Source organism: Serratia sp. ASV30 (genome assembly GCF_016428815.1).
In the GTDB taxonomy this organism is placed as follows: Bacteria; Pseudomonadota; Gammaproteobacteria; order Enterobacterales; family Enterobacteriaceae; genus Chania; species Chania fonticola_C.
The window spans coordinates 1-57671 of the sequence record NZ_JAELTL010000024.1 but is presented as its reverse complement, the minus strand read 5'-3'; the positions used below and the strand labels follow the sequence as shown (position 1 = coordinate 57671).

49 protein-coding genes, 3 tRNA genes, 1 pseudogene and 1 riboswitch (1 of these 54 running past the window's edge) are annotated in these 57671 nt (G+C 55.0%); of the genes and pseudogenes, 42 read left to right on the top strand and 11 right to left on the bottom strand.

Going from position 1 to position 57671, the window contains the following annotated elements; genetic code table 11:
* The 7 genes from ssnA to JHD74_RS12860 form a co-directional block, all read left to right on the top strand.
* Positions 1-841: the 3' portion of a putative aminohydrolase SsnA gene (ssnA, locus tag JHD74_RS12890; RefSeq protein WP_199062826.1), read on the top strand. Its footprint begins 488 nt before the window's first position; only the last 841 of its 1329 coding nucleotides appear in the window; the start codon falls outside the window, past its left edge; its stop codon occupies positions 839-841.
* Between the two features lie 54 nt (positions 842-895).
* Complete coding sequence (gene ygfM, locus JHD74_RS12885) at positions 896-1669, top strand: molybdopterin-dependent oxidoreductase FAD-binding subunit (RefSeq protein WP_098931630.1); 774 nt, start codon at positions 896-898, stop codon at positions 1667-1669.
* Positions 1669-4548 (top strand): molybdopterin-dependent oxidoreductase Mo/Fe-S-binding subunit, encoded by a 2880-nt coding sequence (locus tag JHD74_RS12880; RefSeq protein ID WP_199062837.1) that lies wholly within the window; start codon positions 1669-1671, stop codon positions 4546-4548. The genes ygfM and JHD74_RS12880 overlap by 1 nt, the downstream gene beginning before the upstream one ends.
* 237 nt (positions 4549-4785) lie before the next feature.
* A complete protein-coding gene (locus JHD74_RS12875; RefSeq protein ID WP_024528460.1) occupies positions 4786-6201 on the top strand; it encodes a nucleobase:cation symporter-2 family protein in 1416 nt (471 codons plus the stop codon).
* Positions 6202-6263: 62 nt separating this feature from the next.
* Complete coding sequence (gene guaD, locus JHD74_RS12870; RefSeq protein WP_024528461.1) at positions 6264-7580, top strand: guanine deaminase; 1317 nt, start codon at positions 6264-6266, stop codon at positions 7578-7580.
* A 123-nt stretch (positions 7581-7703) separates the two neighbouring features.
* Complete coding sequence (locus tag JHD74_RS12865; protein ID WP_199062825.1) at positions 7704-9068, top strand: NCS2 family permease; 1365 nt, start codon at positions 7704-7706, stop codon at positions 9066-9068.
* Between the two features lie 337 nt (positions 9069-9405).
* The gene (locus JHD74_RS12860) at positions 9406-9591 is read left to right on the top strand and encodes a hypothetical protein (protein ID WP_199062824.1); all 186 of its coding nucleotides are present in this window, start codon (positions 9406-9408) and stop codon (positions 9589-9591) included.
* A gap of 16 nt (positions 9592-9607) precedes the next feature.
* On the opposite strand, the gene xdhC is transcribed toward JHD74_RS12860, so the two are convergent.
* Genes xdhC through xdhA form a run of 3 tightly spaced genes read right to left on the bottom strand, consistent with a single transcriptional unit; the run spans position 9608 to position 13257 of the window.
* Positions 9608-10084 (bottom strand): xanthine dehydrogenase iron sulfur-binding subunit XdhC, encoded by a 477-nt coding sequence (xdhC, locus tag JHD74_RS12855; RefSeq protein WP_199062823.1) that lies wholly within the window; start codon positions 10082-10084, stop codon positions 9608-9610.
* Positions 10078-10959, bottom strand: a complete 882-nt coding sequence (gene xdhB, locus JHD74_RS12850; RefSeq protein WP_199062822.1) for a xanthine dehydrogenase FAD-binding subunit XdhB — start codon at positions 10957-10959, stop codon at positions 10078-10080. The genes xdhC and xdhB overlap by 7 nt, the downstream gene beginning before the upstream one ends.
* A gap of 12 nt (positions 10960-10971) precedes the next feature.
* The gene (xdhA, locus tag JHD74_RS12845; protein ID WP_199062821.1) at positions 10972-13257 is read right to left on the bottom strand and encodes a xanthine dehydrogenase molybdenum-binding subunit XdhA; all 2286 of its coding nucleotides are present in this window, start codon (positions 13255-13257) and stop codon (positions 10972-10974) included.
* A gap of 581 nt (positions 13258-13838) precedes the next feature.
* On the opposite strand from xdhA, the gene JHD74_RS12840 reads away from it, so the two are divergent.
* Positions 13839-14216: a hypothetical protein gene (locus JHD74_RS12840; RefSeq protein WP_199062820.1), complete on the top strand. Its 378-nt coding sequence runs from the start codon at positions 13839-13841 to the stop codon at positions 14214-14216.
* A 535-nt stretch (positions 14217-14751) separates the two neighbouring features.
* Here the strand turns inward: JHD74_RS12840 and ynfF are convergent.
* Positions 14752-17190 (bottom strand): selenate/tellurate reductase subunit YnfF, encoded by a 2439-nt coding sequence (gene ynfF / locus JHD74_RS12835; RefSeq protein WP_024528470.1) that lies wholly within the window; start codon positions 17188-17190, stop codon positions 14752-14754.
* A 1055-nt stretch (positions 17191-18245) separates the two neighbouring features.
* Here ynfF and hybO point away from each other — a divergent pair.
* From hybO to JHD74_RS12755, 16 genes are all read left to right on the top strand, one after another.
* The gene (hybO, locus tag JHD74_RS12830; RefSeq protein WP_024528471.1) at positions 18246-19379 is read left to right on the top strand and encodes a hydrogenase 2 small subunit; all 1134 of its coding nucleotides are present in this window, start codon (positions 18246-18248) and stop codon (positions 19377-19379) included.
* A 3-nt stretch (positions 19380-19382) separates the two neighbouring features.
* Entirely contained in the window at positions 19383-20393 is a 1011-nt protein-coding gene (gene hybA, locus JHD74_RS12825) for a hydrogenase 2 operon protein HybA (RefSeq protein ID WP_074031271.1), read from the top strand.
* The gene (gene hybB / locus JHD74_RS12820) at positions 20380-21579 is read left to right on the top strand and encodes a Ni/Fe-hydrogenase cytochrome b subunit (RefSeq protein ID WP_199062819.1); all 1200 of its coding nucleotides are present in this window, start codon (positions 20380-20382) and stop codon (positions 21577-21579) included. Before hybA ends, hybB begins: the two co-directional genes overlap by 14 nt.
* A complete protein-coding gene (gene hybC / locus JHD74_RS12815; protein WP_024528473.1) occupies positions 21557-23251 on the top strand; it encodes a hydrogenase 2 large subunit in 1695 nt (564 codons plus the stop codon). The genes hybB and hybC overlap by 23 nt, the downstream gene beginning before the upstream one ends.
* On the top strand, positions 23251-23751 hold the full coding sequence (locus tag JHD74_RS12810) for a HyaD/HybD family hydrogenase maturation endopeptidase (protein ID WP_024528474.1): 501 nt from the start codon (positions 23251-23253) through the stop codon (positions 23749-23751). Before hybC ends, JHD74_RS12810 begins: the two co-directional genes overlap by 1 nt.
* Complete coding sequence (gene hybE / locus JHD74_RS12805; RefSeq protein WP_024528475.1) at positions 23735-24220, top strand: hydrogenase-2 assembly chaperone; 486 nt, start codon at positions 23735-23737, stop codon at positions 24218-24220. Before JHD74_RS12810 ends, hybE begins: the two co-directional genes overlap by 17 nt.
* Complete coding sequence (gene hypA / locus JHD74_RS12800) at positions 24221-24562, top strand: hydrogenase maturation nickel metallochaperone HypA (RefSeq protein WP_065685141.1); 342 nt, start codon at positions 24221-24223, stop codon at positions 24560-24562. It abuts the gene before it with no gap.
* Between the two features lie 19 nt (positions 24563-24581).
* The gene (hypB, locus tag JHD74_RS12795; RefSeq protein ID WP_074031272.1) at positions 24582-25541 is read left to right on the top strand and encodes a hydrogenase nickel incorporation protein HypB; all 960 of its coding nucleotides are present in this window, start codon (positions 24582-24584) and stop codon (positions 25539-25541) included.
* Positions 25541-25816 (top strand): hydrogenase maturation factor HybG, encoded by a 276-nt coding sequence (gene hybG, locus JHD74_RS12790; RefSeq protein ID WP_074031273.1) that lies wholly within the window; start codon positions 25541-25543, stop codon positions 25814-25816. Before hypB ends, hybG begins: the two co-directional genes overlap by 1 nt.
* A complete protein-coding gene (hypD, locus tag JHD74_RS12785) occupies positions 25803-26918 on the top strand; it encodes a hydrogenase formation protein HypD (RefSeq protein ID WP_074031274.1) in 1116 nt (371 codons plus the stop codon). Before hybG ends, hypD begins: the two co-directional genes overlap by 14 nt.
* The gene (gene hypE, locus JHD74_RS12780) at positions 26918-27946 is read left to right on the top strand and encodes a hydrogenase expression/formation protein HypE (protein WP_074031275.1); all 1029 of its coding nucleotides are present in this window, start codon (positions 26918-26920) and stop codon (positions 27944-27946) included. The genes hypD and hypE overlap by 1 nt, the downstream gene beginning before the upstream one ends.
* A gap of 280 nt (positions 27947-28226) precedes the next feature.
* Positions 28227-30563, top strand: a complete 2337-nt coding sequence (gene hypF, locus JHD74_RS12775) for a carbamoyltransferase HypF (protein WP_074031276.1) — start codon at positions 28227-28229, stop codon at positions 30561-30563.
* A 60-nt stretch (positions 30564-30623) separates the two neighbouring features.
* Positions 30624-31214, top strand: a complete 591-nt coding sequence (locus tag JHD74_RS12770; RefSeq protein WP_024528480.1) for a HupE/UreJ family protein — start codon at positions 30624-30626, stop codon at positions 31212-31214.
* A gap of 210 nt (positions 31215-31424) precedes the next feature.
* Positions 31425-32174 carry a hypothetical protein gene (locus JHD74_RS12765; RefSeq protein ID WP_199062818.1) on the top strand — a complete coding sequence of 250 codons (750 nt, stop codon included), beginning with the start codon at positions 31425-31427 and terminating at the stop codon, positions 32172-32174.
* Between the two features lie 23 nt (positions 32175-32197).
* Positions 32198-33457 (top strand): hypothetical protein, encoded by a 1260-nt coding sequence (locus JHD74_RS12760; protein WP_199062817.1) that lies wholly within the window; start codon positions 32198-32200, stop codon positions 33455-33457.
* Positions 33457-34785, top strand: coding sequence for a hypothetical protein (locus JHD74_RS12755; RefSeq protein WP_199062816.1), 1329 nt, complete (start codon positions 33457-33459; stop codon positions 34783-34785). The genes JHD74_RS12760 and JHD74_RS12755 overlap by 1 nt, the downstream gene beginning before the upstream one ends.
* Before the next feature lie 58 nt (positions 34786-34843).
* On the opposite strand, the gene cobD is transcribed toward JHD74_RS12755, so the two are convergent.
* A complete protein-coding gene (cobD, locus tag JHD74_RS12750; protein ID WP_199062815.1) occupies positions 34844-35917 on the bottom strand; it encodes a threonine-phosphate decarboxylase CobD in 1074 nt (357 codons plus the stop codon).
* Between the two features lie 220 nt (positions 35918-36137).
* Positions 36138-36331, top strand: a riboswitch (cobalamin riboswitch).
* 148 nt (positions 36332-36479) lie between these two features.
* Between cobD and cbiB the strand changes: the two genes are divergently transcribed.
* Genes cbiB through cobT form a run of 6 tightly spaced genes read left to right on the top strand, consistent with a single transcriptional unit; the run spans position 36480 to position 42002 of the window.
* Entirely contained in the window at positions 36480-37436 is a 957-nt protein-coding gene (gene cbiB, locus JHD74_RS12745) for an adenosylcobinamide-phosphate synthase CbiB (RefSeq protein ID WP_199062814.1), read from the top strand.
* 49 nt (positions 37437-37485) lie between these two features.
* Positions 37486-39027, top strand: a complete 1542-nt coding sequence (locus JHD74_RS12740) for a cobyric acid synthase (protein ID WP_199062836.1) — start codon at positions 37486-37488, stop codon at positions 39025-39027.
* Positions 39024-39569 (top strand): bifunctional adenosylcobinamide kinase/adenosylcobinamide-phosphate guanylyltransferase, encoded by a 546-nt coding sequence (cobU, locus tag JHD74_RS12735; protein WP_024528487.1) that lies wholly within the window; start codon positions 39024-39026, stop codon positions 39567-39569. The genes JHD74_RS12740 and cobU overlap by 4 nt, the downstream gene beginning before the upstream one ends.
* The gene (gene cobS, locus JHD74_RS12730; protein WP_199062813.1) at positions 39566-40312 is read left to right on the top strand and encodes an adenosylcobinamide-GDP ribazoletransferase; all 747 of its coding nucleotides are present in this window, start codon (positions 39566-39568) and stop codon (positions 40310-40312) included. Before cobU ends, cobS begins: the two co-directional genes overlap by 4 nt.
* Positions 40313-40321: 9 nt before the next feature.
* On the top strand, positions 40322-40939 hold the full coding sequence (locus tag JHD74_RS12725; RefSeq protein ID WP_074031338.1) for an adenosylcobalamin/alpha-ribazole phosphatase: 618 nt from the start codon (positions 40322-40324) through the stop codon (positions 40937-40939).
* Positions 40940-40943: 4 nt separating this feature from the next.
* Positions 40944-42002 (top strand): nicotinate-nucleotide--dimethylbenzimidazole phosphoribosyltransferase, encoded by a 1059-nt coding sequence (gene cobT, locus JHD74_RS12720; protein ID WP_024528490.1) that lies wholly within the window; start codon positions 40944-40946, stop codon positions 42000-42002.
* Between the two features lie 59 nt (positions 42003-42061).
* Here cobT and JHD74_RS12715 read toward each other — a convergent pair whose 3' ends face one another.
* Genes JHD74_RS12715 through JHD74_RS12705 form a run of 3 tightly spaced genes read right to left on the bottom strand, consistent with a single transcriptional unit; the run spans position 42062 to position 44496 of the window.
* Complete coding sequence (locus tag JHD74_RS12715; RefSeq protein WP_074031286.1) at positions 42062-43351, bottom strand: cytosine permease; 1290 nt, start codon at positions 43349-43351, stop codon at positions 42062-42064.
* A 19-nt stretch (positions 43352-43370) separates the two neighbouring features.
* Positions 43371-44060 carry a PAS and helix-turn-helix domain-containing protein gene (locus JHD74_RS12710; protein ID WP_074031287.1) on the bottom strand — a complete coding sequence of 230 codons (690 nt, stop codon included), beginning with the start codon at positions 44058-44060 and terminating at the stop codon, positions 43371-43373.
* A gap of 25 nt (positions 44061-44085) precedes the next feature.
* Positions 44086-44496, bottom strand: a complete 411-nt coding sequence (locus JHD74_RS12705) for a GNAT family N-acetyltransferase (protein ID WP_074031288.1) — start codon at positions 44494-44496, stop codon at positions 44086-44088.
* 504 nt (positions 44497-45000) lie between these two features.
* On the opposite strand from JHD74_RS12705, the gene JHD74_RS12700 reads away from it, so the two are divergent.
* Complete coding sequence (locus tag JHD74_RS12700; RefSeq protein ID WP_074031289.1) at positions 45001-45234, top strand: hypothetical protein; 234 nt, start codon at positions 45001-45003, stop codon at positions 45232-45234.
* 114 nt (positions 45235-45348) lie between these two features.
* On the opposite strand, the gene JHD74_RS12695 is transcribed toward JHD74_RS12700, so the two are convergent.
* Entirely contained in the window at positions 45349-45663 is a 315-nt protein-coding gene (locus tag JHD74_RS12695; RefSeq protein WP_024528493.1) for a hypothetical protein, read from the bottom strand.
* Positions 45664-46051: 388 nt separating this feature from the next.
* Between JHD74_RS12695 and JHD74_RS12690 the strand changes: the two genes are divergently transcribed.
* Positions 46052-46225, top strand: coding sequence for a hypothetical protein (locus JHD74_RS12690; RefSeq protein ID WP_199062812.1), 174 nt, complete (start codon positions 46052-46054; stop codon positions 46223-46225).
* A gap of 146 nt (positions 46226-46371) precedes the next feature.
* Positions 46372-47286, top strand: coding sequence for a DMT family transporter (locus JHD74_RS12685; RefSeq protein ID WP_370592634.1), 915 nt, complete (start codon positions 46372-46374; stop codon positions 47284-47286).
* Positions 47287-47348: 62 nt separating this feature from the next.
* Here the strand turns inward: JHD74_RS12685 and cycA are convergent, their stop codons facing one another.
* Positions 47349-48749 carry a D-serine/D-alanine/glycine transporter gene (gene cycA / locus JHD74_RS12680; RefSeq protein WP_024486730.1) on the bottom strand — a complete coding sequence of 467 codons (1401 nt, stop codon included), beginning with the start codon at positions 48747-48749 and terminating at the stop codon, positions 47349-47351.
* 630 nt (positions 48750-49379) lie between these two features.
* Between cycA and JHD74_RS12675 the strand changes: the two genes are divergently transcribed.
* Entirely contained in the window at positions 49380-49808 is a 429-nt protein-coding gene (locus JHD74_RS12675) for a universal stress protein (protein ID WP_021804757.1), read from the top strand.
* Positions 49809-50178: 370 nt separating this feature from the next.
* Here JHD74_RS12675 and JHD74_RS12670 read toward each other — a convergent pair whose 3' ends face one another.
* On the bottom strand, positions 50179-50403 hold the full coding sequence (locus tag JHD74_RS12670; RefSeq protein WP_074031292.1) for a DUF2594 family protein: 225 nt from the start codon (positions 50401-50403) through the stop codon (positions 50179-50181).
* Positions 50404-51196: 793 nt separating this feature from the next.
* On the opposite strand from JHD74_RS12670, the gene uvrY reads away from it, so the two are divergent.
* From uvrY to JHD74_RS12630, 8 genes and pseudogenes are all read left to right on the top strand, one after another.
* Positions 51197-51853: a UvrY/SirA/GacA family response regulator transcription factor gene (gene uvrY / locus JHD74_RS12665; protein WP_024485703.1), complete on the top strand. Its 657-nt coding sequence runs from the start codon at positions 51197-51199 to the stop codon at positions 51851-51853.
* The gene (gene uvrC / locus JHD74_RS12660; RefSeq protein WP_074031293.1) at positions 51846-53678 is read left to right on the top strand and encodes an excinuclease ABC subunit UvrC; all 1833 of its coding nucleotides are present in this window, start codon (positions 51846-51848) and stop codon (positions 53676-53678) included. Before uvrY ends, uvrC begins: the two co-directional genes overlap by 8 nt.
* Positions 53679-53734: 56 nt before the next feature.
* Positions 53735-54283, top strand: coding sequence for a CDP-diacylglycerol--glycerol-3-phosphate 3-phosphatidyltransferase (gene pgsA, locus JHD74_RS12655; protein ID WP_024528495.1), 549 nt, complete (start codon positions 53735-53737; stop codon positions 54281-54283).
* 144 nt (positions 54284-54427) lie between these two features.
* Positions 54428-54503 (top strand) — tRNA-Gly (locus tag JHD74_RS12650).
* Between the two features lie 55 nt (positions 54504-54558).
* A tRNA-Cys gene (locus JHD74_RS12645) sits at positions 54559-54632 on the top strand.
* A 10-nt stretch (positions 54633-54642) separates the two neighbouring features.
* A tRNA-Leu gene (locus tag JHD74_RS12640) sits at positions 54643-54728 on the top strand.
* Between the two features lie 200 nt (positions 54729-54928).
* The gene (locus JHD74_RS12635) at positions 54929-56200 is read left to right on the top strand and encodes an integrase arm-type DNA-binding domain-containing protein (RefSeq protein WP_199062810.1); all 1272 of its coding nucleotides are present in this window, start codon (positions 54929-54931) and stop codon (positions 56198-56200) included.
* A 902-nt stretch (positions 56201-57102) separates the two neighbouring features.
* A pseudogene (locus JHD74_RS12630) lies at positions 57103-57594 on the top strand (GTPase); the annotation flags it as partial.
* Positions 57595-57671: the final 77 nt, after the last annotated feature.

Genomic DNA, 57671 nt, shown 5'->3' with positions numbered 1-57671 from the left:
GCGAGAGCTGCGGGCTGGCGTGGAGGAGAATATTGCCTTTGCCCAGTTGATCGACGTCGCCAAAAAAGCCGGTAAGGAGCCTTACCTGGTGGAGGCGCATATTGGCGCTCACGCACCGTTCACGGTTTCTGATGCCGGGTTGGAGATGCTGCAAGCGGCGGTTAAAAGTACCGGCCGTGGTCTGCATATCCACGCCGCCGAGGACAGCTACGACGTTTCCCACAGCCACGACAAATATGGCAAGGATCTGATCGAGCGCCTGGCGCAATACGACCTGATCGGGTCAAAAACGTTGGTCGCGCACGGTCTGTATCTGTCTGCGGCGGATATTGGGCTGATCAACCAGCAGGATGCCTTCCTGGTGCACAACGCCCGCTCCAATATGAACAACCACGTGAGCTATAACCATCAACTGGCGCAGTACCGCAACCTGGCACTCGGCACCGATGGTATCGGCTCAGACATGTTTGAAGAGATGAAGTTTGCCTTCTTCAAACACCGTGATGCGGGTGGGCCGCTGTGGCCAGATAGCTTCGCCCGCTTCCTGGCCAACGGTAACCAACTGCTGGCGCGCAACTTTGGTGCCCATTTCGGTTGCCTGGCCGCCGGTTACAAAGCGGATCTGACCATCTGCGACTATCCGTCACCCACGCCGCTGGCGGCGCAAAATATCGGCGGACATCTGGCCTTCGGCATGGGGGCTGGCAGCGTCAACAGCGTAATGGTGGAAGGCCGCATGGTCTATCAGGATCGCCAGTTCCCGTTCGATGTGGAACCGATCTACGCAGAGGCGCGCAAGGTAGCGGCCAAGCTGTGGCAGCGAATGGATGCCTTGAATTAAACCGGTCGCCGCCCTGCGAACACCGGGGGCGGCTGACATTGATGAGGGTGCAATATGATTGAGCAATTCTATCGGCCAGGATCGGTACAGCAGGCGCTAGAGCTAAAACGCCAGTTCCAGCAGGATGCCGTCTATTTCGCTGGTGGCAGCAAACTAAACGCCACACCCACTAAAACACGGCAAAAGATCGCCATCGCGCTATCGCAACTGGGGCTGGATCAGGTGAGCTGGCAGCAGGGGGCATTGCATATCGGTGCCACCATTAGCTTACAACGTTTAATGGATACCCAGCTTATCCCGCAGGCTCTGCGTGAGGCGCTGGGGTTTGTCTATTCCCGCCATATTCGCAATCAGGCCACGCTGGGTGGTGAAGTCGTTTCGGCGGCGAAAGACTCGGTGCTGTTGCCGGTGCTGCTGGCATTGAGTGCCCAGGTGGTGGTGGGCAGCGGCAAGACGATGGCGCTGGAAGACTATCCGCTGTGCGGCGGTAGTGAATTACTGCTGGCGGTGGTGCTGCCGGATCCTTACCGTACCTGCGCTACCCGTAAAATTGCCCGTTCAGCCGCGGGGTTGCCGGTGGTGACTGCGGCGGTATCCCGCGATGCGCAGGCGAAAATTCGTATCGCCCTGAGCGGTGTGGTGGCACCTGGCCGCCTGCGTGATGCAGAGAACAGTGGCCTGAGTGGCCCGGCGCTGGAACAGGCAGTGGCGCAGATGATATCTCCGCCAGATGACATCTGTGGCAGCCGCGCCTATAAGCGCTATATCACCGGTGTGGTGGTGGCAGACCTGTTGGCGGATTGCCAGGCATCAGGGGAGAAAGCATGATGAATATTCGCTTTACGCTTAACGATATCCCGCAGGAGATGCAGTGCCAACCCGGCGAAAACGTCCAGCAACTGCTGTTCAAGTTGGGCATGCATTCGGTCCGCAATAGCGATGACGGCTTCGGGTTTGCCGGTTCGGACGCGATCCTGTTTAACGGCGTGGTGGTCAATGCCTCGTTGCTGATCGCCGCCCAGTTGGATGATGGCGCGGTGACCACGGCCGAAGCGCTGGGGAGTTGGAACCAGCTCAGCCTGGTGCAGCAGGCGATGGTTGACGTGGGGATAGTCCAGTCTGGTTATAACGACGCGGCGGCAGCGCTGATCCTGACGGACCTGTTGGCCCGCATCGAGGAGCCAACACGCGCGCAGATCGACGATGCGCTGTCGGGCTTGTTCAGTCGTGACGCCGGTTATCAGCAGTTCTATCAGGTCGTGGCTCTGGCGGTGATTCGCCGCAACGATCCCGAATTCCAGTCGCTCGCCGCTCCTGAGTTTCGCAGCGATCTGAACGTGGTCGGTAAGCTGTGCCCTAAGGTGGACGCGGCGAAAATGGTACAGGCCAAGCCTTGCTATGTGGAAGACCGCGTAGCCCGCAATGCCTGCATCATCAAGATGCTGCGTAGCCCGCATCCTCATGCCTTGATCACGCATCTGGACGTCAGCAAAGCCGAGGCGTTGCCAGGGGTGGTGCATGTGATCACCTATCGCAATTGCCCAGATATTTATTACACCCCCGGTGGGCAAAGCGCGCCAGAACCTTCGCCGCTGGATCGCCGGATGTTTGGCCAAAAACTGCGGCACGTAGGTGACCGGGTGGCGGCGGTCGTGGCCGAGAGCGAAGAGATTGCGTTGGCTGCGCTGGCGTTGATCGACGTCGAATACCAGGTGCTTAAACCGGTGATGTCAATTGATGAGGCGATGGCGGAAGGAGCACCGCTGGTACACGACGAGCCGATTGTCTACGTTCACGGTGTACCGGATGACTTGGCCGAGCAGAACCAGGGTAGCGCACAGCGTGGTACCGAACATGTGACGATCAACTTCCCGATTGGTGCCAAGCCCCACAGTAATATTGCCGCCGCGGTACATGGGCGCATTGGAAACGTGGATCAAGGCTTTGCCGAGGCGGACGTGGTGCTGGAGCGCACCTACGAATCCAAACAGGTGCAGCAGTGCCCGGCGGAAATGCACGTCTGCTACACCTACATGGATGGCGATCGGTTGGTGATCCATGCGTCAACCCAGGTGCCTTGGCACCTGCGCCGCCAGGTTGCCAGGATCGTCGGGCTCAAACAGCATAAGGTGCACGTGATCAAAGAGCGGGTCGGCGGCGGCTTTGGTTCCAAGCAGGACATCCTGTTGGAAGAGGTATGTGCCTGGGCTACCTGCGTGACCGGCCGTGCGGTTTATTTCCACTATACCCGCGAAGAAGAGTTCATCAGCAATACCTCGCGCCACGTGGCCAAGGTGCGGGTGAAGATTGGGGCGAAAAAAGACGGCCGCCTGACGGCGATCGACATGAACTTCCTGGCCAATACCGGCCCTTATGGCAACCATGCGCTGACGGTGCCCAGCAATGGCCCGGCGCTGTCGTTGCCGCTCTATCCCTGCGATAACGTCAATTTCCAGGTAACCACCTATTACAGCAACATCTGTCCGAATGGGGCTTATCAGGGTTATGGCGCGCCAAAAGGCAACTTCGCACTGACTATGGTCTTGGCGGAGATGGCGGAAAAACTGCAGATGGATCCGCTGGATATCATTGAGCGTAACCGGGTAGTTGAAGGGCAAGAGTTGAAAATCCTCGGGGCAATTGGTGAAGGCAAAATGCCGACTTCGGTGCCAAGTGCTGCCAGCTGTGCGCTGGAGCCGATTTTGCGTAAAGGGCGTGAGCTGATCCAGTGGAGCTCACCGAAAGTGGGTCAGGGAGACTGGCAGATTGGTCGTGGCGTGGCCATTATCATGCAAAAATCCGGTATTCCGGATATCGATCAGGCCAACTGCATGATCAAGTTGGAGTCGGACGGGACCTTTATCGTGCATTCCGGCGGGGCGGACATCGGTACCGGGCTGGATACGGTGGTGGGCAAACTGGCGGCGGAGGTGCTGTGCTGCCCGTTCTCCGAGGTGCATGTGATCTCTGGCGACACCGATCATGCCCTGTTTGATAAAGGGGCCTACGCCTCTTCCGGCACCTGCTTCTCCGGCAATGCGGCGAAGAATGCGGCGGAAAATCTCAGGAAGAAAATCCTGTTCCACGGCGCGCAGATGCTGGGTGAGCCAGAAAGCGATGTCACGCTGGTGGTTCCAGGCGTGGTGCGCGGTAAACAGGGCGAAGTGACGTTCGCGCAGATTGCCCATAAGGCAGAGACGGGAACCGGCTTTGGCACCCTGGTGGCCACCGCCAGCTATATTTCTTCTGACTTTGCCTTCCCGTTTGGTGCCAACTTTGCTGAAGTGGCGGTCAACGTGCGCAGCGGGGAGATCCGGTTGGATAAGTTCTATGCCTTGCTCGATTGTGGCACCCCGGTTAACCCGGAGCTGGCGCTGGGGCAAATCTACGGGGCTTCAATGCGCGCCATCGGCCACAGCATGACGGAAGAGATTATCTATGATAGCCAAGGCTCGCCGATCACCCGAGATCTGCAAAGCTATGGCGCGCCGAAGATTGGCGATATCCCGCTGGACTTCCAGGCGTTCCTGGTGCCCAGCGACGATCGGGTGGGGCCGTATGGAGCCAAGTCGATCTCCGAGATTGGCGTCAACGGGGCGGCTCCGGCCATCGCCATGGCGATCCACGATGCCTGTGGCGTTTGGCTGCGCGAATGGCATTTCACCCCAGAGAAGATCTTGAGGGGGTTAAATAAGCTGTCAGCGTAGACTCTGTAATAAGTCGTACCGGGATAGTGACCAATTACGGTCATTATCCCGCTATACCTGCCGAGTTAAACCGGCGGCGGGTATAAACGATTCAATATATTAGCCAAAGGCTAATCTGTTATTGCCGCCATATATGAGCTAATCGCTCAGGCTAGCCCGTGGATTTAACATGGCGAAAGTGCAGGGCGTGGAGCTTATTGAATCAGATGATCAAATTTACTGGAATGGAGTAAAGAGATGTCTGATATGCCTAGTTCAAATAACGACCTTATTTATCGGGTGGAAGATAAACCCCCCTTTGACCAATGCATCGTGGGGGCGATTACCCATTTACTGGCTATTTTTGTGCCGATGGTGGCCCCGGCGTTAATTGTCGGCACCGCGCTGGGGTTGCCGCCGGACGTCACAGCCTATCTGGTTTCGATGGCAATGATTGCTTCAGGGATTGGCACCTGGCTGCAGGTGAATCGCTATGGCCGCGTAGGCTCCGGCTTATTGTCCATTCAATCGGTCAATTTTTCCTTTGTGACGGTGATGATCGCCTTGGGCAGCACCATGAAAGCCGATGGCATGCATGTGGAAGCGATCATGTCCACTCTGCTGGGCATCTCTTTTGTTGGGGCATTCCTGGTGGTGGGCTCCTCGTTTATTCTGCCCTATCTGAAACGGGTGATCACACCCACCGTGAGCGGCATTGTGGTGCTGATGATTGGCCTGAGCCTGATCAAGGTGGGCATTATCGATTTTGGTGGCGGTTATTCAGCGAAAAGCAGCGGCACCTTTGGCAACTACGAAAATATTGGTATCGGCCTGTTGGTGCTGTTGGTGGTGATCGGGTTTAACTGTTGCCAGAACGCATTATTGCGCATGGGGGGCATCGCCATCGGCTTGATTGTCGGTTATGTGGTGGCTTTGTGCCTGGGCATGGTGGATTTCTCGGTAATGCAAAACCTGCCGGTAATGACCGTTCCCGTTCCCTTTAAATACGGATTCTCTTTCGATCTGCATGCCTTCCTGGTGGCTGGCATCATCTATCTGCTCAGCGTGTTGGAGGCGGTCGGCAGTATCACCGCTACCGCAATAGTGTCCGAGCAGCCCATCAAAGGGGATGAATATACCGCACGCCTGAGCGGTGGAGTGCTGGCCGATGGGCTGGTCTCGGTGATTGCTGCCATGCTGGGCTCGTTGCCACTGACGACATTTTCCCAGAATAACGGCGTGATCCAGATGACCGGTGTCGCCTCGCGTCATATCGGCAAATATATCGCCGTGATCCTGGTAGTGCTGGGGCTGTTCCCCGTCATTGGCCGCTTCTTTACCACTATCCCGGCGCCAGTGCTGGGCGGGGCGATGACGCTCATGTTCTCGATGATCGCCATCGCCGGGATACGCATCATTATCTCCGACGGCTTAAACCGCCGCGAAACCATTATCGTTGCGACTTCGCTGGGTCTGGGTCTTGGCGTCTCTTACGATCCGGAAGTGTTTCGTATTTTGCCCGAGTCGATTTATGTGCTGGTGGAAAACCCGATCTGCGCCGGTGGGCTCACTGCCATTTTCCTCAATTTACTGATACCGCAGAACAAGAGTGAGAAACCTGGGGTCAGTGAGGCTGAATTTGAGGTGGTTCCGGCGGAAAAAAACACCGATTGACCGGGCGCTGCACACGACGCCCTTCTAGCAATAGCCGTTTTATGGTGATAAGGAATTTGAGTATGGAGCGTGAGCAATCAATCAAGGCCGTGCGGGGCAGTTTTCTCGATATCACCCGCACCGTACAGCATCCGGAAGAAATCGAGGGCCATTTGCGCTTTATTAAAGACGGGCTACTGATCGTTCGTGATGGCCGGGTGGAGTGGTTTGGCGACTGGGAAGAGGGGCACCACCAGATCCCCGATAGCATCCGGGTGCGCGACTATAGCGGTAAAATGATCGTGCCAGGGTTTATCGACACCCATATTCATTATCCACAATGTGAAATGGTGGGAGCCTATGGCGAACAACTGCTGGACTGGCTGAACAAGCACACCTTCCCGGCGGAGAAACGCTATAACGATCTGGAATACGCCCGCGAGATGTCGGCGTTTTTCATCAAGCAACTGCTGCGCAATGGCACTACCACCGCGCTGGTGTTCGGCACCGTACATCCCGAATCGGTAGAGGCGCTGTTTGAGTCGGCGCGCCATATCAATATGCGGATGATCGCCGGCAAGGTGATGATGGATCGTAACGCGCCCGATTACCTGCTGGATACCGCAGAAAGCAGCTATAGCCAAACCAAGGCGCTGATTGAGCGCTGGCATAACAATGGCCGCCTGTTGTACGCCATCACCCCGCGTTTTGCGCCAACTTCCTCACCGGAGCAGTTGGAGATGGTGCAACGCCTGCGCCAGGAATACCCGGATGTTTATCTGCATACCCACCTGTCGGAAAACAAGGATGAAGTGGCTTGGGTGAAAGCCCTGTATCCAGAGCGCACAAGTTATCTCGATGTTTATCATCACTACGGCATGACCGGCAGAAAAAGCGTATTTGCCCACTGCGTGCATCTGGAAGACGCCGAGTGGGATTGTCTGCACCAGACCCAATCATCCATCGCCTTTTGCCCGACCTCCAACCTGTATCTCGGCAGCGGCCTGTTTAATTTGCCCAACGCCTGGCGGAAGAAGGTGCGGGTGGGAATGGGCACCGACATCGGCGCGGGCACCACCTTCAACATGCTGCAAACGCTGAATGAGGCTTACAAAATCATGCAGCTGCAAGGTTACCGGCTCTCGGCGTATGAGGCGTTCTACTTGGCGACGCTGGGTGGGGCCGATGCTCTGGGGCTGGCGGACACCATTGGTAACTTCAACCTGGGGAAAGAGGCGGACTTTGTGGTGCTGGAGCCGACGGCCACGCCGTTGCAACAGCTGCGCTACGACAACTCAAAAACCTTGATGGATAAGCTGTTTGTCATGATGACACTAGGGGATGACCGGTCGATCTATCGCACCTATGTCGATGGCCGGCTGGTGTATGAACGTACTTAATCAACCGCACTGCAATTTGCCAGGATTGGCGTTACCCCAAGCGAGTGCCGTTGCGGCCAGACGATAATGCCGTAACGGTAAGCCAACGGGGTAGGTGAGTGTAAACCTTCAGAGGGCATTGATATGTCTAATAATTTATCGCAGGCGACGTCAGAAAAAGCGGCCAGCTCGCTAGACAGCTATTTTAAGATTAGCGAGCGGGGCAGCAGCGTACGGCAGGAAGTGTTGGCAGGGTTGACCACCTTTTTGGCGATGGTCTATTCGGTGATCGTGGTGCCTGGCATGTTGGGCAAGGCGGGTTTCCCTCCGGCTGCGGTGTTTGTCGCCACCTGTCTGGTTGCCGGTGTGGGGTCGCTGGTGATGGGCCTGTGGGCTAACTTACCGATGGCTATTGGCTGCGCCATCTCATTGACGGCGTTTACCGCTTTCAGCCTGGTGCTTGGCCAGCACATCAGCATACCCGTCGCCCTGGGGGCCATCTTCCTGATGGGGCTGATATTCACCGCCATTTCGGTGACCGGGGTGCGTTCATGGATCCTGCGTAACCTGCCGATGGGCATAGCGCACGGTACCGGGATTGGTATCGGGCTGTTCCTGCTGCTGATCGCTGCCAACGGCGTCGGCATGGTGATCAAGAACCCGCTGGACGGTTTGCCGGTGGCGCTGGGGTCGTTTGTGTCTTTCCCGGTGATGATGTCATTGCTCGGCCTGGCGATGATCCTCGGGCTGGAGAAACTGCGCGTGCCGGGTGGGATTTTATTGGTGATCATTGGTATTTCCCTGATCGGCCTGATCTTTGATCCGAACGTAAGATATCAGGGGCTGTTTGCGCTGCCGAGCCTGTCCGGGCCGGATGGCAGCTCGCTGATTTTTAGCCTGGATATCAAAGGGGCGTTGAACCCGGCGATACTGCCCAGCGTATTGGCGCTGGTCATGACAGCGGTGTTTGATGCTACCGGCACCATCCGGGCGGTAGCCGGGCAGGCTAACCTGTTGGACGAGGATGGGCAGATTATCAACGGTGGCCGGGCATTAACTGCCGACTCCATGAGCAGCATGTTTTCTGCGCTGGTTGGGGCCTCACCGGCTGCGGTGTATATCGAGTCCGCTGCGGGAACGGCTGCTGGCGGTAAAACGGGCATGACGGCGGCGGTCGTGGGGGTACTGTTCTTGCTGATCCTGTTCTTGTCACCGCTGTCTTATCTGGTCCCCGGCTATGCGACGGCACCGGCGCTGATGTATGTGGGCCTGCTGATGCTGAGCAACGTGGCCAAGTTGGACTTTGACGACTTTGTCGATGCTATGTCCGGCCTGGTGTGCGCGGTATTTATCGTGCTGACCTGTAACATTGTCACCGGCATTATGCTGGGCTTCAGCACGCTGGTGATTGGCCGCGTGTTCTCTAACGAGTGGCGCAAACTGAATATTGGCACGGTGATTATCGCGCTGGCGCTGGTGGCATTCTATGCCGGTGGCTGGGCGATTTGATGGAAAACTCAGGGTTAGTCGTTTACTGACCAATCAACACTCGATTCTTCATGTAGGGGCGCTGCATGCCGCGCCCATTCACAGTTCAATACATCAACTCATATGAACGTCCTGAAGGATTACAGATCAGAACAACGCTGATAGGTAATAATCTAGGCCTTATTTTTTAGTTAAATCAATGGATTGAGTTGTTTTTATTTGAATGGCTTACCGCTTCCTCTGATGATCCTGAATCATATCGTAGATAAACTATATGCTGCAGGTGGGGAGTACGGCTAAACCGGAGAGACTGCTCCGCGAATTGGCTAGGCGCGCGCCGCTGCATGAGGAGGAATTGATGACTATTGCCGAATATCTCGAACAAAAAGGGCGAGAGGAAGGGCTTCAGGAAGGACTAAAACAAGGTAAACGCGAAGCGTTTATGGAAATAGCCCGTTCCATGCTAGTTAACGGCTTCGAGAGCGCCATAGTCATACAGTTGGCCGGTCTTTCAGAAGAAGAGTTGGCGCAAATCCGTCACTAGCGTTTACCCGCGTTTCTCAACGCGGCATCTCTTCATCCAACTGCTGCGCCTTTTCCACCGCCTTGACGATCGAGGTATAGCCGGTGCAGCGGCATAAATTCCCGGCCAGCCCGCGGCGGATCTCCTGCTCGGTAAGGCGGTGGCCGCGAAAACGCTCCACCATCGAGGTGCTGGTCATCACCAACCCCGGCGTACAAAAACCACACTGTACCGCCCCCACATTCACATAAGCCTGCTGTACGGCAGACAGTTTGCCCTGTTTCACCTCGCCCTCGGTGGTGCGGATGATTTTGCCATCGGCCCAGAGTGCCAGGTAAATACAGGTATCGGTAGCGACATCGTCGATCAATACGGTACAGGCACCGCACTCGCCCACGCTGCACCCTTGTTTGACGCTGTTAAGCCCTTGCTGGCGCAGTAACTCCATCAGCGACAGGCGGGGATCGACCTCGAATTGATAGGGGCGGCCATTGATGGTGCAATTGATCAACATGATAACTCTCCTCCTGCGCGTTGGGCCGCTTGGGCCAGCACGCGCTCTGCCAGCGTACGGATGATTTGCATACGGAACTCTTTGCTGGCGCGCCAGGATGAACGTGGCAGCACGTCACGTATGACCGCCTCACGCACGGCGGCGAGCGTTTGCGCATTGAATGGCTGACCCAGTGCTGCGGCCTCGGCATGGGGGGCGCGGATCGGCGTTGGGGCCGCTACGCCAAAGGCGATTTTCACCGCGCTAAAGTGGCCATCTTCGATTTTGCAGGCCGCAGCGCAGCCGATGGTGGCAATATCCATCGCACCACGCATGGCGTATTTGTAATAGCTGGCACCAAAGTGCTGATAGTGCTGTGGCCTGAACAGCAACGCCACGGCAACCTCTTTTTGCCCCAGCGCAACCTTGCCTGGGCCGGTGTGGAAACCTTGGATCGGCGTGCGGCGCAGCCCTGCGGGGGTAGCGATTTCCAGTTCGGCTTCCATCACCACACAGGGTGAGGCGGAATCGGCACTGGTGGCACCGTTGCAGATATTCCCGCCCAGCGTGGCCATATTCCGCACCTGCGGTCCGGCGATCGTCGCGGCTGCCTCTGCCAGGATCGGGATATGGCGTTGCACCAACGGTGAATCGATAATCTGGCTAAAGGTGGTGCCGCTGCCGATGCGCAGTGTGCCATCCGGCAGCAGCTCGATACCGTTCAGCTCGTTCAGGCCGTGAATATCCACCAGATGGCGATATTTGCCGTTCATATGATGGAGCTGGATTAACACGTCGGTACCGCCAGCAATCAGCCTGGCCTGAGGATTGGCGGCTAATTGCCGTACGGCATCGTCTATGCTGGTCGCCCGATAATAGTTTGCAATATCGTACATGGTTTTCTCCAGTTACTCGATCAGGCCCGCCTGCGAAAAATAGCGATACAGCGTTTTTGGCGTCAGCGGTAGTTCATCTATTTTCACGCCGGTTGCCATCCAGATGGCGTTACGGATCGCCGGGGCGGGAGAGATCAGCGGCGGTTCACCTAGCGCCTTGTGCCCATAGGCGGATTGCGGCTCATAGGTTTCGACAAACGCACAGTCCAACTCTGGCAGATCGAGAATGGTAGGGAACTTGTAATCCAGCAGATTGTTATTGCGCACGATGCCGCTTTGCTCGTCGATGATCATCTCTTCGAATAGCGTCCAGCCGATGCCCATTCCCATGCCGCCATGCACCTGGCCCTCGGCCAACAGCGGGTTAAGGATCTGGCCGGAGTCGTGCAGATTCATGATCTTGTTGATGGTGACCTTACACAGCTCAATATCGACGGTGAGGTCAACAAAGGTGCAGCCAAAGGCGGGTGGATTGCTGCGGGTTTTGCAGGAAACCTCGGCCATAATCTGCCCGCCGACCTCCTGATCGTAATGGGCGCTCATGGAGACCTCTTGCACCGAGCACAACACTTTTTCCGGCATCTCCTTCAGCACCACCTCGCCGTTGATCACATCCAGCGCCCATTCGGGCTGGCTGCACATATAGGCTGCATGGGTCAGGATCTTGGCGCGCAGCTCCGTAGCGGCCTGACGGATGGCGGGGGCGGCCACATAGCTTTGCCGCGAGGCGAAGGCACCAGGGTCGTAGGCGGTAATATCGGTGTCTTGGGTGGAGATAACGTAGATGGAAGAAAAGGGCACGCCAATGGTTTGTGCCGCCATTTGTGCAAACACGGTATCCGACCCCTGGCCAATTTCCGTCGCGCCGACTTGCAAATGGACGGTGCCATCCTGGTTCAGTAACAACCGGGCGCTGGCAATCTCGACGCCAACTGGATAGGTATTAGACGCATAGCTAAGGCAGGCCACGCCAACGCCGCGGCGGATGGGGCCACTCTGATTCAGGCAGGCGGCTCGACGGGCATCCCAATTAAACAGTTCCCGGCCTTTTTGCAGGCACTCGATAATCCCGGCGCTCTTGATCTCTTTATGATTGAGAGGGTTGAGATCTCCTTGGCGGGCGACGTTTTTGAGCCGCAGTTCCAGCGGATCCATCCCCAGTTGGGCGGCGGCTTCGTCAATCATGCATTCCAGGGCAAAGGTTACCTGCGGTGCGCCGTAGCCGCGCATGGCCCCGGCGTTCGGCAGGTTGGAGTAAAAGGTGGTGGCTTTGTAGCCGAAGGCGATACGCGGATACAAATAGGCGATTTTATTGGCCCCGGCTGAGGCAATGGAATGGCCGTGAGAAGCATATCCTCCGGTATTGGAGAGCACATCCAGGCTATAGGTTTGCAGGGTGCCGTCGCGGTTGATGCCCATCTTACCGCTGATGGTGAACGAGTGGCGGGTGCGTGATGCCAAAAAACACTCTTCGCGGCTCAGTTCAACCTTGACCGGCACGCCGCCGAGTTTCCAGGTCAGGAATGCGGCCATCGGCTCTTCCAATACGTCCTGCTTATTGCCGAACCCGCCGCCGATATAGGGCTTGATCACCCGGATGGATGACCATGGCCGATCCAGCGCCTGGCCTACCACACGGCGTACTAGATGGGGAATTTGGGTGCTGGAGACAATCACGATGCGATCCATCTCATCCATATAAGCGTAGGAGATCACCCCTTCCAGATGACAATGTTGCACTACCTGCGTGCTGTAGTTACCTTCGATTACTATCTCTGACGCAGCCAGTGCCGCTTCGGGATCGCCGCCGCTGAGCTGGTGTTGTTTCAGCAGATTGCTTTTACCGCCGTGTAACAACGGCGCTTCGGCTGCCAGCGCGGTTTTTGCGGTGGTCATCACCGGCAGTTCCTGATATTCCACTTCGACCAGCATGGCGGCTTTCTCTGCCGTTAACGCGTCGCAGGCGACCACGATCGCCACGCCATCGCCGTGATGGCGTACATACTGGGTCAGCAGCTGTTTATCCGCTACGTCACGCTTATTGGCATCCAATGACCAGGCATGGCCCGCCGTCGGAAAACCGTGCTGCGGCACATCCTGATAAGTAAATATGGCCTCAACCCCCGGCAGTTGCAGGGCTTTGCTGGTGTCGATACTCATAACCAGACCATGGGCAATCGGGCTACGGACATATTTGGCATGACGCATACCGGGCATGATCATATCGTCGGTATAGCGCGCCCGGCCGGTGACTTTGGCTTGCGCATCGACGCGTTCGGGCGAGGTTCCTACAGGCATCTTGCTCTCCTCGGTGAGAGAAAAAGTCGCGATAGCCAACAGCAGCAACTTACAGGCCATAATGGGGTGAAAAATCAGCCGGATGTGAGATTTGTGAGTTGAATCTGGTTTATGGCGTGGGCGTGATAGTTTTGGTGGCCAAAGAGGGGGGGAGGACGCACCAATGTCGGTATGGCAAAGACTATGTGCGACGATAATTTATCATATTGATAAGGATAAGATTATCAGGTTGATACACACCTGACTCGGGCCGCGGCAGGGTTGAGAGTGAGCAGAGCAACTGTCGGAGAAGAACGGTCCGTTGTCGAAAACATTATTTTTAAGGTTAAATGAATAAATAACAGGCCCACATAATATCCTTCTGGTGCTTTAATTTATTTTCAAAGTAAAGCGTTTTCTCCAGAGTTGAGTGGTAAATCTGAAAGTTAAGTAAATCATAGGGATGTGTTGTGTATAAGTGGGTTTATATTTATACAGGTTACTTGATTGGCTAATAAATAATATGTTGCATGTAAAATTGCGTTGGGTTAATAATGATTTTGAACGAGCTTGCTTTATATTACTTAACAAAGGAACTGTTTATGATAGAACTAGATAAATCTATACTTAGTCAAATTTCCGGCGGTCGCGGTAATAATGGTGGTGACCGGAGTGATAACGGAGGCCGCAATAACAATAAGGGCCGGGGGCCGTCCACTAACTATGGCGGGCAGGCCAATGGTTTTGTCGGCAATTCATCTCCTGGTATGGATGCAGCTTGTGCCACAGGTCTTGCACTGGGTGTTATAGGTGGTGCGGCTGGTGGCGCATGGGGTGGCATTGGAACTGCTGCTGCCGGGGCGTTTGGCGGCGCAATTACAGGCGTTGGCAACTGTATCAACACCGGCAATGGCAATGGCGGTGGGAAAGGTAATAATAGCAATTGTGGTGGGAATTCAGGTAACAGCTGTAGTTGGTAATGTGACTTATGGCTAAAAACCAATACCGGCATGTTACATACCGCATCACCTAAACCGAGGATTATACAATGATGATAAAATCAAATTTTTTATATAGCATATGGATTTTTGTTCTTATGCTTTTCATTATTAACCCTCTGTTTTATTGCGTTGGCATTTTAGCTGTTTCTGTTATCGAACTCCCTTCATGGCTTACTAAGTCAATTCTTTTATTCGTCATTCCTTTAGGTTGCTACCGTTTGGTCGATCTGGTTTACAACGCGGTGCGTAAGATAGTGGCCAGAATGTCGAAAGAAAAATGATTGCCAGCCTAATCAAGGCAAAATATTGGCCCCATAACGGTTAATCAGTTTGGGGCCAATCTTGCCGTGGTTTTGATGGTTAAATCGCAGTCATACCGCACCTTGCGTTGTATGCCAGTACGGTAGCGAGTCGCTACCGTCGCACACCTCCACCGTCAGCATTAATTCTCCGCGCCGCAGTTGAATACGCAGACCACCGTTATCCCGGCCGACTGCAACCCGCCCCAAACCACCTACAGCTTCACAATCTGCACCAGATTGGTGTGTTGAGGGTTGCCCTTGGCCAGCGGGGAAGGGCGATGGTGGGTCAGAATATTCACGCTGCCGCCGTGATCGACCTTATCGCCAAACATATCTGCCGCCAGCCAGGCACCTTGGCCCATAGCGGTGACGCCAGGCATAATGCGTGGCGTTACCTTCGCCTGGATCTGCGTTTCTCCCCGGCCATTAAAGACCTTCACTCGATCGCCGTTCTTGATGCCGCGCGCCTGCGCATCCAGCGTGTTGATCCACACCTCCTGCGGGCAAGCCTGCTGCAACACGTCAATGTTGCCGTAACTGGAGTGGGTTCTGGCCTTGTAGTGGTAACCAAACAGCTGCAGCGGATATTGGCTGCTCAGCGGATCTTCCCAACCTTCGAACCCTGCGGCATAGACAGGTAACGGGTGGATCACATCTTCTGGTGCCAACTCCCAGGTGGCTGCGATCTCCGCCAGCCGTTCGGAGTATATTTCAATCTTGCCTGAGGGTGTTTTCAGCGGGTTGGCCTGCGGATCTTCTCTGAACTCCTTGAAGGCTACCACGTGCTCTTCTGGGCATTTGCGTTTATAAATGCCAGCGCTTTTCATCTCTTGATAGCTTGGCATTTCCGGGTTGCGTTCGCGGGTTTTCTCGCACAGGTATTCGATCCACTGCTGCTGGTTGCGCCCCTCGGTGAAAGTCGCTTCGGCCTGTGGCCCAACCCGCTTGGCCACCTCGGAAAGGATCTCGTAAATCGGGCGGCGTTCAAACTTGCGCGTGGTGGCGGGCTGGCCCAGGATCACGTAGCCCATATTGCCCGCGGATTCATGAGAGATCAGGTCTTCCTGCTCGGTTGGCATCAGGTCGGGCAGCAGAATGTCGCAATATTTGGCCGATGAGGTCATAAAGTGCTCGATGCCGACGATCATTTCACACTTGCTGTCGTCTTGCAGGATCTGGTGGGTACGGCTGATATCACCATGCTGATTGATCAGCGTATTACTGGCATAGCACCAGATAAATTTGATCGGTACGTCCAGCTTATCTTTGCCACGGATGCCGTCACGCTTGGCGGTCATTTCCGGGCCGCGCATGATCGCGTCGGTCCAGGTAAACACCGAAATCTTGGCCTGTACCGGGTTGGTCAGCATATCGAACCATTCCACGCCCAGATCGAAGCTGCCTTCGCGGCAGCCGGTATTACCGCCGTTGATACCGACGTTACCGGTCAGGATCGGTAACATGGCAATAGCCCTGGCGGTTTGTTCTCCGTTGGCGTGACGCTGCGGCCCCCAGCCCTGGCAGATATAGGCCGGTTTGGTCATGCCGATTTCGCGGGCCAGTTGGATAATGGTGTTGGCCGGTATCCCGGTAATACGAGCCGCCCACTCTGGCGTTTTGGCGGTACCATCGTCACCCTGGCCGAGGATATAGGCTTTGTAATGGCCGTTTTTTGGCGCGCTGCTGGGCAGGGTGGTTTCATCATAACCTATGCAGTATTTATCCAGGAACGGCTGGTCCACCAGATTTTCGCTGATCAACACATGGGCTATGCCTGCAACCAACGCCGCATCGGTGCCCGGGCGAATCGGCACCCACTGATCTTCACGGCCACCGGCGGTATCGGTATAGCGCGGATCGATGACAATCATCTTGGCGTTAGAGATTGCCCTGGCTTGCTCCAGATAATAGGTTACTCCGCCACCGCTCATGCGGGTTTCCGCCGGGTTATTGCCAAACAGCACCACCAGCTTGCTGTTGGCGATATCATCCGGGCTGTTGCCCTGCTGTGCGCCGTACAGGTAGGGCATGGCGGCGGTGATCTGCGCGGTGCTGTAGCTGCCATAGCGGCTGAGGAAGCCACCGCAGGAGTTCATCAGGCGATAAGGCACGTTGGAGTTGGTGATATTGCCGCCGTCGACCCCGGTACCGTACAGCACGTGCACCGCCTCATTACCGTATTCCGCCAGAGTGTGCTTCAACTGGCCGCTGATGGTATCCAGCGCCTCTTCCCAACTGATGCGTTTGAATTTGCCTTCGCCGCGTTTGCCGACGCGTTTCATCGGGTACTTCAGCCGGTCCGGGTGGTTCATGCGGCGGCGGATAGAGCGCCCACGCAGGCAGGCCCGCACCTGGTGGTTGCCATAGTGATCGTCGCCGGTGTTGTCGGTTTCCACCCAGTATACTTCGTCATCCCGCACGTGCAGGCGCAGTGCACAGCGGCTACCGCAGTTTACGGTGCAAGAACTCCAGACCACCTTGTCTTGCGGCTGTTGGGGATTTGGCAACGGCTCGGCGGCGGCGATTTTACGGAATGGCAACACCAGCCCTGAGGTGGCGGCCAGTAAGCAGCCGGTAGCCGAGCCGGTTTTGATTAGCTTACGGCGGCTGAACGGGTGATGAAGCAGGTCGGGGATGTTGTTATCGTTCATGATAGTGCTCCCTGTGCTGGCCTATTTCTTTGCCGATAACGCCTGATGTCTGGTTTGTTATTAACCCATGATGTCTCTTGGCAAGACGTTTTAAGCCAGGCAACCGTGGTGTGATCTATTAAAAGTGCTAACCTGTAGCGAGTAAAGTCGTCTGCATTAATGAATTTGCATTGATAATATTCGCCATGCAAATTCATCTATCAGCTTGATAATTAGATTACCTCTTAATAAGTATACCCACGCGCGGGCTAGTTGAAGTTTGCTTGAGGTCAAGTTTTCGCTTTGCGCAAGCGAATAAAGCAGGATGGTTGCCTTTTTTCTATAGCAGCAATTGTTGTGTTCAGGCCGGAGTCTTAATCTGTAGCATATTTGGTTGGTGGAATTAGGGGATGTTGGTGAATTATATCCAGCGGCGGTACAATATTGTTATGGCCTCGTGCAACATAAGCCCCCCATTGCGCGCTTGGTAGAGGGATTAGCAAAGTCATTTATTGCTTTATTCCCACGGGTTCGCATAAAGACCAACGCCCGCCAACCGTCACTGATGCACGCAACATCCGATAAAATAGCGGCATAATGCAATATCATTGCCATGCATGACCCCGCCGATGACTCTGCAATAAAATTTTAAACTAAAACGGCATATTACGTGTTTTCCTGCCCCGGCCTTTTCTATACTCATCACGCTTGATTGTGTCGTAAAGCTTATGCTGAAGCCGGGGAGATATTAATTGTTACAAAACTATGCAAGAGAATACATTATTATTCTTGTTGTTTGATTGGTGGGTTATTTAATGGCGTTAGGATTTTTATTTAAAAGATAATGAGAGTTATTGTTATTTAAATACGTGCGCGAATAAATCTAGCGAGATAAATATGCAAGAAAAATATTTTTTGCTGAAGCGATTTTTCTCATGTTACGCAAATATTAACTGTTACCTCAGCAAAGGTTGATAAAGATCAACTCAGGGTAGCCGGAAAATAACAATATATTAACCACCCGCACACTGTGTTTACGGGCTTGTATGTCGGTCATCAACAGGGGATAGATAATAATGATAAGGGAAAATCAAACATTTTTCCGGGATGGCGTGAATCGCCGCGATTTTATGAAGTTATGTGCGGCACTCGCCGCCACCATGGGGCTCAGCACCAAAGCCGCCGCCGAAATAGCCCACTCGGTAGGTTCGCCACAGCGGCCACCGGTCATCTGGATCGGGGCTCAGGAATGTACCGGCTGTACGGAATCCTTGTTACGGGCCACTCACCCAACGATCGAGAACCTGTTGCTTGACGTGGTTTCCATGGAATATCACGAAGTCCTCTCTGCTGCGTTCGGTGAACAGGCGGAAGAAAACAAGCACCGTGCGATTGAGCAATACAAAGGCAAATACGTGCTGGTGGTCGACGGCTCCATTCCGATGAAGGATGGCGGCGTCTACTGCATGGTGGCGGGTAAGCCGATCGTTGAGCATATCCGTAATGCGGCAGAGCATGCCGCTGCGGTGATCGCCATCGGCTCCTGTGCTGCCTGGGGCGGCGTCGCGGCTAGCGGTCCTAACCCGACCGGCGCGGTCAGCCTGCAGGATATTTTACCCGGCAAAACCGTGATCAACATCCCCGGCTGTCCGCCCAACCCGCACAACTTCCTGGCGACGGTGGCCCATATCATCACCTATCAACGGCCACCGGCGCTGGATGCGAAAAATCGCCCCGAATTCGCCTATGCCCGTCTGATCCATGAAAACTGCGAGCGCCGTCCGCACTTTGACGCCGGGCGTTTTGCCAAACAGTTTGGTGATGAAGGTCATCGGCAGGGCTGGTGCCTGTATCACCTTGGTTGCAAGGGGCCAGAAACTTATGGCAACTGCTCAACGCTGGAGTTCTGCGACGTGGGCGGTGGCATCTGGCCGGTTGGGATCGGCCACCCCTGCTACGGCTGCAACGAGCAGGGTATCGGCTTTACCAAAGGGATCGCCCAGTTGGCCAGCGTCGAAAATCCTACCCCCCGCAACGCCAAACCCGAGGTGGGTAGCGTTGAAGGCGGGCATGTCAGCCCAACGGCGATGGGATTGCTTGGCGGCGTGGTCGGCCTGGTTGCCGGTGTCAGCCTGATGGCGGTGAAAGAGCTGGGGCGGCAGCAAAAAACGCAGCGTAAAGACGACGAGCAGCCGCCAAGCAAGGAGTAAGCCGTGAATCGACGTAACTTTCTAAAACTGACCTGCGGTGGCGCAATGTTGGCAGGGGTTGCCCCTGCGGCGCAGGCCGGGCCGGAGAACAAGCCGCCCATCCCCAACTCGCTGGGCATGCTGTATGACTCGACCCTGTGTGTAGGTTGCCAGGCTTGTGTCAGCAAATGCCAACGTATCAACCATACCGATGAACCGCATGGCGAAACCTATGCCTACGCGGGTACCGAACCGACCTGGTCGAACAACGACAAGCTCAGCCCTTACACCAACAACATTATTCAGGTGTGGACCAGCGGAGACGGCAAGCACAAAGACCAGGTGGACAACGGCTATGCCTATATCAAAAAACAGTGCATGCACTGTGTCGACCCCAACTGCGTTTCTGTCTGTCCGGTTCAGGCGCTGCACAAAGATGCCAAAACCGGCATCGTGCATTACAACCCGGATGTTTGCACCGGCTGCCGCTACTGCATGGTGGGCTGCCCGTTCAACGTGCCGAAATACGACTACGACAACCCGTTCGGCAAGATCCACAAATGCGAACTCTGTAACCAGAAAGGCGTTGCCAGGCTGGATCAGGGGGGGCTGCCAGGCTGTGTCGAGGTGTGCCCAACCGGGGCGGTGATCTTTGGCACCCGCGAGCAGTTAATGGCCGAAGCCAAGCAGCGTCTGGCCAGTAAGCCCGGTGAGAATTACCGTTACCCGCGCCAAACCCTACAAGGCAACGACCATTACGAACACCCGGTGCCGCATTACCAACCACACCTGTATGGCGAGCACGAGGGCGGCGGAACGCAGGTGCTGGTACTGACCGGCGTGCCTTTCGAGGATCTCGGCTTGCCAGCGCTGGAGGAGTTGTCAACCGGTGCACGTTCCGAGCATATCCAGCACACGCTGTACAAAGGCATGGTGTTGCCGTTTGCCGCTCTGGCCGGGATCACTTTCCTGGTGCAGCGTAACCAGCGTAACGAGCGTCAGGACAAGAAGGAAGATAAACATGACGACGCATAAAACGCAGCCACTCGGCGGGCGGCTGGTGAGCTGGCCGGTGATGATGCTGGCACCGTTTGTGGTGCTGTGCCTGTTGCTGATCCTCAAACGTCTGGTGTTGGGGTTGGGCGATGTTTCCGATCTGAACGGCGGCTACCCATGGGGTATCTGGATCGCATTCGATCTGCTGGTGGGCACCGGTTTGGCCTGCGGCGGCTGGGCGTTGGCCTGGGCGGTGTATGTGTTCAACCGGGGGGAATATCACCCGCTGGTGCGGCCTGCGCTGTTGGCCAGCCTGTTCGGCTATTCGCTGGGCGGGCTGTCGATCACCATCGACGTCGGCCGTTACTGGAACCTGCCTTATTTCTATATTCCCGGCCATTTCAATACCTCGTCGGTGCTGTTTGAAACCGCGGTCTGTATGACGATCTACGTGGGCATCGTGGCGCTGGAGTTCGCCCCGGCGCTGCTGGAACGGCTGGGCTGGAAGGTGTCGCTCAAACGGCTCAACAAGGTGATGTTCCTGGTGATCGCCTTGGGCGCATTGCTGCCAACCATGCACCAATCCTCGATGGGTTCGCTGATGATTGCGGCGGGGATCAAAATCCACCCGCTGTGGCAAAGCTACGAAATGCTACCGCTGTTCTCGCTGTTGACGGCAGGCATTCTGGGCTTCTCGATAGTGATATTTGAAGGCTCGCTGGTGCAGGCCGGGCTGCGGGGGAAAGGGCCCGAGGAAACGCCGCTGTTTGCCCGCATGACCTACATCATCGATGGGTTCTTACTGCTGTTTATTGTGCTGCGCTTTGGGGAGCTGATCTGGCGCGGTAAAACGGCCTATCTGTGGCATCTCGATCGGTTTGCCATCTCGTTTTGGGTGGAAACGCTGTTGATGTTGGTGCCGCTGGTGATGTTCCGCTGGAAACGTAACCGCCGCAACTCACGCCTGCTGTTTCTCGGCGCGCTGAGCATGGTCTGCGGGGCCTCATTCTGGCGGCTGAATTACGCGTTGCTGGCCTACGACCCTGGCAATGGCTACCACTATTTCCCGACGGCCAGCGAACTGCTGATCTCCATCGGCTTTGTGGCAATTGAAGTTTGTGCGTACATCCTGTTGATCCGGTTGTTACCGGTGCTGCCTGCGCATCAACATAAGAATGAAAACAACCAGTTAGAGGTAGAGCATGAGCCAACGCATCACCATTGATCCCGTCACCCGTATTGAGGGCCACCTGCGCATCGACTGTGAAATTGAAGACGGCAAGGTGGTTAAAGCCTGGTCCTCCGGCACCATGTGGCGCGGAATGGAAGAGATCCTGCAAGGTAACGATCCGCGCGACGCGTGGATGATCGTCCAGCGGATTTGCGGCGTGTGCACCACCATTCACGCGTTAGCCTCCGTGCGGACGGTGGAAAATGCGCTGGGGATGGAGATCCCGGTCAATGCCCAGTACATCCGCAATATCATTGCCGCCGCCCACAGCATTCACGACCATATCGTGCATTTCTATCAGCTCTCGGCGCTGGACTGGGTGGACGTCACCTCGGCGCTGAAGGCCGATCCGCAGAAGGCTGCCGATTTGCTCAGTGGCCTGTCTAGCTGGCCGTTGAACAGCGCTGCCGAGTTCACCCGAGTGCAACAGAAGATTAAAGATCTGGTCGCCAGCGGCCAACTGGGCATCTTCGCCAATGGCTACTGGGGGCACCCGGCTATGGCGTTACCGCCGGAGATTAACCTGATCGCCGTCGCCCACTATCTGCAGGCGCTGGAATGCCAGCGTGATGCCAACCGCGTAGTGGCAATACTGGGCGGTAAAACGCCGCATATCCAGAACCTGGCGGTGGGCGGGGTGGCTAACCCGATCAACCTCGATGCGCCTAGCGTGCTGAACCTTGAGCGCCTGATGTACCTGAAAACCTTTATCGACCGCCTGGGCGACTTTATCGAGCAGGTTTACCTGGTGGACAGCGCGGTGATCGCGGCGCATTACCCTGAGTGGCTAACCCTCGGCAAAGGCTCGGACTGCTATCTCTGCGTGCCGGAACTGCCGATCGATCGTAAAGGCGACCAGTTCCTGATGCCGGGGGGCTATCTGGAGAACGGCAAGTTCCGACCGATCGCCAACCAGCGCGATGAGTATCTGATCAAGGGTATTCAGGAGAGCGGCAAGCACGCCTGGTATCAGGACGATGAACCGCTGGCACCGTGGGAAGGGCTGACGAGGCCTAAATACACCGGCTGGCAGGAAGATGGCAAATACTCCTGGGTTAAAGCGCCAACCTTCTACGGCAAAGCGGTAGAGATGGGGCCGTTGGCCTGGCTGATGTGTACCCTGCAAGCCGAGCACCCGCCAACCCAGAAATATTTTGCCAAGGTCAACAGCAATTACCAGGCCCTGACCGGCAAAGCGTTAACCGCCGATCAGTTGCCGTCGACCCTGGGCCGCATTGTCGGGCGCACGGTACATGCCTGCGTACTGCATGAAACCCTGGGCCAGCAGTGGCAGGCGTTGGTGAGCAACATTGGCAGCGGCGACCACGAAACCTTTATCCCACCGAATATTCCGTTGACCGGTGAGATCCGGGGCGTGGGCTTTATCGAAGCCCCGCGCGGCGCGTTGTCGCACTGGGTGGTCATCAAGGACGGCAAGATCGCCAACTATCAGGCGGTAGTGCCCTCAACCTGGAACGCCGGGCCACGCAACTTTAACGATGAGCCCGGTCCTTACGAGCGCTCGCTGGTTGGCACGCCGGTGGCCGATCCGAGCAAACCGCTGGAGGTGGTGCGAACTATCCACTCGTTCGACCCGTGCATGTCCTGTGCGGTACATATTGTAGACACCACTGGCAATGAAGTGACCAGGGTCAAGGTGCTGTAATGAGAATCTTGGTATTAGGCATAGGTAATCTGTTGTTGGGCGATGAAGCGGTGGGCGTGCGCATCGTCGAAGCCCTTGAGCAGCGCTATCGTTTACCGGCCCATGTTGAGGTGCTGGACGGCGGCACCTCGGGGATGGAACTGATGGAAATGATGGCCGATCGCGATCATCTGATTGTGGCGGACGCGGTGTTGACCGGTGCTGCTCCGGGCAGCGTCGCCGTGCTGTATGACGAAGAGATCCCGGCGCTGTTTACCCGTAAGGTTTCGCCCCATCAACTGGGGCTTTCCGACGTGCTGATGGCGCTGCGGCTGACGGATGAGTTTCCCCGTCGGCTCACCCTGGTGGGCGTGGTGCCAGAGTCGCTGGAGCCCGGAATTGGACTGAGCGCCGTGGTCAGCCAGGCGATTGAGCCAGCGTTGGCCCAGGTGTTGCTGGCGCTGCAAGAGAGCGGCGTGGTGGCGGAGCCAAAAGAGGTGGCCAATGCAGACTGTGACTAACGGTTTTCAGCTCAACCCCAGCGCGCTGTTGGAAACCGCCTTTCAGGCGATTGCCGACGGTGAGATGCAGGATTTGCCGTTTTTCCAACCGCAAATCCCGGTGCGTGCCTGTGGCTTTCAGCTGTTTGAACGGCAGTGGGTCGGCACCATTCTCACGCCGTGGATGCTTAGCCTGCTGGTGTTGCCCGGTCCTGAACAGGTTTGGCAGCCCCATGCAGTGGGAGACAAGTTGGCGTTAAGCCTGCCTTGCGGCAGCGTGCGGTTCATCGTCGGTGAGATTGCGGGTTGCGGGCAATACCTGGCCTGTTCACTGATGTCTCCGTTGGATCGCCATCTGGGGGCCGAGCAGGCGCTGGCGTTGGCACAACAGAGCGCGCGGATGGCGCTTTCGCTACCGGTGGTGGATGGCAACATCCCCAGTAATCCGGGGCGCAGGGCGCTATTTGGCCTGTCACAGAGAACGGCATAGATGCATGAAATCAGCCTGTGCCTGAGCACGATGGAATTGATTGAACAGCAGGCTCGGCAGCACGGAGCTAAACGGGTGACGGCGGTGTGGCTGGAAATTGGGGCGCTCTCCTGTATTGAAGAGCACGCGCTGCGTTTCAGCTTCGCCTCGGCATCCCGCCATACGCTGGCAGAGGGGTGCCAGTTATTGCTGGACTACCAGCCGGCCCGCGCCTGGTGCTGGAGTTGCAGCATGAGCGTGCAGATTGAAAAACATGATGAAGGTTGCCCACAGTGTGGTAGCCACCAGCTGCGCGTTGAGAGCGGTGACAGCCTGCGGTTAAAGCAGCTGGAAGTGGAATAATTTTGAGGAGTGAATAACGATGTGTACGACTTGCGGTTGCGCCAGTGGCGAAAAAACCATCGAAGGTGACGAACATCATCACCACGACGACCACCATCATCACGACCATCATGATGCTCACCACCATCATCCTGATCATCATCACGACGGGGAACATCAAGCACCGGCAGGCATAGTGATCCATCACCATCATCACTATCACCATCAAGGCGATGTACATCACCATTACGCGGGTGTCGCTGCGGCGGAACGTTTTACGCCAGAGGTGCAACCGCATTCGCAAGACCTACACTATGGGCACGGCGAGGCGGGGAGCCACGCACCGGGTATCGGGCAGCGCCGTCTGGTGCAGATTGAACAGGACGTACTGAGCAAGAATAACCATCTGGCGGCCCACAACCGCGAACACTTTTCCGCGCAACATATTCTGGTGCTGAACCTGGTTTCCAGCCCAGGTTCGGGCAAAACTACCTTGCTAACGGCCACGCTGGAACGATTGGCGGGCAAATTACCCTGCGCGGTGATTGAGGGCGATCAGCAAACCAGTAACGATGCCGAGCGTATTCGCGCCACCGGCGTACCGGCCATTCAGGTTAATACCGGCAAGGGCTGTCATCTGGACGCGCAGATGGTACACGACGCGGCACACCGCCTGGATTTGCAGGATCACAGCCTGCTGTTTATCGAGAACGTCGGCAACCTGGTCTGCCCGGCCAGCTTCGATCTGGGCGAACGGCACAAGGTCGCGGTGCTGTCGGTGACGGAAGGGGAAGACAAGCCGTTGAAATACCCCCATATGTTTGCCGCCGCTACGCTGATGATCATCAACAAGATCGATCTGCTGCCCTATGTAAACTTCTCGGTGGAAAACTGCATCGCCTTTGCCCGTCAGGTTAATCCGTCCATCCAGGTGATCGCGTTGTCGGCCACCAGCGGTGAGGGAATGGATCTCTGGCTGAACTGGCTGGGGGAGCAATAATGTGCCTCGGAGTGCCCGGTAAGGTGACCGCAGTCGGGGAGGATATCCACCAACTGGCCTGGGCCGACGTGTGCGGCGTGGCGGTCAGGATCAATATTGCGCTGGTCTGTGAAGGCTCATCGCAGGAACTGATCGGCCAGTGGGTGTTGGTGCACGTCGGCTTTGCCATGAGCCTGCTCGATGAGCAGGAAGCGCTGGAAACGCTGGCAGCATTGCAGCATATGCGCGCCGTCGGGCTGGCACGGGATGACGAGGATGCCAATGCGCTACGTTGATGAATTCCGCGATCCGGCGTTGTGCCAAGCGCTGTTACGGCGCATCGAAACGCTGATGCAAGCCATTCCCCAGTCGCAGCGCCTGCCGTTACAGGTGATGGAGGTCTGCGGTGGTCACACCCACGCTATCTTCAAGTTTGGTCTTGACCAACTGTTGCCGGAAAGCCTGGAATTTGTCCACGGCCCCGGCTGCCCGGTTTGCGTATTACCGATGGGGCGCATTGATAGCTGCCTGGAGATTGCCGCCCATCCGGAGGTGATTTTCTGCACCTACGGTGATGCGATGCGGGTTCCTGGTCGCAATGGGTCTTTGCTGGATGCTCGCCGCCGTGGTGCCGATATCCGGGTGGTGTACTCGCCGCTGGATGCGTTACAGCTGGCGGCGGATAACCCCCAGCGCGAAGTGGTGTTTTTTGGCCTGGGCTTTGAAACTACCATGCCCGCCAGCGCCTTAACGTTGCAGCAAGCCCGCCAGCGTCAGTTGAGCAATTTCACCCTGTTTTGCCAGCATATCACCCTGATCCCCACCTTACGCAGCCTGTTGCAGCAGCCCGATGTGCGCATCGACGGCTTCCTGGCACCGGGCCACGTCAGCATGGTGATCGGCAACGCACCCTATCAGTTTATCGCTGCGGATTATCATAAGCCGCTGGTGGTGACCGGCTTTGAGCCGTTGGACATTCTGCAAGGTTTGGTGATGTTGCTGGAACAGCTGCGTGATGGCCGCTGCGCGGTAGAAAACCAATACCGGCGCATCGTGCCCGAACTGGGCAATCTTCTGGCTCAGCGGGCGATGGCAGAAGTGTTTGGCCTGAAAGAGAGCAGCGAATGGCGCGGCTTGGGCGAGATTGCCCACTCTGGCGTGCAGATCAAACCGGAGTATGCGGATTTTGATGCCGAACTGCGGTTTAAACCACAGGCGCAGCGGGTAGCGGACGATCCGCGTTCGCGCTGTGGTGAAGTGTTGACCGGGCGCTGCAAACCGGATGCCTGCCCGCTGTTTGGCAAACAATGTACCCCGGAGAACGCCTTTGGTGCCTTGATGGTGTCCTCAGAAGGGGCCTGTTCGGCTTACTATCAGTATCGCAGGGAGACCGCATAATGCGTGAAGTGAACAACGGGCGGGAAATTACCCTGGCCCATGGCAGCGGTGGCCGCGCCATGCAATCCCTGATTGAAGAACTCATGCTGCCCGCCTTTGCCAATCCGGCGTTAAATGCGCGGGAAGATCAGGCACGAATCTCACTGGATGAGCTCGCCATCTCGGGCGATCGTTTGGCCGTATCGACCGACAGTTACGTTATCGATCCTATTTTCTTCCCCGGTGGTGATATCGGCAAACTGGCGGTTTGCGGCACTGCTAACGACGTAGCCGTCAGTGGTGCCCAGCCGCGTTATCTGAGCTGCGCCATGATCCTGGAGGAAGGGTTGCCGTATGCCACGCTGGAACGCATCGTCCAGTCGATGGCCAGCACGGCGCAGCAGGCCGGGATCCAGATTGTGACCGGCGATACCAAAGTGGTACCCCGCGGTGCGGCAGACAAAATCTTTATCAATACCACCGGGTTAGGAACCATCCCGGCTGGCGTCCATTGGGGGGCCGCTAACATCCGCCTGGGTGACAGCATTATCGTCAGCGGCACCTTGGGCGATCACGGCGCAACCATTCTGAATCTGCGTGAAGGGCTGGGCCTGGAGAGTGAATTAAGCAGCGATTGCGCACTGTTGGCTCCGCTGATTGCTCCATTGTTACCGATTGCCGGAGTGCGTGCTTTACGCGATGCGACTCGCGGCGGCGTGACGGCGGTGCTGCATGAGTTTGCCGCCGCTAGCGGCTGTGGCATGGCGATTTCAGAGGCGGCGCTGCCGTTGAAACCGGCGGTGCGGGGGATTTGCGAACTGCTGGGGCTGGATGCGCTCAACTTTGCCAACGAAGGCAAGCTGGTGTTGGTGGTGGCCCCCGAGGCTGAGGCTGAAGTGTTGGCTGCTCTGCATCAGCATCCGCTGGGGCGCGATGCGGCGGTGATTGGCCATACCACCGAGCGGCAGCAGGTGAGCCTCACCGGGTTGTTCGGGGTTTCCCGTCGGCTGGATCTGCCGTTGGATGAGCCTTTACCACGGATCTGCTAGTGGTTCGGTTGGCGGAAGCGTGTGGGTATTCCTAACCCTCCCACAGGGAGAGGGGACCGATCGAGTTTGCATTTGTGGCAGAGGATCACTTGACCACAGCCGATGGTGAGGGATAACAGGACCCGCTAACGACACCAAAGCAGCTCCCTCTCCTTAGGGAGAGGGTTGGGGTGAGGGAAATACAGATTGATCACGATAACTGACCGAGGCTCCGAATCACCTTCTTCCCTTTTAGGAAGCGCGGAAAAGATCGCCAGGGCAACAGGAGAGTTAACACAACATGGCAGATTTTGAGCCGGAGAATATCGCCAGCAGCAATGGCCTTCGCCTGCGGATCAAGGGCAAGGTACAAGGGGTCGGGTTTCGTCCCTATGTTTGGCTGCTGGCGAGGCGCTTTAACCTGTGCGGCGAGGTCAGTAATGACGGAGCCGGGGTAATCGTCCAGCTATGGCAATCGCCAGCCATAACGGATTTTTTGCGGGTATTGCCGCAAGAGTGTCCACCCCTGGCGCGGATCGATAGCGTCACCTCTACACCTTTTAACTGGCCGCAGCAGCCAGCGAGTTTCACCATTGCCAGCAGCGGCGCGGGGCAAGTGGATACCCATATCGTGGCGGATGCGGCCACCTGCGATGCCTGCCTGGCAGAGCTGAACATGCCGCATAACCGGCGCTATCACTATCCGTTTATCAACTGCACCCACTGCGGCCCACGATTTACCATCATACGCCGGATGCCCTACGATCGGCCCAATACCTCGATGCAGCCTTTTCCGCTGTGCCCGCAGTGCCTGGCGGAGTATCAGGATCCTGCCGACCGTCGTTTTCATGCACAACCTACCGCCTGCCCGGAGTGTGGCCCGCACCTGTGGCTCAGTGATGCCACAGGCCAAACCACCGCCAGCGCCGATGACGCACTGCAACTGGCCGCGCAGGCGCTGATTGCCGGGCAGATCGTAGCAGTGAAGGGGATCGGCGGTTTTCATCTGGCCTGTGACGCTACCAACCCTGCTGCGGTCCAGCGTCTGCGAGCTCGCAAACATCGCCCGGCCAAGCCTCTGGCGGTGATGATGCCGGATACCTACTGGCTGCAACAATGTGTTCAGGTCGCGGAACCGACGGCACTGTTAAAGCTGTTGCGTAGCCCACCAGCCCCGATAGTGCTGGTGGCGGCTCACCCACAGAGCCCCTTGTGTGGCGAGATTGCGCCGGGGCTCAATGAGATAGGGGTGATGTTACCGGCCAATCCGCTGCAACATCTGCTGTTGCAACAGGTTGCGCGGCCACTGGTGATGACCTCCGGCAACCCGGCAGGTAAACCACCAGCGTTGAGCAACCAGCAGGCACTGGAAGAACTCGCTGGCGTGGCCGACGTCTGGCTGCTGCATAACCGCGAGATCGTCCAGCGAGCCGATGACTCTTTAGTACGCTTGACCGAGCAGGGCAGTGAGATGCTGCGGCGGGCACGTGGCTATGTCCCGGATGCGATGCCTCTCCCCCCTGGCTTTACCGCCCAACCGGCCATTCTGGCGCTGGGGGCCGACAGCAAGAACACCTTTTGCCTGCTGTGGGGTAACCAGGCGGTGGTCAGCCAGCATTTAGGCTCGCTGGGGGATGAGGCCACCCGGCAACAACAGCAGCAACTGCTTGCTCTATTTGGTGAAATTTATGGTGTGGTGCCGCAGGCGATCGCCATCGATGCCCACCCCGGCTATCTCAGCCATCAGCAGGGCCAGGCGTTGGCCACAGAGCTGGCGATCCCTTGCATCACCACGTTGCATCATCATGCCCATCTGGTTGCCTGCCTGGCGGAACATGGTTGGCCGCGCGACGGCGCTAAGGTGATTGGTCTGGCTTTGGATGGGCTGGGATATGGCCTTGGCGGGCAACTGTGGGGCGGAGAATGTCTGCTGGTGGATTATCAGCATTGTGAGCATCTGGGTGGGTTGCCCGCAGTGGCATTGCCGGGGGGCGATGTTGCCGCCCGCCAGCCATGGCGCAACCTGTTGGCCCAGTTACAGCGCTTTGTCCCCGATTGGCAGACGTTGCCAGAAGCCGCGGCGATCCCTCAACCGCAGGCGACGATCTTGCTGCGGGCGGTCGAACGGCAAATCAACTCGCCGCTGGCCTCTTCGGCCGGGCGCTTGTTTGATGCGGTGGCCGCAGCATTGCAGATCGTGCCGCAACAACTTTCCTGGGAGGGGGAGGCCGCCTGCCAGTTGGAAGCCTTGGCATGGCAAAGTCCGCCTCATCAACCGCCGGTTTCGTTGCCGCTGCTCGATAATCAGCTGGATCTGGCCACCTTCTGGCGGCAATGGCTGGCCTATCAGGCCCCCCCGGCGCAGCGCGCTTATGCGTTTCATGTTGCCTTGGCCCAAGGGTTTGCCGCACTGGCCCGTAGAGCCATGCAGCAATACGGCATCAATACCATCGTGCTGTCCGGTGGAGTCATGCATAACGTTCTGTTGCGGCAACTCTTGCTTCAGCAGTTGGACGGAACACCGGTCTTACTGCCATCCCGCCTACCGGCAGGAGATGGTGGGGTGGCCTTGGGACAGGCGCTGATTGCCGCCAATCGACTTATTTCAGGCAAGCATAAGGATGAATTTATAACGTAATCAACTGTTTTCACGAGTAAAAACATCACCTTCATTCACTGGAAAATTTAGGTATTCATTATGCGTATTAATGTCAAAGCTGTGGCTGTATCCCTACTGGCGCTGTTCCCCATGCTGGCCTTTGCCCATGTGGGCCATGACGGTGGCGCGCATCACGTATTAAGCTTTACCGAAGGCTTTATCCACCCGCTGACCGGGATGGACCATCTGGTCGCCATGGTTCTGGTGGGTATCTGGAGTGCCATGAACACCAAACGGTGGTGGCTGGCTCCGCTGGTGTTTGCCGGTTTATTGCTGACCGGTGCGCTGGTTGGCATGGCAGGCGTGACCGTGCCAGGCACTGAGTTTATCGTTGCCGCCTCGCTGTTGGGCATAGGGGTGATGGTTGCCTTACAGCTCAAACTGTCGGCGATAACGGGCGCGCTGATTATTGGTGCTTTTGCCATCTTCCACGGTCTGGCCCACGGTGCGGAGCTTTCCCATTCGGTGGCGGCGCTTTCCGGTATGGTGATTGCAACGGTGTTGCTGCACGTGGCTGGGTTGGGTATCGGCTATCTGCTGGCGTCTTCGTCTACGCATAGCGGCTGGGCGCGGGTGATTGGCGGCGGTTCATCGCTGCTGGGGATCGGCCTGCTCAGTGGAGTGATCTGAGTTTATCCAATTACTCACCATGGTTTGCTGGCAGTGACTTTGCGATAGCTGCCAGCAGTCACCCTGTTTATCTCAAAAAATAACAAGCGGCTGGATTTGTGCCTATTTTATAGTTAGATTCCCTGCACACCAAGTGCGCTTGGTACTGCGCTATCTTCCGCACAACTTTTAACTGCATGAGTTAATTCAAGAGTTACAGGGAACGTTGCTATGAACAGGGTTATAGGTTTACTTTCGTTATGCCTGGTTTCTTTTTCTTCTCTGGCCGATTGCCAGCCTCTCCTTGCCGATCTGGCTAAGCCCTTTGCCGCCAAAGCGACCATGAATACCGAGCTATCCACCTGCAAGGTGTGGCCCTATGCCCCGGATAAAACCATTGCGGTGCTGATGCTGGAGCCCAAGGAGGAGACCCAACCTGATTTTACCGACTATGACGTCGCAGTCTTGGTGGTCGATAGCCAGTCCGGCAAGGTGCTGGCCAGCAAATATCATCCCAGGGCGATTATGGATGATGCCATTTCTACCCGCAGCGTGACCATTGACACTGCACGCTACCAATTGTCTCCGGCGATACGCGCTTTCGGGGTGCGCTTTGACCACCGGGGAGCTTCCTCGGTCAATCCCATCAGCATCGAACGCCTTAACCTCTATACCCTGCAAGATCAGCAAGTCACTTTGGTGCTTAATAATCTGACCATGAATGAATATAGCGGTGAGTGGGATGGCCAGTGTGTCGGGGATTTCGCCGCGACCAATCGCGCATTGGCGCTTGGCAAGAGCGCACATAACGGCTTCCAGGATCTGCAGCTACAGACCATAGCGACGCACAAGGGGGCGAGCAGAAAAGGGGAGGATTGCGTGGAAAGCAACAAAGTCGTTGCCAAGACCCGCGTCGAGCTCAAGTTCGATGGTAAAGCCTATCCCGTAGAGCAGGATAAGCTGCTCGATCATCGTTTTTAATCCGTGCCTGGTCGTTAGCAACCATGAAAAAAATCTGCTTCTATGAGCTGTCTTTTATCCGCCACGATCTCAACGCGCCCAGCGCAAGTAAGCTACGGCGCATTTTGGCCGGGGACAAGGTGTTCTATACCTACAGCAAACAGTTTGTTGATGCCAAAGTGTTATACCGTTTGGTATCGGGAGATCGCGTGTATATCGGTGCCCATCAGTTGGCTGATGGTAGCTACTGGCTGCATTGGCTGGTTTCGCCTGAAAAGGGGGAGCTGCAACCGAAGCTGGCCGACATTAGCAAACCGGTTGCGTTGATGAAGCTGGTCGGCGCGATCATGGTGATGACGCTCTCAGCGGTGGGTTATTTCCAGTTGCTGAATATCTGGGTGATGGTGCTACTGCTTTTTGTTTTCATCTTTGGCTGCTGGTGGTTCGTGGCTTCGTTACATACGCTGATGGTGGGAACCAGCCGTCATACGCGTAAGTTGTTAAAAGGGCTGGAGAGCGTCAAACAAGGCGACACGTCCCTTTGCCTTACCACCACCGAATCATTAACCGAGCCGGGGGGCGGTGCGCCGTCACTACAGGCCAGCAAAGAATTGGCTAACGATCTGGATGCGCTGCAGCCGAATGATTTGCTATTGACCGATAAAGTCACCTTGACCAGCGTGAGCGGAGAGGCTGCCGATGTTAGCGCCCGCCGCGATTTTACCGGCGGAGGCAAAAGCCGCCGGGATTTTATCGAGTACCAATTTAGCTGCAATGGAGAGCGGTTCTCATTTCGTAGCGGAATTAACTCGCTGATGGAAGACCTCAATCCGCTGTTCTATCGGCAACATCCGTTCTTCCTGGCGGCCGAAGATCCGCTGATGTTGGTGGTCAATCAGCAAGATAATGCGGTGCTGGGCCTGTGTAATGAAAGGGATGGCAGCGCCTATCTCAAGCTCGGCGGGATTGCCGTTTCTTTTCACCAGCTCAAGCTGATGTATAAAGTGATGTTTGGCTGCTGCTCTTTTTTACTGGTGATGCTGGTGTTTTTCACCCTGCATGATTGGTGGGAGCAGGGCGGTGCGCCGGATAAGTGGGACTGGCTGGACGCCGCAGGCATGTTTTATGACTTTGCTCTGATGAGCATCATGATTTTCTGCGTGTTCATGCTGTTGGTGGAGGTCTGCACTTGGATAACGCGCAGGAACTCGCTCAGTGCGGCGCGCTTTGTCTTTGCCCGCCAACTGTTGGTGTTGTTTAAAAAACGCAACGGTGGCAAACCCTATATTCAGGAAGTCCCCTGATGTTCAGCAATAGCCTAACGCGCATCATCCTGCTGGCATTGGGGCTTATCATTTCCTGGATGCTGTTTTATATCGACAGCTTTGCCGGGTTTGCCCCCGACTGGCAGTGGCAGCGAAACTATCAGGCAGAACGTCCTGCGGTAGTCATGAGTGGGGAACGCCTGAGCAGTTTTCAACAAGGGGTGCTGTTAACGGGTATCAGCGATGTAATAAATACGCGGATCACGGATATTGAGCGTGACCAGAATACGCTGATCTCTCACTATGAAAATTCGGTGCAGATCGATGTGCTGGCAGACATTGGTCCCCCTTTGTTAAACCTGCAGATATCCCCTGATACCACCATGTTACGCTTGATGCTGGAGGCAAAGGTTGGCCGTGGAACAATCCGGCACCGGAGCTATGATAACAGCGCCACGATCCCGGTCAGCCAACTCATCATCGAAGAGAATGGCAAGCTGCGCGTCAGCGCCCGTTTTTTGGGCTACGTGGCTGAGCAACAGTGTGATGTTCAGGGGCATTGCCTGGTGGTGTTCGGCACCCGTTCTTATAGCAAAGATGCCGTATTTTATTCTGCCGATGGCGGGCGTAACTGGTGTTGGTTACCCCAGTGGCAAGCACCCGGTGGTAACCAGACTTATCAGCTCTTGGGGCTCTCTGGAGCGCGGAGCGTGCTGCTGGTTCAACAGGGTAAACTCTACCGGTCGGACGATCTCGGCCAGCATTGGCAACAGATATTCGATCTGGCCAGGTTGTTAACGGAACGCGGGATCGAGCCTGCTCTCTATGCGGCCAGTTGGCACTATAACGGCGGCGATCGGGTGATCGTCAGTAATCAGCCCCATAACACCGGGGAAGAGGATCGGTTAACTGCTTCATTGCTGCTTGATTTCAATCTGAAATCCGCTCAAATCCAGTCCAGCCAGTGGGTGGGCGGAGATATCGTTGCGGCCGACATCAGCCCGCAAGGGGATTTTGATTTTGTCTTACGCCAGCGGCCACGGTGGCTTTATAGCCTGAACCGGTTGCGGGAGAATGGCGCGCTGCAACCGCTGCTGGAAACCGGTAAAAAAGCCTTGGGCACGTTTTATGCGGGTAATGATCTGCTGATGATGGAGAAAGCGTTCAACGACCCGCTGCATATGACAGTCTCTACCGATGGCGGCCAGCACTGGTTCAGAATGAAAAAGCTGCCTGATAGCTATAACTATCGCGTGCAGTTTGACCGCTGGCGTAACCGCCTGTTCCGCTTTCCAGCCCATGATTTCGATTACCCTAAGTTGGGCAATAGCGACGGCCTGGTGTATGAGACAACCACTCCGCCGTAATTGCCATGCTGCAACCGTTCCAATAATCAAAGGTTAACGTTTGATATCTAAAAACGCCTCAGTCCTCTGCCAGCACCTGTTGCAGCGCGGCTATCAGCTTGCGGTTGGCCGCTTCGCTTTTGATCGCCACCCGATAATAGTCGGTGGACAGGCCAGGGTAGTTGGCACAGTGGCGGATCAGGATGCGGTGCTGCAACAACGCCTGTTGCAGATCATAGCCGGGGCGCAGGCAGCGTAAGAAAATATAGTTCGCCGCCCCTGGCCAGATGCGCAAGTGCGGCAAGGCTGTCAGCGCGTCAAACAACCAAGCACGCTGCTCTGCCAACCATTGGTGGGTTTGCTGGATGTAATCGAGATCGTCGAGGATCACTTCGCCGGCCAGTGCCGCATAGGCATTGATGGTCCAGGGTTCGCGCAGTTGCTTCATCTGCTGCAGGCCAGCGCGATCGCTGCTGACCAGATAGCCAAGTCGCAGTCCGGGAATGGCAAAGAACTTGGTCAGCGAACGCAGGATATAAAGGCGGGAATACTCTGCCATTTGCGGGATCAGACCCGGTGTATCCGGCAGAAAATCGATAAAGGCTTCATCAACGATCAACGCATTATTGTGCTGGCGACAACAGGCGACAATGGCCTGTAACAGCGTGGGGTCAGGCATCAGCCCGGTCGGATTGTTGGGGGTGGCCAGGAACAGGCAGTCCGGTTGGCGCTCGGCCAGCACCTGCAGCAGCCGCTCATCGGGTTGAAAACCACCGGCTTCATCCAGCGGAAAGTCCTCGATCTGGCAGTCAATCCGCTGCAATGCCCGGCGGTATTCGGCAAACCCTGGCGTAAGAAGCAGCGCCGTGCGGGGGCGTAGCCGGTTCACTATGGCGTAAATCAGCTCGGTGGCCCCGTTACCTGCCATGATATTTTCCGGCGGGCAGTGATGGACTCGCGCCAATGCCGCATGCAAACGCCGATATTCGACGTCGGGATAGCATTCGGCGCTGGTCAGATGCTCGATAATCGCCGCCTTCAGGCTGGCGGGCATGCCCAATGGATTGATATTGGCGCTGAAATCAATCATCTCGGCCGGATCCAGGCCGTTTTTCAACGCCATTTCCAGTACGTTACCACCATGTTCACTCACGGTTTTGCTATTCCCCTGTCAAGTTTGCGTGCAGGATAGCACAGGGTAATTGCCGTTGATCCGTTGCAAACTAAAGCTGTCGCCCAGGTAAATGCCAGATCTTGGCGTGTATTCGCCATATCAACAGGTTATTATGGCATGGCCATTGTCGAGGCTATCGAGATGAAAACTAAGTGATAAATTGAAGCGTTGAGTGCATTGAACCCATAACGTTTTATTAACCATATTATTGCCAACTGGATAACCCACACCCTGAACGATGACAGGTTGTGGTTGGGAAGGGGGTGTAACTCCCCCGCAGCCCCCGCTGCTGTGATGCCGACGAGTCCACTGCGCCACTGATCTGAGGATTGGGAAGGGAGTGGATGAGGATGACGCTAAGCCAGAAGACCGGCCAGTTGGTCACACATTCAACACCTTCGGTGGGAAGGGGGTTGTCATGAGATACGTGCGGCTATTTTGTACCGCCCGGTCGTATCCTGTTGACGCCCAAATCCCGCCCGAGAGGTCGGGATTTTTTTATGCCATTAACCCACCATCAGGCTTCTATAAGGTGCGCGCCATGACGCTGCTAGCCTGGTTTGCGGCCTTTCTGCTCGACAGTCTGTTAGGGGACCCGCCACACTGGCCGCATCCGGTGCGCTGGATCGGTAACCTGATCACGGCGCTACAGCGCGCGATCCGCCGGATTTGCCATAGCGAGAGGGCGCTAAAACTTGGCGGCGGGCTGCTGTGGCTGGGCGTCGTCGGGGTGGTTTGGCTGGTCAGTTGGGGCTTTTTAACGCTGATGCAGTATATCCACCCATGGTTGGGTTGGCTGGCGGAAGTCTGGCTGATTTATACCCTGCTCGCCGGGCGCTGTCTGGAACAGGCTGCCATGGAAGTTCACCGGGCACTGCAAAGTGCCGATCTTGAGGAGAGCCGCCGCAAGCTGTCGTGGATTGTCGGGCGGGATACCTCACACCTGGAAGAACCGCAAATCACCCGGGCGGTGGTGGAGACGGTGGCAGAAAACAGTGTGGATGGCGTCATTTCGCCGTTGTTCTTTTTGCTGATAGGCGGAGCGCCGTTGGCGATGGCGTATAAAGCGGTTAACACCCTCGATTCAATGGTGGGCTACAAAACGCCGAAATACCGCGCTATCGGCTATGTGTCGGCGCGGATGGATGACTTCGCCAACGGGTTACCGGCCCGGCTTAGCTGGCTACTGCTGAGCTGTGCGGCTTGGCTGAATGGTTTGGACTTTCGCCAGGCGCTTCGCATTGGCTGGCGCGATCGCTATCAGCACACCAGCCCCAACTGCGCCTGGTCGGAAGCCACCGTGGCTGGAGCGTTGGGAGTGCGACTTGGCGGTCCTAACAACTACTTTGGTCAGCGGGTCGAAAAACCGTGGATCGGCGAGGCTCGACGGGAGATCGAGCTGGCAGATATTCCACGCAGTACGCGTCTGATGATGACGGCCTCGCTATTGGCTCTGCTGCTGTTTGCAGCGTTGCGCCTGCTATGGCTTGGCGCTTGAAATAATAATTGTTTGCGCGGCTCAGCTAGCGCGACGCGGAGAACATGTGATGAAACGGTGTGTGATGGTGCAGGGAACCGCATCTGATGTGGGTAAAAGTGTGCTGGTGGCCGGTCTGTGCCGGATCTTCATGCAGGATGGCTATCGCTGTGCGCCGTTCAAATCGCAGAATATGGCGCTTAACTCTGGCATTACCGCCCGTGGCGAAGAGATGGGCCGGGCACAGATTTTTCAGGCCGAAGCCGCCGGTATCGCACCCGATGTGCGGATGAACCCGGTACTGTTGAAACCGACCAGCGATTGCCAGGCACAGGTGGTGCTGATGGGCAAAGTGGCCTGCAATATGGACGCGGTCAGCTATCACGAGTACAAGCCGCAGTTACAGCAGCAAATCAGCGAGGTGTATCACAGCCTGGCCAGCGGCTACGACATCATGGTGCTGGAGGGTGCTGGTAGCCCGGCGGAAATCAACCTGCGCGACCGCGACATCGTCAATATGGGCATGGCGGCGATTGCCGATGCGCCAGTGTTGTTGGTGGCGGATATCGATCGTGGCGGGGTGTTTGCCGCTATTTACGGCACACTGGCCCTGCTAGAGCCAGAAGAGAAAGCCCGAGTGAAAGGGGTGATCATCAATAAATTCCGTGGCGATATTGCCTTACTCTACTCGGGGCTGGAGCAGATTGAGGCGCTGACCGGTGTGCCGGTGCTGGGTGTGATGCCCTGGTTGAATATCGATCTGGAAGATGAGGATGGTGTGGCGTTGCAAAATGGTAAATATGCCCCGACTGGCAGCAGCCATGAGCTGGATATCGCGGTGGTACAGCTACCCTATATGTCCAACTTTACCGATTTTAATGCCTTGGCGGCCCAGCCGGACGTAGGGTTGCGCTATGTTTCGCACCCGGCGACGCTGGCCGGTGCCGATCTGATTATCCTGCCGGGTAGCAAAAACACCCTGGGGGACCTGCAGTGGCTACAACAAAGCGGGTTGGCGTCAGCGTTGCAGGATCGGCATCGGGCCGGAGTGCAGATCGTGGGTATTTGCGGCGGCTACCAGATGCTCGGCAAGCACATTGTTGATGGCGTGGAATCCGGTTTGGAACAGATGGCAGGTTTGGGATTGCTGGATGTTACCACCCGCTTCGCACCGCAAAAAGTCACTACACAGGTGACAGCACAATGTGAGCCTGGGTTGCCCGGCCTCTGGTCTGGCTGTGGCGAGCAGGATGTCGTTGGTTATGAAATCCATATGGGCACCACCCAGCTTGGCTCAGAGGCTACGCCTTTCTCCCGCCTTTCCCTTCGTAACGGCCAACCGGACAGCGCTTTTGACGGGGCTGTTAACTCCACCGGTAACGTGCTGGGCAGCTATATTCATGGCCTATTCGACAGCGCGCCTTTTTGCCGCGCGCTGCTAAACCAGCTGCGCCAGCGTAAAGGGTTGCCGGTTTATGACGGCCCGGCTTTCGATTATGCCGATTATAAGCAGCAACAGTTTGATCTCTTGGCCGATAAGATGCGGGAACATATTGATATGGATAAAATTTACCGCTTGATGACCGAGCACCAACAAACGGGGCCCCAATGATCCTGATCACTGGCGGAGCACGCAGCGGCAAAAGCTCGCTGGCCGAAAGGTTAGCGAGTGGTGTCAGTGACCGGGTGTTGTATATCGCCACCTCGGTGGTCACCGATGAGGAAATGGCCGAACGGGTTAAGCTGCACCGCCAGGCCCGGCCTGCACATTGGCGTACCTGGGAGGGGAGCCAGCAACTGGCCAGCGTGATCGACCAACAGGCGGCGGCGGGAGAGGCGGTGATCCTGGAGTGTATTACCACGCTGATCGCCAACCTGATGTTTGACCTGACCGGGGAGACGCCGGTGGAAAGCATCGATTTTGCCGTGGTTGAAACGGCAATCCAACGGCAGATCGACGATTTGCTGGCCGCCTGCGCCCGCAGCCCGGCGGCGATCTATCTGGTCACCAACGAGTTGGGGATGGGCATCGTGCCGGAAAACCGTCTGGCACGTCACTTCCGTGATATTGCCGGGCGTGTTAACCAGCGTTTGGCCACCGCTGCCGAGTCGGTGCTATTGGTAATTTCTGGTATTGAGGTCAAGATCAAATGAGTTTGCGACTGTTTTGGGCCACCCTGCAATTGATGACGCGTATCCCGCTGCCTGCCAGTTGGACACAGGGGTTAGCGATGGATAATTACCAGCGTGGCATCATCGGTTTCCCCTTGATTGGCCTGATCGTCGGTGCAATTGGCGGCGCCGTATTCACTCTGTTGGCTCCCTGGTGTGGGGGGCCGCTGGCAGCGTTGGGCTACGTGCTGGCGTTGGCTCTGGTGACCGGTGCCTTCCACCTCGACGGATTGGCCGATACCTGTGATGGCGTGTTCTCGGCCCGCACTCGGGAAAAAATGTTGGAGATCATGCGCGACAGCCGCCTAGGTACCAATGGTGGGCTGGCGCTGATCTTTATCGTCGTGGCCAAGGTGTTGGTGATCAGCGAACTGGCACTGCGTGGGGTACCGATGTTGGCCACGTTGGCGGCAGCAGGAGTGGCTTGCCGGAGCCTGGTGGTGTTGATGATGTATCGCCAGCCCTATGCCCGTGAGGGTAATGGGCTGGGGAACCTTTACATTGGCAAGATCAGCGGCGGACAAACGCTGTTCACTCTGGTGCTAGGGGCCGCTTTGGTCGCCTTGTTAGGGCATGGGCAGGGGCTGTTTGCGCTTGGCTATGCGCTGATCGCCGTGCTTTTGCTGCGGGCCTATTTGCGCCGCCGTCTGGGCGGGCAAACGGGTGACACCCTGGGTGCGGCGATAGAAATTGCCGAGTTGATCTTCTTACTGGCACTGCTGTGAGTGGGCGCTATGCGGCTATTTTTGGTACGACACGGGCAAACGGCAGCGAATCGGCAGGGCGTATTTTGCGGCATGACCGACTTGCCGTTGACCGAACAAGGTGAACAGCAGGCGAGGCAGATCGCACAATGGCTGGCCGAGGTGCCTTTTACCCAGGCGATCAGCAGTGAGTTAAGACGCGCCCGACATACCGCCGAGATCGTGCTTGGGCAGCGGGAACTGGTGATCCAACCCGACGGTGGCTTTAACGAAATGAATTTTGGCGACTGGGAGATGCGCCATCACCAGGATTTACAGCGGGAGGATAGTGCTGCCTGGGCCGACTGGGTGGCGGATTGGCAACTAGCTTGCCCGCCAGCAGGAGAGTCCTTTCCACTGTTTTCACATAGGATCGACCAACAGGCCCAACGTCTGCTGAACGAACCGGGCGATGGCGATCGTCTGCTGGTGGCGCACCAAGGCTCTCTGAGCCTGCTGCTGGCCGGGCTGCTAAAGCTGCCTGCCGCTGGGATGTGGCATTTCCCGTTTACCCAGGGAGCCTACAGCGTGGTGGAACTCAACCAGGGGTTTGTCACGCTAAAAGTATTTAACAGCCAGGCTCATTGGCAGCCTGCAAGCAGAGAATAAAGTTATGCAAACATTGTCATCGTTAATCGACTCGATTAAGCCGTTGGACGCGGCTGCCATGCAACAGGCAGCGGCAAAGATTGATGGCCTGCTCAAGCCACCGGGCAGCCTTGGTCGCCTGGAACAGTTGGCAACCCAGTTAGCCGGGATGCGCGGTTTTAGTGGGATGGCCGCCAGCCGCAAACAAATCATCGTCATGATGGCCGATCACGGCGTTTATGCCGAAGGGGTGGCGGTGTCACCGCGTGAAGTGACGGTGATCCAGGCGCTGAATATGGTGAAAGGCAATACCGGCGTCTGCGTATTGGCCGCCAATGCTGGTGCCGAGGTAAAGCTGGTGGATGTTGGCATCGACAGCGCCCCCTTGCCGGGTCTGATCGACATGAAAGTCGGACGTGGCAGCGGTAACATTGCGCGCGGTGCGGCAATGACGCGCCAGCAGGCGAAGGAGTTGCTGTTGGCCACGGCTCAACTGACGCTGGAACAGGCGGCGCTTGGGGTGAAGCTGTTTGGCGTCGGGGAACTGGGGATGGCTAATACGACGCCGGCCGCAGCGTTAGTCAGCGTCTTTACCGGCCGCGATCCGCAGGAAGTGGTCGGCATTGGTGCCAACTTCCCCAGCGACCGTTTACACCACAAGGTGGACGTGGTGCGCCGGGCTATTGAGGTAAATCAGCCGGATACTCAAGATGCGCTGGACGTACTGGCAAAGCTGGGTGGATACGATTTGGTGGGAATGGCTGGCGTGATGTTGGGGGCTGCGGCGGCCGGTCTGCCGGTGATCCTCGATGGTTTTCTCTCATATGCCTCTGCGCTGGCGGTCTGCGGCATTGCGCCTCAGGCTCGGGATTACCTGCTGCCGTCCCATTTCTCTGCGGAGAAGGGCGCGGCTGCCGCACTTGAGCACCTGAAATTGGCACCTTATCTGCATCTGGATATGCGACTGGGGGAGGGCAGCGGTGCCGCCATTGCCATGCATATCGTGGATGCGGCCTGCGTGATGTTTAATCAGATGGGGTCGTTGGCGGACAGTAATATTGTAATTCCCGGTAGCGCGACCTGACCGGTTGATTAACTCAGCGAGCGCAGAATGCTGCGCCCGCTTGTTTCGCGTTCTTGGAACTAGGCTGTTTGCAGGCTGGTTGCCCGGCCAAACAGGCGTTTAAACAGCCAGTAAATCACGCTGGCTGCCAGCAGTGAGTTAATGGTTGGCACGCCCCATTCCGTCACCAGACCAATCACGCTTCCGACGATGCTGGCGATAATCGCCGCCCAACCGATGAGCGGCGTTTCCTGCGGCAGTTGTCCAAGCTGGCGGCTGGCGTCCAAAGCGTCTCGGTGGCTGCGCAGCAGGAAATAGTCCACCAGCATGACGCCGAGGATCGGTGGGAATACCACGCCCAGCACGGTCAGGAAATCCACAAACCGATCCAGGATCCCCAGAACCGAAAGCAGCGTGCCCAACAGACCGATAATCACCGTGGTTGCGGTGTATTTCAGCTTTTTACCGGTAATCCCTTCAACCGCATTCACCACGCCCAAGGACGACGAATAGAGGTTCAGATCGTTAACGCGCAGGGTGGAGAATACCACTACCAGCAAACCGATGCCGCCCGCACTTTGAGCCATGATCGTTACCACGTCTGCGGTGCCGAGCGTTTTGGCAATAAAAATCGCCAGGCCGTTAACCACGAATTCACCGGCAATAATGGTCAGCAGCGTAATGCCAAACACGTGGCGTTTGTTTTTGGAGTAACGGGTCAGGTCTGGAGTCATCAGGCTGGCAACAATGGCGCCGCCGACCACGATGGTGATGCCCGCGCTGATGGTTAACGCTTCCCCCATAGGGGCCAGCAGAATGGCCTCATGCAGTTTCTGCCCAGAGAGGACGTTATAGGAAATAAAGAACACCAGCAGGATAAACAACGGCACCGCAATACGTGCTGTGATGCGCAGCGCTTTAAAACCAAAAGCGACCAGCACCGTCAAAAATAGGCCGGAGAGTGAGGCTGACAGCGGGAAGCCCAGGCGATCGCCCAAAGCGAAGTTAAGCGATTTGGCAAAGATGGCGTTCTGAATGCCAAACCAGCCCAACAGGCTGACGGCCACTACCAGGCCGATAAGCACCGAACCTATACGGCCAAAGCCACACCAGCGAGCCAGCAGGCTGCCGGAAATACCTTCTCTCATCCCGGCCAAACCTAGCCCGAACGTCACGACCCCAAAAATCAAGCTGCCAATAGAGATGGCGATAAAGGCATCGGTCAGGGTCATTGAGTTGCCCAATACGGCACCCAACATAAACTGGTCCAAGGCCGTTAGCATACCCATATGCACGATGGCGACGCTGAGGAAGGAGACCCTCTTATCCTGCGGTACCCGGCTCAATGGGTAGTCTTCAATTTTAATCACGATAATCTCTCGTTAACGTTTAAATAAATTGGATGCCTTTTTCAATCAGGCGTACTGGAATGTAGCTGTCCAAATTCACCAGTTTGCAATACTCTTCGAACTGTTGGAGGGTATGCACATCGGCTTTTTGGTAGATGTTGTAGATTCTATTTTCTATGGTTTTATTGCTGACGTCATATAACCTGGCAATCTCTTTGTTGGTGTAGCGTTGCAGCATCAAAAATATGATATCCAGCTCCGACTGGGTAAAAATCCGGATGCTGACTTCGGTGGTTAATATGCTGGGTTTTTGCTGGTTGATATATTTTAGCGGTGAGAAACTGTCCAGCGGACGGGCGTTCCACATGGTGCCAACCAGCTCTTCCTTGTCATTATAAATAGGCAACTTTTCGCTGATAAAGGGGACCAGACTGTCGCTGCCGTACCAGAAGTGCGTCTCGATGACGGCTACGCGATCCCGAGTTCCTTCGGTTTTCCTATCGTGTTCTTGCAGGTCTGGGGCGAACTCTGCCCAATCGGCAGGGAATTCGGCATCAAGCTTGCCCGCAATATCGAAATTGAGAGGTGTGTTGGTATAAAGATAGGCCGCCTTGTTCATATAAATATGGCGTGAAGATAAATCTTTAATGCCCCAAGGCTCATTTAAATGTTCCATCATGGTGATGAGACCTTTTAAATATAATTCATTGCTCTGCCAAAATGAATCCATTTGAACCCCTCATACTTCAGCGCTATCAGATGTTTTTCGCTAAATAGATGCGAGTATGGCGGTGCGCATAGCCCGCTAAGTTGCCATACGGTTGGTACCCCAGTTTTTCGTAAAACGCCTGCGCCTGAAAACTGAAGGTGTCGACATAGGCCATATGGCAACCGCGCTTGACGGCTTCCTGCTCTGCCCGCAGCATCAGGTCACGGCCGTAGCCTTTTTTGCGATACTCGTCACCTACCCACAGGTACTGGACTTCTAATCCACCCCACCAGGTTCTGGCAACCAGCCCGGCTACGATCTGCCCACGCTCGTCGGTGACGGTCAGGAATAACGGATGAATATCTACTGCATCATACTGATGGTTGTGCGCCCAGAGGCTGTCAATCACGAACTCTTCGTCCTGCGGATTTGGAGTGTCCGTTACGTTAATCTTCATGGCCAATCTTTCCTTTTCATGCTAATAATTCAAATGTTCATTAAGGTGTCTGTATTGATTAGCTTTTGTTAACATTTATTGTCAGTGATTACAAGGGTGTTTTTCACCTGTTTTCCTGGTGGCAAAAAATGGGTATGTTGTTGGCAAGAGAAGGGAATAATTGACCTTTCTCAACAGTATACCGAATAGAAAATATTGTGCTTCACCAGGGATACGCCCTTAAGGGCAGAGGGTAGTGACAAGAGCAAGCCAACTTGCCAACAGCACTATGCCTCACTGAACATGTAGTAAGATTTACCATCACTTCACAGTAATGCATTGCGGCAAAGTAGTGGATTAAACTCCGCTACTTTGCCGCAAAATCCGCGCCGTTATCGTATAATTACCTGTCAAGTACCGCGTTTCGTGGTGCCTCCTCGCTTCAAGTGGCTCCACTGAGGTATTATGGCTGAGCGGCCCATTTCGCGGCCAGCTTGCAACAGGTGAGAAAGTATTGATGGCATTATGAAAACACTTAAGCCACGCCGCCCTCATGGGAGGTGGATCTATTACATTCTGTACGAAGATATTCTGTGGCCCTGCCCAGTCAAATGGGAGTGGGAAGAGAATTTCGAGGCATGGCTGCCTTTTTACTACTCGCCCACTCTGGAGTTTGTGGCAGGCGATCCGGCGAAAGCCATCAAGGTGACGAGACCCCAAACGCCCGGCTTGCAGCCGAAACGCCTGGAGTACGCTTGATTCGGGTATACCCGATGATTATTCAACCATTCTCTGAATGCCGATACTCGCCAAGTCATGCTATCAGGGCTGAAACAATCCATTCCCAACGCACAACCGCTTTTCTGGCGGAGCTCAATTGAGTAAATCGTGAACGGTACGGCGCACGTAGTGGGTCATTTGTGCCAGGTCTTCGGGTGCAACCGGGCCTCCGCCAGCCAAGACGACCTGCTGCTCGATCTGAGTGATCTCTTGCTCAACTCGGTTGGCGATTTGCACCTTGACGATCTTGTCTACCGATGACAGCAGAACCTTCAATACCACTTTCAGCGCAATGTTTTCGCAGAATGAATCGTAGGAGTGAGCTGTTGGCGGCGCTTCTACCGCCGGTGGCGGCATGCGTGGGGCCATAGCCTTGAAACTGTCTACATTTTCAATAATAAGATCCATGTCTCTTATTAGTTCATCAAAATCTTTAGACACTGACTTATTTCCCTTTGCAGTACGCAAAAAATAGAACGCCTGGCTTTGGTAGGTGGACAGGCGGACACAGCTTGGATCGACCGGACGTTCAACGGATGAGCGGTAGGTTGAGCGGCATTTTAACCCTGCTCGGGTTCCGCAAACAAGATAGGGATGATTGATGTTTCACCTTCTATGTATAACTGCCAGTGATGATTTTTCGCTGACCATACAAAGTGTATTGCCGCACGTAGCTCTGATAACCGGGGGAGATGATAAAAAATGCGAAGGGTATTCAGATAAACACTTAGACCGCAACCCGACAGGCGCCGCACAGGCTAAACTTGAGGGGCAGACATTCACACAGGGAGGAGATATGGAACCCGAACGTGGCATTAAGCGAGTGATACTTTCTGACGGTGCTATCAAACATGTGGTGGTGGAAGACGCTATGGGCAACGAGCGCCCCCTGGCTGCCGTAGATTACATCTCTGAGGGGATACAGCCGCCGTTGGAAACGCTGCCGGAAGTCCCGGCCCAGGAAGAGTAAAAAGCTCCAGGAGGATGGGTTGTAAGCCCTCGGCACAGGGCGGTGATTGCTGCTGCCAATCCGGCACGATATTGCCCATTGCTAGCCTTTTCCCCATACTGGCAGAAATTGTGTATTTTATTGCAGCCAGCAGGAAGGGCAAGTCAGTGTCAACGGTCAAGAAAAACTCTACTCCCACGCTGTTTCTGAAAATCAAACCCCAAGAAGCCGTGCTGGTCTTTATCACCATGCTCTGGGGCGGCACTTTTTTGGCTGTACATCAGGCGATGCTGGTCAGTGGGCCATTCTTTTTTGTCGGGCTACGCTTTGGCACCGCGACGTTGGCGCTAGTGCTGTTCTCTCTGCGTTCGCTGCGGGGGATGACCTGGTACGAAATCAAGGCTGGGGTGTTTATCGGCACCTCAATCATGTTCGGCTATGGCCTGCAAACCATGGGGCTGCAAACCATCACCAGCAGCCAGTCGGCGTTTATTACTGCCATGTACGTGCCGATTGTGCCGTTATTGCAGTGGTTGGTCCTTGGGCGTATGCCGGGGATCATGTCCTGGATTGGCATTCTGCTGGCCTTCGTCGGCCTGATGCTGCTGAGCGGGCCAAGCAGTTCCAGCCTGGCATTCAGCGGCGGTGAATTCCTCACGTTGGTCAGTGCGCTGGCGATCGCCATCGAGGTGATTTTAATCGGTGCTTTTGCGGGCAAGGTCAACGTGCGGCGGGTGACCATTGTGCAGCTTGCTACCGCGTCGTTGTTATCGTTTTTGATGATGGCCCCTACCGGGGAGTCGGTTCCGGCGTTTTCCAACTATCTGCTTTATAGCGCGGTAGGGCTGGGGATAGTCAGTGCGGTGATCCAACTGACGATGAACTGGGCACAACGTAGCGTTTCACCTACCCGTGCCACGGTTATTTATGCCGGTGAACCGGTATGGGCTGGGATAGTCGGCCGTATCGCCGGTGAGCGTTTGCCGGGGTTGGCGTTGATTGGCGCAGGGTTGATTGTGTTGGGGGTGATTGTCAGTGAGTTGCGTATTCGGCGAAAGCCAAAGCCTGCGGAGTTAACGTAGAGGCGCTGCATGCTGCGCCTGTAAAAACGCCGCGTGAGAACGCGGCGTTGCAATAACCAAGATCAGGCCGCCTTCTTACGGCGCACAAACTGATAACCGATCCCCAGAATGATAAACCACAGCGGCGTGACGACCAGCGCCTGGCGTGTGTCCTCGCGCAGCGTCAGCAGCACCAGTACGAATGCGAAGAACGCCATGCATACCCAGCACATCAACTTACCGGCAGGCATCTTGTAGATCGATTTCTGGTGCAGTGCCGGACGTTGCTTACGGTAGACCAGATACGAGCACAGAATGATGGTCCAGACGAACATGAACAGAATAGCCGACACGGTGGTGACCAGCGTGAATACGGTCATGACGTTCGGGATAAGATAGATCAGCACCACGCCACCCAGCAGACAGATACAGGAGAAGGTCAGGCCGTTTGCCGGTACCGCACGTTTGGACAGGTTGGCAAAGGATTTAGGCGCATCGCCTTCCTGTGCCAGGCCGAACAGCATACGGCTGGTGGAGAACACGCCGCTGTTGGCGGAAGAGGCGGCAGAGGTCAACACTACGAAGTTGATCACGCTGGCTGCGGCTGGCAGACCAATCAGTACGAACAGTTCGACAAACGGGCTCTTATCGGCCACTACAGAGTTCCAAGGCGTTACCGACATGATCACGATCAGCGCGAAGACGTAGAACATGATGATGCGGATCGGGATGGAGTTGATGGCGCGTGGCAGCACTTTTTCCGGATCTTTGGTTTCGGCGGCGGTGGTTCCCACCAGCTCGATACCCACAAAGGCAAACACCGCAATCTGGAAGCCGGCAAAGAAGCCGCTAATGCCTTTCGGGAACATGCCGCCGTCATTCCATAAGTGGGAGAAGGAGGCCACGCTGCCGGTTGGTGATTCGAAGTGCATCGCCACCATGACCAGACCGGCGATGATCAGGCCCACTATCGCGACGATTTTGATCATCGCAAACCAGAACTCCATCTCACCGAACATTTTCACCGTTGCCAGGTTCAGGCTGAGCAGCAGCAACACGCACAGTAAAGAGGCGATCCATTGGGAGAGATCGGGGAACCAGAACTGCGCGTAGGCGGTAATGGCCACCACGTCGGCAATGCCGGTCACTACCCAACAGAACCAGTAAGTCCAACCGGTGAAGAACCCTGCCCAAGGGCCGAGGAGATCGGCGGCAAAGTCGCTGAAAGATTTGTACTGCAGATTGGAGAGCAGCAGCTCGCCCATCGCGCGCATCACGAAAAACAGCATAAAGCCGATGATCATGTACACGAAGATGATGGAAGGCCCGGCCAGGCTGATGGTCTTACCGGAACCCATAAACAAACCTGTACCAATGGCACCGCCGATAGCGATCAGCTGGATATGTCGGTTTGAGAGGTTTCGCCTTAGGTGATCTTCTGATCCGGGCGTGGCGTCCACTGCTATTTTAGAATGATCTACCATCTTATGCTGTCCTGTTTTTACCTGTCATGAGTGGAATGGCGAGCTCTGAAGTGGCTCTTTTTTATCTGTATTCGCCGGTTTTTCCGACAAAAGTTAAGGTAACTCAATATCACCACCTTTGTGCAACATATTTACAACATAATGGGGTGGGATAAAAGCCGATTATTCTTTACTCAGGGGAGGCAAATCGGACGTCTAGGGGGCGGAAGATTACTCTTTACTGCGGTAAATGAACAGTACCGGCAGTGGTTATCTCATTGATTAAACAGGGGCTTATAAAATTCGCATGAGAAAAACTAATGATAAAAGGCGATTAAACTAATCCAGATGCCTGCCGGTGCTTGAGGGGCGTTAATAGCGGGTGTTGCGCGGGGAGCAGTTGAGTTCTAATCAGTTTATTGCTGCAGCTGGCGCGGCTTGGCAGAGGATCGCCGAGCGTGCAGCGTACATTTGGTTAGTTTTGCGGTTCAAATCACAAAAGTATAAATCATTGGTTGAGTCACTGTGGTCAAAAGGTCGAGAAGCCACCAGCTACACCTGCTGATCACAAAAGCATCATAAATAGGTACAAGCTCCCATTGGCCAGCGGTAAGCTGTGTTCATCACGGTAATACAGAGAGGGGATTGAATATGTACAAGACCATTTTAGTACCGGTAGATCTTGCAGAAGACGTATTGACTGAACATGCGCTCGAACACGTGGAGTATCTGGCCAAGATGTCTGGGGCCAAGGTGCATTTCTTCCATGCCTTGCCGGATGCTTCGGCGTTTGTGACCGCCTATTCGTTTGGCATCAAAGAGTTTGAAAATCAGGCTGAAGTGAAGGCGGTGGAGGGGCTGAAGAAACTCATGGCGAAGATCGACCTGCCGTTGGAGCGTCTGTCTTATACCATCAGCTTCGGTTCGCCACGTGACGAGGTGTTACAACTTGCTGAGGAAATCTCAGCCGATCTGATCGTGATTGGCTCCCGCCGTCCTAGTGTCAAAACTTACCTGCTCGGCTCGAATGCGGCCGCCATTGTACGCCACGCCAAGATCTCGGTGATGGTAGTCCGATAATTCGCTGGTTAGCCCTCATCAAACCCGGCCCGCGCCTTGCGGGCCAATTACCCCCAAAGAAAACGGCGCTTGCCAGCATGCCCGTGCAGATACTGTGCAAAAGGTGAGTTAATTCCTAGTCTATAGGGCTATTTATTCGCATCACGAACAATAATGGGGTAATAAAAATCCCACAACATTATTAATGTTTAAATGGGACTAATCCTATTGTTGTTTTTTAACTATTGATTAATAGGAGGGGGTAGATATTGATTAAGACAATGATAGAAAATATTCTGTTACGAAACTTATCATTCAACCGCTGAGGGGGGCTAAAATACACCGCCAAGCCGTTATCAGACCCCAAGCGGGGGGCCTGATAGCGCACGGATTATTGGCGGTAGGCGTGCTTGATCTGCTGAATACTGTTCTTGAAGATTTCAGCCTGATCCGGGTCATCCACCTGAGCGGCAAAGCGTTCCAGATTGATGATCACTTTACCGGCATCAGCCTGGCCAATGGCCTTTAATATCAACGTCAAAGTCGCTTTTAGGCAGGCAACTTCGGTGGCCAGCGCTTGTGGGTCTGCAGACGTAGTGAAGTCAACGTTGCTCATTTTATCTCCTGAATTTTAAGGCGTAAGCCTGAAGTGAAATGTGAAAATGTGGTTTGATGCACAACAACCGGCTGCCGACTCACCCAGGCAGACCCCGTGCCTCATTTAGGGCGCGGAGTATATCACAGCATTGGCAGTTCGTATCGCGTGTGGCCGGGTGGCGGGGGCACGATGCCCGTGAGGGCTGGTTGGCAGGGCATTTTTTCCGTTAGTGGTGTAATTCCTTCGCATACTCATTTATAGTTAGTGATAGGGTGCGTGCTTTCAGACTGCGTGGATTTTATAAAGTAATACTGGCTTAATTCGACGTGATGAATAACTATTTCATCTGCAAGCTATTGACATTTAGGTCGGTTATTTTCTCTTGAAATGTCACCTTTTTCGCCGTCCACAGCGGTTATGTATTCTGAATAAGGGTTTCCCTATAGCGGTTTGTACGTGATTAAAAATGGCATAATTTTGTTATTTTTTTGTGATTCATATAGTTACGGGTGATAATTGGTGGGATGGTTATTATCTGGTTTTGTGAAAACAGCGATTAATTTTCCCGCCAGATGGCGTAAAATGGCGTATCATGGTGATAATGTATTGAGCCTAATAGGCTTGATGGTTTTTTATCCGCTAGCCAGTGGTTTAATCGTAACAAAGGTGGCGCAGGGGTCGACAAACCTGGCCATAGTTAACCGAGAGTAAGTATTAATCTGTATTCATTCTTTGCTGAAAACCAAGTAATATCTGTTTAGATGACAGAGGCTGATTGATTGCGTTACTCCCTTATTTTGGAGAATTTTCCTTGATTAGCGTTCTTCTTGTTGATGACCACGAACTGGTGCGCGCAGGGATACGACGCATTCTTGAAGATATCAAAGGCATTAAAGTTGTTGGCGAAGCACAATGCGGTGAAGACGCCGTAAAATGGTGCCGCGGCAACTCTGTCGATATCGTTCTGATGGATATGAATATGCCGGGTATTGGGGGGCTGGAAGCCACCCGTAAGATTGTACGTTACACGCCCGATATCAAGGTCATCATGTTGACTATTCATACTGAGAACCCGTTGCCTGCCAAGGTGATGCAAGCGGGCGCGGCTGGCTATCTGAGCAAAGGCGCAGCACCGCAAGAGGTGATTAACGCGATCCGTTCGGTACATGCCGGCCAGCGTTACATCGCTTCGGACATCGCCCAGCAAATGGCATTAAGCCAGTTGGAGCCGCAGGCGGAAAACCCGTTCAGCACCTTGTCTGAGCGTGAATTACAAATTATGTTGATGATCACTAAAGGGAAGAAAGTGAATGAGATCTCAGAACAGCTGAATCTCAGCCCTAAAACAGTGAATAGTTATCGTTATCGTATGTTCACCAAGCTGAATATCAGCGGGGATGTTGAATTGACCCATCTGGCGATCAGACACGGGCTGTTCAACGCGGAGACATTGTTAAGCAGTGAATGATCGTTTTGATGCACCGGCATTTCTTAAAACCGTAACCAGTCAGCCTGGCGTTTATCGCATGTATGATCTGACGGGGACGGTGATCTATGTGGGTAAAGCCAAGGACCTGAAAAAACGTCTCGCGAGCTATTTCCGCACTCAGGTCAGTAGCCGTAAGACGGAAACGCTGGTCAAAAATATCGCGCAAATTGACGTTACCGTTACTCATACGGAAACCGAGGCGTTACTGCTGGAACATAATTATATCAAGCTGTATCAACCCCGATATAATGTTCTGTTGCGCGACGATAAATCCTATCCGCTGATTTTTTTGAGTGCCGATAGCCACCCAAGGCTGACGGTACACCGTGGTGCCAAGCATGCCAAAGGCGAATACTTTGGCCCGTTCCCCAATTCTTACGCCGTGCGTGAAACGCTGGCGCTGCTGCAAAAACTGTTCCCCGTGCGTCAATGCGATAACAGCGTCTACCGCAATCGCTCCCGTCCTTGCCTGCAGTATCAGATTGGCCGTTGTCTGGGGCCTTGCGTTGCCGGTTTGGTGAGTGAGGAAGATTATCGCCAGCAAGTAGACTATGTGCGCCTGTTTTTGTCCGGTAAGGATCAGCAGGTATTGCACCAGTTGATTGAGCGGATGGAAAACGCCAGCAAACTACTCAATTTTGAAGAAGCTGCGCGTATCCGCGATCAGATCCAGGCGGTACGGCGAGTAACGGAAAAGCAGTTTGTCTCAGGAGACAGCGACGATCTGGACGTGATCGGCGTGGCTTTCGATGCGGGTATGGCCTGCGTACACGTGCTGTTTATTCGCCAGGGCAAGGTGTTAGGCAGTCGCAGCTACTTCCCGAAAGTACCGGGTGGTACAGAACTGAGTGAAGTGGTGCAAACCTTTGTGGGCCAGTTCTATTTACAAGGCAGCCAGGCGCGCACCTTGCCAGCCGAGATCCTGCTGGACTTTACGTTACCGGAAAAAGATCTGCTGGCTAGCTCGCTAAGCGAACTGGCTGGCCGCAAGATCCAGATCCAGAGCAAACCGCGTGGCGATCGTGCCCGCTACTTGAAGCTGGCGCGTACCAATGCCTCGACGGCGCTGGTTACCAAGCTTTCTCAGCAATCGACTATCCATCAGCGGCTGGCGGAACTGGCGAAAACGCTGAACCTGACCGAAATCAACCGGATGGAGTGTTTCGATATCAGCCACACGATGGGGGAGCAGACCGTTGCTTCCTGCGTGGTGTTCGACAGTAACGGTCCGTTGCGCTCGGAGTATCGGCGCTACAATATTACCGGTATCACGCCGGGTGATGACTATGCCGCGATGGCGCAAGTGCTGAAACGGCGCTATGGTAAGGCTCTCGAAGAGAGCAAAATCCCTGACGTCATCTTTATTGATGGCGGGAAAGGGCAACTGGGTATGGCGATTGACGTGTTCAATTCGCTGAACGTGACCTGGGACAAGCACAAACCGTTGCTGATCGGTATTGCCAAAGGCAGCGATCGTAAAGCCGGGCTGGAGACGTTGTTCTTCGTCCCTGAGGGGGAGGGGATTTCGCTACCTTCGGACTCGCCGGCACTGCACGTGATCCAGCATATTCGTGATGACTCACACAACCATGCGATCACCGGCCATCGCCAGAAACGGGCGAAAGTCAAAAACACCAGCGCTTTGGAACTGATCGACGGCGTTGGGCCAAAACGGCGTCAGGTGCTGTTGAAGTATATGGGTGGACTTCAACCATTATTGAACGCCAGCGTTGAGGAAATTGCAAAAGTGCCGGGTATTTCACAAGCATTGGCAGAAAAGATCTACAATGCATTGAAACACTGAGGGCAATGTAGCAACATACTCTTAATTTCCACTCCAGCCAGATAGTTACCAGCATTATGCAATTGAATATACCGACTTGGCTTACCCTGTTCCGCGTAGTTTTGATCCCATTCTTCGTACTGGCGTTTTACCTGCCGTTCGTCTGGGCTCCGATGCTCTGTGCGGTCATTTTCGTGTTTGCTGCTGTAACCGATTGGTTTGACGGCTTTTTAGCCCGTCGCTGGAAGCAGACAACCCGCTTTGGTGCGTTCCTCGACCCGGTTGCCGATAAGGTGATGGTGGCGGTGGCCCTGGTGCTGGTAGCGGAGCATTATCACACCTGGTGGATCACTCTGCCTGCGGCAACCATGATCGCCCGCGAGATCATAATCTCGTCGTTGCGCGAATGGATGGCGGAAATCGGCAAGCGCAGCAGCGTGGCGGTTTCGTGGATTGGCAAGGTGAAAACCATGGCGCAGATGATGTCATTGGTTGGCCTGTTGTGGCGTCCAGAACGTACGGTGGAGTATCTGTCGTTCGGCTTGCTGTACATCGCCGCCGTGCTGACCTTCTGGTCAATGTTCCAATATTTGAACGCGGCACGCCGCGATTTGCTGGAACCTTGATCGAAGCGATGTAAAAATCGGCAAACGAACCCGGTGAGACAACAATTTTATTGACTCACCACGCCAGATAAGTAGAATGCATCGCATCAGACGGCAGCGGTGAGTTGCCAAAAGAGTTAAAAAAATCAGCAAGTTCTGATTAATGCGGGAATAGCTCAGTTGGTAGAGCACGACCTTGCCAAGGTCGGGGTCGCGAGTTCGAGTCTCGTTTCCCGCTCCAAATTTAGTAAAGCTGGTGATTACGAGCTTTAGCCTGCAAAGGCAAACAGAATTAAGGCGCGTTAACAAAGCGGTTATGTAGCGGATTGCAAATCCGTCTAGTCCGGTTCGACTCCGGAACGCGCCTCCAATTTTCCCGAGCCCGGGTGGTGAAATCGGTAGACACAAGGGATTTAAAATCCCTCGGCTTATGGCTGTGCGGGTTCAAGTCCCGCCCCGGGTACCATTTCGAAATCAATAGACGTCAACCGACGTCTATTTTTTTGTCTGAAACCCACGGTATCACTCACTTTTCTCCCTTTTCTACTCTCCGTAAGTCAACGTAATTCAACCTACATCAAGCTGCTTGCAAGTATACATTTGAGTATATACGTTGTTTCTATGATTCTCTGTATACTCACCGCAAGCACATGCGAGGACATGGATATGGCCCTGACAGATATCAAGGTGCGTTCGGCAAAACCCGAAGACAAAGAGTATTCATTAACCGACGGAGACGGGATGTTTCTGTTGGTCCATCCCAATGGTTCCAAGTACTGGCGGTTACGATTTCGTTTTGGCGGAAAGCAACACCTAATGGCACTTGGTGTCTACCCAGAAGTCTCCCTTTCAGAAGCCCGTCAGAAACGTGATGAAGCCAGGAAGCTAGTTGCCGCTGGCACCGATCCGCGAGAACACAAGAAAGCGATCAAAACCAAACTTCAGGACGATGAGAAAACGTTCGAGGGAGTAGCCCGTGCCTGGCATGCCGATAACAAGAAGTGGTCGGCTTTGCATGCTGAACGTATCCTGAAAAATTTGGCTGACGAAATTTTCCCTTCTATTGGTAATACGCACATAGCAGATCTGAAGACCCGTGATCTGTTGGCTCCGATCAAAAGCGTCGAACGTTCAGGACGTTTAGAGGTTGCCAAACGTCTAAAACAGCGAGTTACCGCGATAATGACCTATGCCGTACAGAATGGGCTGATTGATTACAATCCGGCTCAGGATATGGCTGGGGCGCTTATGCCAGGCAAAGTTGAGCATCGCCCAGCTTTGGAGCTTGAGCGGCTTCATGAACTCCTTGGCCGGGTTGATGTATATAAAGGAAGGTTGTTCACACAATGGGCCATCAATCTTTCGCTGCTTCTGTTTGTGCGTTCTAGCGAGTTGCGTTTTGCCCGCTGGCCGGAGATCGATTTCAAGCGTGCATTATGGACGATACCTGCAGAGCGAACTCCGATCCCTGGAGTGAGGTTTTCTGAACGGGGATCAAAAATGCACACGCCTCATCTTGTTCCACTAAGCCGTCAGGCGTTGGAAATCTTCCGAAATATTCGGGAGGTGAGTGGCCACTGTGAGTTGGTATTTATTGGCGATCATTCGTCGCGAAAACCAATGAGTGAAGGGACGGTAAACAAAGCGCTGCAAACCATGGGCTATGACACTAAGACCGAGGTTTGCGGTCACGGCTTTCGCACCATGGCCTGTAGTTCACTGATCGAGTCGGGGTTGTGGTCGAGGGATGCGGTGGAACGCCAGATGAGTCACCAGGAGCGGAATGGTGTTCGTGCGGCCTATATCCATAAAGCAGAGCATTTGGATGAGCGCAGGCTGATGCTGCAGTGGTGGGCGGATTTTCTGGATGCGAACCGGGTGAGGGCGGTTAGTCCGTTTGATTTTGCCAAGCTTAATTTCCCTATGCTAACTAGATGATTAATTTTATCTATCGGAGATTGTGCAGTAGTACCTCTATAGCTTGGCGAATGATACAGACAAATAAACACACAAGTCACAAGAAAGAAGGCATCCGTTCATCAACGTACGGGTGCCTTTTTGCTTTTTAACGTACTGAAAAAGGAGAATACAGAAATGACAACGATATGCCCAGAATGCGGGTCTGAACGTATAAGTGAGCGCCATATTGGCAGGATGGCGGGAGGTATAGCAGGCGGTGTTGCAGGGGCACTCAGTGGCGCTGGCGCTGGGGCAGCAATGGGTTCTGTTGTCCCTATAGTGGGAACAGCTGCAGGGGCTGTTATTGGTTCATTGCTGGGGCGGTTTGTCGCTGGTGCTACAGCAGGCGCTGTGACAGGGTCTGCAATGGACGGGGTTCTGTTTGACCGGTTTGAATGTCGGAACTGCGAACATACCTTCGATTGACTTGAGAGGTACTCAAGTAGAAACAGGCTATCCCTTCTCACGCTATAGGTTCTCACAATCATCTGCTCACAATTTCCCCCGTTAAATTCGACACATCCTCTCTTTGTTTATTGATCTGCTAAAACGATCGGTTTTCTTTGTTTGATAGTTAATGGCTATTAAAAATAAACAAATGATCGTTATTCCCGATAGGTTTCACAGATCGGTTTCGACAATTCGATCGGTATTAACAATTTTACTCCCCTTTGCCTTCCTGAAAAGATCACTAAATCCATACCGTCTGGTGGGGCATTGTTCACAGCCTGATTTTCAGTTGTGCTGTTAGTAAGTTACTTCGTGCTGAAGGAGATTGGCCTGACGCAGGAAGAGGGCTCTGAGCAGCAAGCAATAGAAGACCACTCAGGAATTTCTGCAGTGAAAGACCAGCCTGGCTGGCTAGCAAAGAGAGGGAGTGAATGGAAGACAAAGCAAAAGCCGGTTACAACCCGGTCAAGGATGCAGTGGATATTCTGCCTGAGGGGATCAGAAGACTCGTTTTCAGCAAGCTTAACGAGATTGTCGGCTATGAGCCTAGGATTGGTATCATGGGGAAAACCGGAGCAGGCAAATCCAGCCTGTGCAATGCCATTTTTAAAGGAGAAGAATGCCCGGTCAGTGATGTGGGTGCCTGTACCCGTGAAATAAAGGAAATACGAATCCGGTTTGGGAAGCGTTCCATTTACCTCGTCGACATACCTGGCGTGGGGGAAAGTGCCGAACGTGACAGCGAGTACGAAAAACTCTACAGGGAGCTCATGCCAAAACTCGATCTGATCCTCTGGGTTATCAAAGGTGATGATCGTGCATTTTCAGCAGATGAGCATTTTTACAAAGATGTTCTTCTTCCCGCCGGAGGTAAAGGAAAAACGCTGTTTGTTTTGAATCAAGTGGACAAGATCGAGCCATTCCTGTCTCTTATACACATCTAAAAAGGGGGGGGGGGGGGGGGGGGGGGGGGGGGGGGGGGGGGGGGGGGGGGGGGGGG

Coding starts and splice junctions, on each gene's coding strand:
- ygfM (WP_098931630.1), top strand. CDS start 896: ATGATTGAGCAATTCTATCGGCCAGGATCGGTACAGCAGGCGCTAGAG.
- JHD74_RS12880 (WP_199062837.1), top strand. CDS start 1,669: ATGAATATTCGCTTTACGCTTAACGATATCCCGCAGGAGATGCAGTGC.
- JHD74_RS12875 (WP_024528460.1), top strand. CDS start 4,786: ATGTCTGATATGCCTAGTTCAAATAACGACCTTATTTATCGGGTGGAA.
- guaD (WP_024528461.1), top strand. CDS start 6,264: ATGGAGCGTGAGCAATCAATCAAGGCCGTGCGGGGCAGTTTTCTCGAT.
- JHD74_RS12865 (WP_199062825.1), top strand. CDS start 7,704: ATGTCTAATAATTTATCGCAGGCGACGTCAGAAAAAGCGGCCAGCTCG.
- JHD74_RS12860 (WP_199062824.1), top strand. CDS start 9,406: ATGACTATTGCCGAATATCTCGAACAAAAAGGGCGAGAGGAAGGGCTT.
- xdhC (WP_199062823.1), bottom strand. CDS start 10,084: ATGTTGATCAATTGCACCATCAATGGCCGCCCCTATCAATTCGAGGTC.
- xdhB (WP_199062822.1), bottom strand. CDS start 10,959: ATGTACGATATTGCAAACTATTATCGGGCGACCAGCATAGACGATGCC.
- xdhA (WP_199062821.1), bottom strand. CDS start 13,257: ATGCCTGTAGGAACCTCGCCCGAACGCGTCGATGCGCAAGCCAAAGTC.
- JHD74_RS12840 (WP_199062820.1), top strand. CDS start 13,839: ATGATAGAACTAGATAAATCTATACTTAGTCAAATTTCCGGCGGTCGC.
- ynfF (WP_024528470.1), bottom strand. CDS start 17,190: ATGAACGATAACAACATCCCCGACCTGCTTCATCACCCGTTCAGCCGC.
- hybO (WP_024528471.1), top strand. CDS start 18,246: ATGATAAGGGAAAATCAAACATTTTTCCGGGATGGCGTGAATCGCCGC.
- hybB (WP_199062819.1), top strand. CDS start 20,380: ATGACGACGCATAAAACGCAGCCACTCGGCGGGCGGCTGGTGAGCTGG.
- hybC (WP_024528473.1), top strand. CDS start 21,557: ATGAGCCAACGCATCACCATTGATCCCGTCACCCGTATTGAGGGCCAC.
- JHD74_RS12810 (WP_024528474.1), top strand. CDS start 23,251: ATGAGAATCTTGGTATTAGGCATAGGTAATCTGTTGTTGGGCGATGAA.
- hybE (WP_024528475.1), top strand. CDS start 23,735: ATGCAGACTGTGACTAACGGTTTTCAGCTCAACCCCAGCGCGCTGTTG.
- hypA (WP_065685141.1), top strand. CDS start 24,221: ATGCATGAAATCAGCCTGTGCCTGAGCACGATGGAATTGATTGAACAG.
- hypB (WP_074031272.1), top strand. CDS start 24,582: ATGTGTACGACTTGCGGTTGCGCCAGTGGCGAAAAAACCATCGAAGGT.
- hybG (WP_074031273.1), top strand. CDS start 25,541: ATGTGCCTCGGAGTGCCCGGTAAGGTGACCGCAGTCGGGGAGGATATC.
- hypD (WP_074031274.1), top strand. CDS start 25,803: ATGCGCTACGTTGATGAATTCCGCGATCCGGCGTTGTGCCAAGCGCTG.
- hypE (WP_074031275.1), top strand. CDS start 26,918: ATGCGTGAAGTGAACAACGGGCGGGAAATTACCCTGGCCCATGGCAGC.
- hypF (WP_074031276.1), top strand. CDS start 28,227: ATGGCAGATTTTGAGCCGGAGAATATCGCCAGCAGCAATGGCCTTCGC.
- JHD74_RS12770 (WP_024528480.1), top strand. CDS start 30,624: ATGCGTATTAATGTCAAAGCTGTGGCTGTATCCCTACTGGCGCTGTTC.
- JHD74_RS12765 (WP_199062818.1), top strand. CDS start 31,425: ATGAACAGGGTTATAGGTTTACTTTCGTTATGCCTGGTTTCTTTTTCT.
- JHD74_RS12760 (WP_199062817.1), top strand. CDS start 32,198: ATGAAAAAAATCTGCTTCTATGAGCTGTCTTTTATCCGCCACGATCTC.
- JHD74_RS12755 (WP_199062816.1), top strand. CDS start 33,457: ATGTTCAGCAATAGCCTAACGCGCATCATCCTGCTGGCATTGGGGCTT.
- cbiB (WP_199062814.1), top strand. CDS start 36,480: ATGACGCTGCTAGCCTGGTTTGCGGCCTTTCTGCTCGACAGTCTGTTA.
- JHD74_RS12740 (WP_199062836.1), top strand. CDS start 37,486: ATGAAACGGTGTGTGATGGTGCAGGGAACCGCATCTGATGTGGGTAAA.
- cobU (WP_024528487.1), top strand. CDS start 39,024: ATGATCCTGATCACTGGCGGAGCACGCAGCGGCAAAAGCTCGCTGGCC.
- cobS (WP_199062813.1), top strand. CDS start 39,566: ATGAGTTTGCGACTGTTTTGGGCCACCCTGCAATTGATGACGCGTATC.
- JHD74_RS12725 (WP_074031338.1), top strand. CDS start 40,322: ATGCGGCTATTTTTGGTACGACACGGGCAAACGGCAGCGAATCGGCAG.
- cobT (WP_024528490.1), top strand. CDS start 40,944: ATGCAAACATTGTCATCGTTAATCGACTCGATTAAGCCGTTGGACGCG.
- JHD74_RS12710 (WP_074031287.1), bottom strand. CDS start 44,060: ATGGATTCATTTTGGCAGAGCAATGAATTATATTTAAAAGGTCTCATC.
- JHD74_RS12705 (WP_074031288.1), bottom strand. CDS start 44,496: ATGAAGATTAACGTAACGGACACTCCAAATCCGCAGGACGAAGAGTTC.
- JHD74_RS12700 (WP_074031289.1), top strand. CDS start 45,001: ATGAAAACACTTAAGCCACGCCGCCCTCATGGGAGGTGGATCTATTAC.
- JHD74_RS12695 (WP_024528493.1), bottom strand. CDS start 45,663: ATGGATCTTATTATTGAAAATGTAGACAGTTTCAAGGCTATGGCCCCA.
- JHD74_RS12690 (WP_199062812.1), top strand. CDS start 46,052: ATGGAACCCGAACGTGGCATTAAGCGAGTGATACTTTCTGACGGTGCT.
- cycA (WP_024486730.1), bottom strand. CDS start 48,749: ATGGTAGATCATTCTAAAATAGCAGTGGACGCCACGCCCGGATCAGAA.
- JHD74_RS12675 (WP_021804757.1), top strand. CDS start 49,380: ATGTACAAGACCATTTTAGTACCGGTAGATCTTGCAGAAGACGTATTG.
- JHD74_RS12670 (WP_074031292.1), bottom strand. CDS start 50,403: ATGAGCAACGTTGACTTCACTACGTCTGCAGACCCACAAGCGCTGGCC.
- pgsA (WP_024528495.1), top strand. CDS start 53,735: ATGCAATTGAATATACCGACTTGGCTTACCCTGTTCCGCGTAGTTTTG.
- JHD74_RS12635 (WP_199062810.1), top strand. CDS start 54,929: ATGGCCCTGACAGATATCAAGGTGCGTTCGGCAAAACCCGAAGACAAA.